Source organism: Photorhabdus cinerea (assembly GCF_011189575.1).
Classification (GTDB): Bacteria; Pseudomonadota; Gammaproteobacteria; order Enterobacterales; family Enterobacteriaceae; genus Photorhabdus; species Photorhabdus cinerea.
Genome location: NZ_PUJW01000014.1, coordinates 1 through 57,671, shown reverse-complemented (window position 1 = coordinate 57,671; position 57,671 = coordinate 1). Strand labels below are relative to the sequence as shown.

52 protein-coding genes and 3 pseudogenes (1 of these 55 running past the window's edge) are annotated in these 57,671 nt (G+C 41.4%); 40 read left to right on the top strand and 15 right to left on the bottom strand.

What is annotated here, in order from left to right:
- The 7 genes from hutH to C5469_RS14350 all read left to right on the top strand — a co-directional run.
- Positions 1–587: the end of a histidine ammonia-lyase gene (hutH, locus tag C5469_RS14380; protein WP_166307936.1), read on the top strand. Its footprint begins 958 nt before the window's first position; the window shows 587 of its 1,545 coding nt (coding positions 959–1,545); its start codon lies beyond the left edge, outside the window; its stop codon occupies positions 585–587.
- Positions 588–672: 85 nt separating this feature from the next.
- On the top strand, positions 673–2,061 hold the full coding sequence (locus C5469_RS14375; RefSeq protein ID WP_166307933.1) for an amino acid permease: 1,389 nt from the start codon (positions 673–675) through the stop codon (positions 2,059–2,061).
- Between the two features lie 183 nt (positions 2,062–2,244).
- Complete coding sequence (gene prmB, locus C5469_RS14370; protein WP_166307930.1) at positions 2,245–3,177, top strand: 50S ribosomal protein L3 N(5)-glutamine methyltransferase; 933 nt, start codon at positions 2,245–2,247, stop codon at positions 3,175–3,177.
- Between the two features lie 68 nt (positions 3,178–3,245).
- Positions 3,246–4,331 (top strand): chorismate synthase, encoded by a 1,086-nt coding sequence (gene aroC, locus C5469_RS14365; RefSeq protein ID WP_166307927.1) that lies wholly within the window; start codon positions 3,246–3,248, stop codon positions 4,329–4,331.
- A gap of 87 nt (positions 4,332–4,418) precedes the next feature.
- Positions 4,419–5,219, top strand: a complete 801-nt coding sequence (locus C5469_RS14360; RefSeq protein ID WP_166307924.1) for a sulfite exporter TauE/SafE family protein — start codon at positions 4,419–4,421, stop codon at positions 5,217–5,219.
- Between the two features lie 22 nt (positions 5,220–5,241).
- On the top strand, positions 5,242–5,793 hold the full coding sequence (locus C5469_RS14355) for an elongation factor P hydroxylase (RefSeq protein ID WP_166307921.1): 552 nt from the start codon (positions 5,242–5,244) through the stop codon (positions 5,791–5,793).
- Positions 5,794–5,814: 21 nt separating this feature from the next.
- Complete coding sequence (locus C5469_RS14350; protein ID WP_046973529.1) at positions 5,815–6,093, top strand: YfcL family protein; 279 nt, start codon at positions 5,815–5,817, stop codon at positions 6,091–6,093.
- Between the two features lie 110 nt (positions 6,094–6,203).
- On the opposite strand, the gene C5469_RS14345 is transcribed toward C5469_RS14350, so the two are convergent.
- The 4 genes from C5469_RS14345 to C5469_RS14330 all read right to left on the bottom strand — a co-directional run bounded on the left by C5469_RS14345 (position 6,204) and on the right by C5469_RS14330 (position 9,656).
- On the bottom strand, positions 6,204–6,428 hold the full coding sequence (locus C5469_RS14345; protein WP_339414425.1) for a type II toxin-antitoxin system RelE/ParE family toxin: 225 nt from the start codon (positions 6,426–6,428) through the stop codon (positions 6,204–6,206).
- Positions 6,415–6,714 (bottom strand): type II toxin-antitoxin system RelB/DinJ family antitoxin, encoded by a 300-nt coding sequence (locus C5469_RS14340; RefSeq protein ID WP_166307918.1) that lies wholly within the window; start codon positions 6,712–6,714, stop codon positions 6,415–6,417. The genes C5469_RS14345 and C5469_RS14340 overlap by 14 nt, the downstream gene beginning before the upstream one ends.
- 126 nt (positions 6,715–6,840) lie before the next feature.
- A complete protein-coding gene (gene mnmC, locus C5469_RS14335; protein ID WP_166307915.1) occupies positions 6,841–8,877 on the bottom strand; it encodes a bifunctional tRNA (5-methylaminomethyl-2-thiouridine)(34)-methyltransferase MnmC2/FAD-dependent 5-carboxymethylaminomethyl-2-thiouridine(34) oxidoreductase MnmC1 in 2,037 nt (678 codons plus the stop codon).
- Positions 8,878–9,044: 167 nt separating this feature from the next.
- A complete protein-coding gene (locus tag C5469_RS14330) occupies positions 9,045–9,656 on the bottom strand; it encodes a LysE family translocator (protein WP_166307912.1) in 612 nt (203 codons plus the stop codon).
- Positions 9,657–9,857: 201 nt separating this feature from the next.
- Between C5469_RS14330 and C5469_RS14325 the strand changes: the two genes are divergently transcribed.
- A complete protein-coding gene (locus C5469_RS14325) occupies positions 9,858–10,322 on the top strand; it encodes an Lrp/AsnC family transcriptional regulator (protein ID WP_166307909.1) in 465 nt (154 codons plus the stop codon).
- A gap of 379 nt (positions 10,323–10,701) precedes the next feature.
- Here the strand turns inward: C5469_RS14325 and C5469_RS14320 are convergent, their stop codons facing one another.
- The gene (locus C5469_RS14320) at positions 10,702–11,247 is read right to left on the bottom strand and encodes a hypothetical protein (RefSeq protein WP_166307906.1); all 546 of its coding nucleotides are present in this window, start codon (positions 11,245–11,247) and stop codon (positions 10,702–10,704) included.
- A gap of 611 nt (positions 11,248–11,858) precedes the next feature.
- Between C5469_RS14320 and fabB the strand changes: the two genes are divergently transcribed.
- Together fabB and C5469_RS14310 are read left to right on the top strand one after the other, a co-directional pair.
- The gene (gene fabB / locus C5469_RS14315) at positions 11,859–13,073 is read left to right on the top strand and encodes a beta-ketoacyl-ACP synthase I (RefSeq protein WP_166307903.1); all 1,215 of its coding nucleotides are present in this window, start codon (positions 11,859–11,861) and stop codon (positions 13,071–13,073) included.
- 246 nt (positions 13,074–13,319) lie between these two features.
- The gene (locus C5469_RS14310) at positions 13,320–13,763 is read left to right on the top strand and encodes a hypothetical protein (RefSeq protein ID WP_166307900.1); all 444 of its coding nucleotides are present in this window, start codon (positions 13,320–13,322) and stop codon (positions 13,761–13,763) included.
- Positions 13,764–13,991: 228 nt separating this feature from the next.
- Here C5469_RS14310 and C5469_RS14305 read toward each other — a convergent pair whose 3' ends face one another.
- From C5469_RS14305 to C5469_RS14295, 3 genes are read right to left on the bottom strand one after another with little or no spacing between them, the layout of a single operon-like run.
- Positions 13,992–15,488, bottom strand: coding sequence for a tripartite tricarboxylate transporter permease (locus tag C5469_RS14305; protein WP_166307897.1), 1,497 nt, complete (start codon positions 15,486–15,488; stop codon positions 13,992–13,994).
- Positions 15,489–15,498: 10 nt separating this feature from the next.
- A complete protein-coding gene (locus C5469_RS14300) occupies positions 15,499–15,930 on the bottom strand; it encodes a tripartite tricarboxylate transporter TctB family protein (protein WP_166307894.1) in 432 nt (143 codons plus the stop codon).
- Positions 15,931–15,948: 18 nt separating this feature from the next.
- The gene (locus C5469_RS14295; protein ID WP_166307891.1) at positions 15,949–16,929 is read right to left on the bottom strand and encodes a Bug family tripartite tricarboxylate transporter substrate binding protein; all 981 of its coding nucleotides are present in this window, start codon (positions 16,927–16,929) and stop codon (positions 15,949–15,951) included.
- 272 nt (positions 16,930–17,201) lie between these two features.
- Here C5469_RS14295 and C5469_RS14290 point away from each other — a divergent pair, with 272 nt between their 5' ends.
- The 5 genes and pseudogenes from C5469_RS14290 (at position 17,202) to C5469_RS14270 (ending at position 21,524) form a co-directional block, all read left to right on the top strand.
- Positions 17,202–17,939, top strand: a complete 738-nt coding sequence (locus C5469_RS14290) for a DUF7424 family protein (RefSeq protein WP_242689476.1) — start codon at positions 17,202–17,204, stop codon at positions 17,937–17,939.
- A 367-nt stretch (positions 17,940–18,306) separates the two neighbouring features.
- Positions 18,307–18,954: a DUF4431 domain-containing protein gene (locus tag C5469_RS14285; protein ID WP_242689475.1), complete on the top strand. Its 648-nt coding sequence runs from the start codon at positions 18,307–18,309 to the stop codon at positions 18,952–18,954.
- Positions 18,955–19,453: pseudogene (locus C5469_RS14280) on the top strand (RNA-guided endonuclease InsQ/TnpB family protein); the annotation flags it as partial. It lies immediately after the preceding gene.
- Positions 19,438–20,106 (top strand): transcriptional regulator TctD, encoded by a 669-nt coding sequence (gene tctD / locus C5469_RS14275; protein WP_166307888.1) that lies wholly within the window; start codon positions 19,438–19,440, stop codon positions 20,104–20,106. The pseudogene C5469_RS14280 and the gene tctD, both read left to right, overlap by 16 nt.
- Positions 20,103–21,524, top strand: a complete 1,422-nt coding sequence (locus C5469_RS14270) for a sensor histidine kinase (RefSeq protein ID WP_166307885.1) — start codon at positions 20,103–20,105, stop codon at positions 21,522–21,524. The genes tctD and C5469_RS14270 overlap by 4 nt, the downstream gene beginning before the upstream one ends.
- On the opposite strand, the gene C5469_RS14265 is transcribed toward C5469_RS14270, so the two are convergent.
- The gene (locus tag C5469_RS14265; protein ID WP_166307882.1) at positions 21,505–22,419 is read right to left on the bottom strand and encodes a DMT family transporter; all 915 of its coding nucleotides are present in this window, start codon (positions 22,417–22,419) and stop codon (positions 21,505–21,507) included. The two genes, C5469_RS14270 and C5469_RS14265, sit on opposite strands and share 20 nt — an antisense overlap.
- A gap of 321 nt (positions 22,420–22,740) precedes the next feature.
- On the opposite strand from C5469_RS14265, the gene C5469_RS24070 reads away from it, so the two are divergent.
- The 13 genes and pseudogenes from C5469_RS24070 to C5469_RS14205 all read left to right on the top strand — a co-directional run bounded on the left by C5469_RS24070 (position 22,741) and on the right by C5469_RS14205 (position 33,492).
- Positions 22,741–23,025, top strand: a complete 285-nt coding sequence (locus C5469_RS24070) for a colicin Z C-terminal domain-related protein (protein WP_054480189.1) — start codon at positions 22,741–22,743, stop codon at positions 23,023–23,025.
- A 102-nt stretch (positions 23,026–23,127) separates the two neighbouring features.
- A complete protein-coding gene (locus C5469_RS14260) occupies positions 23,128–23,523 on the top strand; it encodes a hypothetical protein (RefSeq protein WP_166307879.1) in 396 nt (131 codons plus the stop codon).
- Between the two features lie 87 nt (positions 23,524–23,610).
- Positions 23,611–23,751 (top strand): annotated as a pseudogene (locus tag C5469_RS14255) (helix-turn-helix domain-containing protein); the annotation flags it as partial.
- Between the two features lie 88 nt (positions 23,752–23,839).
- Positions 23,840–24,967, top strand: a complete 1,128-nt coding sequence (gene pdxB / locus C5469_RS14250; RefSeq protein ID WP_166307876.1) for a 4-phosphoerythronate dehydrogenase PdxB — start codon at positions 23,840–23,842, stop codon at positions 24,965–24,967.
- A 56-nt stretch (positions 24,968–25,023) separates the two neighbouring features.
- Positions 25,024–26,034 carry an aspartate-semialdehyde dehydrogenase gene (locus tag C5469_RS14245; protein WP_166307873.1) on the top strand — a complete coding sequence of 337 codons (1,011 nt, stop codon included), beginning with the start codon at positions 25,024–25,026 and terminating at the stop codon, positions 26,032–26,034.
- A gap of 41 nt (positions 26,035–26,075) precedes the next feature.
- Positions 26,076–26,870 (top strand): tRNA pseudouridine(38-40) synthase TruA, encoded by a 795-nt coding sequence (gene truA, locus C5469_RS14240; protein WP_242689478.1) that lies wholly within the window; start codon positions 26,076–26,078, stop codon positions 26,868–26,870.
- Positions 26,871–26,916: 46 nt separating this feature from the next.
- Positions 26,917–27,606, top strand: a complete 690-nt coding sequence (locus tag C5469_RS14235; protein WP_166307867.1) for a DedA family protein — start codon at positions 26,917–26,919, stop codon at positions 27,604–27,606.
- A gap of 101 nt (positions 27,607–27,707) precedes the next feature.
- Positions 27,708–28,652 (top strand): acetyl-CoA carboxylase, carboxyltransferase subunit beta, encoded by a 945-nt coding sequence (gene accD, locus C5469_RS14230; protein ID WP_166307864.1) that lies wholly within the window; start codon positions 27,708–27,710, stop codon positions 28,650–28,652.
- Positions 28,645–29,943: a bifunctional tetrahydrofolate synthase/dihydrofolate synthase gene (gene folC / locus C5469_RS14225; RefSeq protein WP_166307861.1), complete on the top strand. Its 1,299-nt coding sequence runs from the start codon at positions 28,645–28,647 to the stop codon at positions 29,941–29,943. The genes accD and folC overlap by 8 nt, the downstream gene beginning before the upstream one ends.
- The gene (gene dedD / locus C5469_RS14220) at positions 29,933–30,622 is read left to right on the top strand and encodes a cell division protein DedD (RefSeq protein WP_166307858.1); all 690 of its coding nucleotides are present in this window, start codon (positions 29,933–29,935) and stop codon (positions 30,620–30,622) included. Before folC ends, dedD begins: the two co-directional genes overlap by 11 nt.
- A 200-nt stretch (positions 30,623–30,822) precedes the next feature.
- Positions 30,823–31,329 carry a colicin V production protein gene (gene cvpA, locus C5469_RS14215; protein WP_166307855.1) on the top strand — a complete coding sequence of 169 codons (507 nt, stop codon included), beginning with the start codon at positions 30,823–30,825 and terminating at the stop codon, positions 31,327–31,329.
- Positions 31,330–31,343: 14 nt separating this feature from the next.
- Complete coding sequence (gene purF, locus C5469_RS14210) at positions 31,344–32,861, top strand: amidophosphoribosyltransferase (protein WP_166307852.1); 1,518 nt, start codon at positions 31,344–31,346, stop codon at positions 32,859–32,861.
- Between the two features lie 46 nt (positions 32,862–32,907).
- Positions 32,908–33,492, top strand: a complete 585-nt coding sequence (locus C5469_RS14205; RefSeq protein WP_166307849.1) for a UbiX family flavin prenyltransferase — start codon at positions 32,908–32,910, stop codon at positions 33,490–33,492.
- Here C5469_RS14205 and C5469_RS14200 read toward each other — a convergent pair.
- Both C5469_RS14200 and C5469_RS14195 read right to left on the bottom strand, forming a co-directional pair.
- On the bottom strand, positions 33,473–34,387 hold the full coding sequence (locus tag C5469_RS14200) for a TIGR01777 family oxidoreductase (RefSeq protein ID WP_166307846.1): 915 nt from the start codon (positions 34,385–34,387) through the stop codon (positions 33,473–33,475). The two genes, C5469_RS14205 and C5469_RS14200, sit on opposite strands and share 20 nt — an antisense overlap.
- A 127-nt stretch (positions 34,388–34,514) precedes the next feature.
- Positions 34,515–35,135 (bottom strand): glutathione binding-like protein, encoded by a 621-nt coding sequence (locus C5469_RS14195; RefSeq protein WP_166307843.1) that lies wholly within the window; start codon positions 35,133–35,135, stop codon positions 34,515–34,517.
- 808 nt (positions 35,136–35,943) lie between these two features.
- On the opposite strand from C5469_RS14195, the gene C5469_RS14190 reads away from it, so the two are divergent.
- From C5469_RS14190 to C5469_RS14180, 3 genes are all read left to right on the top strand, one after another.
- Positions 35,944–37,830, top strand: a complete 1,887-nt coding sequence (locus C5469_RS14190; protein ID WP_166307840.1) for a lipase family protein — start codon at positions 35,944–35,946, stop codon at positions 37,828–37,830.
- A gap of 388 nt (positions 37,831–38,218) precedes the next feature.
- Positions 38,219–38,764, top strand: a complete 546-nt coding sequence (gene yfcD / locus C5469_RS14185; protein WP_166307837.1) for an NUDIX hydrolase YfcD — start codon at positions 38,219–38,221, stop codon at positions 38,762–38,764.
- 230 nt (positions 38,765–38,994) lie between these two features.
- Positions 38,995–39,804 carry an integrase gene (locus tag C5469_RS14180; RefSeq protein WP_166307834.1) on the top strand — a complete coding sequence of 270 codons (810 nt, stop codon included), beginning with the start codon at positions 38,995–38,997 and terminating at the stop codon, positions 39,802–39,804.
- 253 nt (positions 39,805–40,057) lie between these two features.
- Here the strand turns inward: C5469_RS14180 and C5469_RS14175 are convergent, their stop codons facing one another.
- The 4 genes and pseudogenes from C5469_RS14175 to C5469_RS14160 all read right to left on the bottom strand — a co-directional run.
- Positions 40,058–40,546, bottom strand: a complete 489-nt coding sequence (locus tag C5469_RS14175) for a hypothetical protein (RefSeq protein ID WP_166307831.1) — start codon at positions 40,544–40,546, stop codon at positions 40,058–40,060.
- 416 nt (positions 40,547–40,962) lie between these two features.
- A complete protein-coding gene (gene lsrG, locus C5469_RS14170) occupies positions 40,963–41,262 on the bottom strand; it encodes a (4S)-4-hydroxy-5-phosphonooxypentane-2,3-dione isomerase (protein WP_166307828.1) in 300 nt (99 codons plus the stop codon).
- An 18-nt stretch (positions 41,263–41,280) separates the two neighbouring features.
- Entirely contained in the window at positions 41,281–42,156 is an 876-nt protein-coding gene (lsrF, locus tag C5469_RS14165) for a 3-hydroxy-5-phosphonooxypentane-2,4-dione thiolase (protein ID WP_166307825.1), read from the bottom strand.
- Positions 42,157–42,224: 68 nt separating this feature from the next.
- Positions 42,225–42,475 (bottom strand): annotated as a pseudogene (locus C5469_RS14160) (autoinducer 2 ABC transporter substrate-binding protein LsrB); the annotation flags it as partial.
- A 318-nt stretch (positions 42,476–42,793) separates the two neighbouring features.
- On the opposite strand from C5469_RS14160, the gene lsrR reads away from it, so the two are divergent.
- The 9 genes from lsrR to C5469_RS14115 all read left to right on the top strand — a co-directional run.
- Complete coding sequence (gene lsrR, locus C5469_RS14155) at positions 42,794–43,801, top strand: transcriptional regulator LsrR (protein WP_207629050.1); 1,008 nt, start codon at positions 42,794–42,796, stop codon at positions 43,799–43,801.
- Between the two features lie 85 nt (positions 43,802–43,886).
- Positions 43,887–45,479 carry an autoinducer-2 kinase gene (gene lsrK / locus C5469_RS14150; RefSeq protein ID WP_166307822.1) on the top strand — a complete coding sequence of 531 codons (1,593 nt, stop codon included), beginning with the start codon at positions 43,887–43,889 and terminating at the stop codon, positions 45,477–45,479.
- 654 nt (positions 45,480–46,133) lie between these two features.
- Positions 46,134–47,786 carry a thiamine pyrophosphate-binding protein gene (locus tag C5469_RS14145; protein ID WP_166307819.1) on the top strand — a complete coding sequence of 551 codons (1,653 nt, stop codon included), beginning with the start codon at positions 46,134–46,136 and terminating at the stop codon, positions 47,784–47,786.
- Between the two features lie 47 nt (positions 47,787–47,833).
- Positions 47,834–49,300: a nucleotidyltransferase domain-containing protein gene (locus C5469_RS14140; protein ID WP_166307816.1), complete on the top strand. Its 1,467-nt coding sequence runs from the start codon at positions 47,834–47,836 to the stop codon at positions 49,298–49,300.
- Positions 49,301–49,461: 161 nt separating this feature from the next.
- A complete protein-coding gene (locus C5469_RS14135; RefSeq protein WP_166307812.1) occupies positions 49,462–50,673 on the top strand; it encodes a citrate/2-methylcitrate synthase in 1,212 nt (403 codons plus the stop codon).
- Positions 50,670–52,034 (top strand): Gfo/Idh/MocA family oxidoreductase, encoded by a 1,365-nt coding sequence (locus C5469_RS14130; RefSeq protein WP_166307809.1) that lies wholly within the window; start codon positions 50,670–50,672, stop codon positions 52,032–52,034. The genes C5469_RS14135 and C5469_RS14130 overlap by 4 nt, the downstream gene beginning before the upstream one ends.
- A gap of 24 nt (positions 52,035–52,058) precedes the next feature.
- Positions 52,059–53,234: an MFS transporter gene (locus tag C5469_RS14125; protein WP_166307806.1), complete on the top strand. Its 1,176-nt coding sequence runs from the start codon at positions 52,059–52,061 to the stop codon at positions 53,232–53,234.
- A complete protein-coding gene (locus tag C5469_RS14120; protein ID WP_166307803.1) occupies positions 53,221–54,831 on the top strand; it encodes an AMP-binding protein in 1,611 nt (536 codons plus the stop codon). The genes C5469_RS14125 and C5469_RS14120 overlap by 14 nt, the downstream gene beginning before the upstream one ends.
- Before the next feature lie 1,155 nt (positions 54,832–55,986).
- On the top strand, positions 55,987–57,671 hold a 1,685-nt coding region (locus tag C5469_RS14115; protein ID WP_166307800.1), incomplete at its 3' end, for an AMP-binding protein.

Here is a 57,671-nt window from a genome sequence, read left to right as displayed (position 1 = left end):
AACAAGGTGAAGTAATTTCTGGTGGTAACTTCCATGCCGAACCTGTTGCAATGGCGTCTGATAATCTGGCGCTGGTATTGGCAGAAATAGGTGCATTATCAGAACGGCGGATTGCGTTGTTGATGGATTCGCATATGTCACAGCTTCCTCCTTTTCTGGTTGATAACGGTGGTGTGAATTCGGGCTTTATGATTGCTCAGGTGACGGCGGCGGCGCTTGCCAGTGAAAATAAAGCGTTGGCCCACCCTGCTAGTGTTGACAGTTTACCGACTTCGGCCAATCAGGAAGATCATGTCTCAATGGCCCCGGCTGCTGGGCGTCGTTTATGGGAGATGGCAGAAAATACCAGGGGTATTCTGGCAATTGAATGGCTATCTGCCTGTCAGGGAATCGATTTTCGGAATGGTCTGAAAAGTAGCCCAGTTCTGGAAAAAGCGCGCCGTATTCTGCGGGAAAAGGTAGATTATTACGATCAAGATCGTTTTTTTGCGCCGGATATTGCTGCTGCTGTACAACTATTGGCTGAGCAACACCTTTCCTCACTACTTCCTTCTGGACAGATATTACAGATTAAAAATAATCGTTAAATAAGCCGATGGCCGGCTTCTGTCCGGCCTGATTGTTGCATTTATATTTCATAAAACCCAATAATAAAAGATAAGAGGGTAAATCATGCAAGCCTCACTACAACTAGAACGAGGACTCAACGCCCGTCATATTCGGTTCATGGCGTTGGGTTCTGCAATTGGCACGGGTCTTTTCTATGGTTCTGCTGAAGCAATAAAAATTGCAGGTCCGGCGGTATTGTTAGCTTATTTAGTAGGAGGTGCCGCGGTTTTTATGGTCATGCGCGCTCTGGGAGAGATGGCGGTCCATAAACCGGATGCCGGTTCTTTTGCCAGCTACGCTCATCAATACCTGGGTCCGTTATCGGGATTTATTACTGGCTGGACTTATACTTTCGAAATGATCATAGTTTGTCTGGCCGATGTAACTGCTTTCGGTATTTATATGGGACTGTGGTATCCAGAAGTACCGCGTTGGATATGGGTACTCAGTATTATTTTCATTATTGGCGCGCTTAATCTTTGTAAAGTCAAAGTATTTGGCGAAATGGAATTCTGGTTGTCGATTCTGAAAGTAGCAGCGATCAGCGCAATGATTATTGCTGGGGCAGGTATTATTTTATTTGGTTTTAGCGGTCATTTTCAGGCAACTGGAGTACAGAATCTGTGGCAACACGGCGGATTTATGCCTAATGGATTTGGTGGCGTTATTGAGTCTTTAGCCGTCGTTATGTTTGCTTTCGGTGGTGTTGAAATCATCGGTATCACATCTAGTGAAGCCAAAAATCCGGCGAAAATGATCCCGCAAGCGATTAACTCTATCCCGCTGCGTATTCTACTGTTCTATGTACTGACTATTTTTGTATTGATGGCAATTTACCCCTGGAGCAGCATCGGTCAGGAAGGCAGTCCATTTGTTGCAATATTTCAGGGATTGGGAATTAGTTCGGCGGCGAATATTCTAAATATTATCGTTATTACCGCTGCGATTTCGGCTATCAACAGTGATATTTTTGGTGCAGGTCGTATGATGTACGGCATGGCTGAGAAAGGGTTAGCGCATAAAAAATTTATGAATCTAAGCCGTAATGGTGTGCCTTGGGTGACTATCATGATTATGACGCTGGCGCTGTTGTGTGCTGTCGTACTTAATTACTTGCTCCCTGAACAGGTGTTCGTAATCATTGCTTCGATTGCCACTTTTGCTACGGTGTGGGTCTGGTTAATGATTTTGCTCTCTCAATTTGCTATGCGTAGAAAGATGTCACCAGAAGAAGCACAAAAATTACAATTTCCAGTACCGATGTGGCCTGTTGCACCGATACTGACTATTGTGTTTATGGTATTTATTATTGCTATTCTCAGTTATTTCCCAGATACACGAATCGCATTCTATGTGGGTGGAATATGGATACTCTTGTTAACCGCGGTCTATTATTTATGGATACGGCACAATGTAACCGCCGTTACCCCTCGGTCTGCTAAGAAAATATGATATAAATTATGTAGAAATCGTCTTATTTACTCACTCATAAGACGATTTCCACAGAATGGCTCAAAATCTGCAATAAAATACCTGCACTAAAATTCTATGTCATTAGCCTGATATGAAAGCTGATTTGTCTCAGTGATCGTGGCAAACTAACGGGTCAATGAGTTTACAGGGTTGGAGGGGCTTTTGGACAAGATTTTTATCGATGAGGCAGTGGCTGAATTATATACTATTAAGGATATGTTGCGCTGGTCTGTCAGCCGGTTTAATGCGGCGAATATTTATTACGGACACGGTACAGATAATCCATGGGATGAAGCGCTGCAACTGGTTCTTCCATCGCTATTTCTGCCGCTGGATATTCCACAGGAAATGTTGACAGCGCAATTAACATCAACTGAGCGTCATCGTATTGTCGAGCGGGTTATTCGCCGTATTAATGAGCGTATTCCTGTTGCTTATTTGACTAATCGGGCATGGTTCTGTGGTCATGAATTTTATGTTGATGAGCGGGTTCTGGTGCCGCGTTCACCGATTGGTGAATTGATTAATAATGAGTTTGCAGGATTGATCCCTGACGAACCGGCAAATATTCTTGATCTCTGCACCGGTAGCGGTTGTATTGCCATTGCTTGTGCCTATGCTTTCCCGGAAGCGGAAGTCGATGCAGTGGATATTTCCGCAGATGTGCTGGCAGTAACTGAACAGAATATTCAGAATCACAATCTTGAACACCGGGTTATTCCTATCCGTTCTGATCTATTCCGTGATATGCCACCTGTTAAATATGACCTTATCGTCACTAATCCGCCTTATGTCGATGCTGAAGATATGAGCGATTTACCGCAAGAGTTCCGTTGTGAGCCTGAGTTAGGTCTGGCGGCGGGTTCCGATGGTTTGAAACTCGCACGCCGTATTTTGGCAACTGCCCCAGATTTTCTGACAGAGCAGGGTGTACTGATTTGTGAAGTTGGTAACAGTATGGTGCATTTGATAGAACAATATCCGGATGTGCCATTTACCTGGTTGGAGTTTGAATACGGTGGTGACGGTGTATTTATGATGACGCGCCAGCAACTCGTCGAACATCATGAGCATTTTCGTTTATTCAAAGACTGATAGTTGGATGAGTTGTTATTGCTGTTTGTCGGGTTAAATAAAAGAACAATTAACAGGAAGGAATTGGGATGGCTGGAAATAGTATCGGGCAATTTTTCCGGGTCACCACTTTTGGCGAATCCCACGGTTTGGCGTTGGGATGTATTGTCGATGGTGTACCGCCGGGTATTGCAATCACAGAAGCCGATTTACAAGTTGATTTAGACAGGCGTCGCCCGGGAACTTCCCGCTATACAACGCAGCGTCGTGAGCCGGACCAAGTTCGTATTCTTTCGGGGGTATTTGAAGGGGTAACAACCGGCACCAGTATCGGTTTACTCATTGAAAATACGGATCAGCGTTCTCAGGATTACAGTGCTATCAAAGATGTGTTTCGTCCGGGGCATGCCGATTACACTTATGAACAAAAATATGGTGTTCGCGACTATCGCGGTGGTGGCCGTTCTTCTGCTCGAGAAACGGCAATGCGTGTAGCAGCAGGTGCAATAGCGAAAAAATATCTACTGGATAAATATGGCATTCGTATCCGTGCTTACCTGAGCCAAATGGGAAATATCCATTGCGAATTGAAAGATTGGGGACAGGTGGAACAAAACCCATTCTTCAGCCCTGATGAGACCAAACTTGAACAACTTGATGCCTTGATGCGTGAATTGAAAAAAGCCGGTGATTCCATTGGTGCGAAAGTAACGGTTGTGGCAGAAAATGTTCCGGCTGGATTGGGAGAGCCTGTTTTCGACCGCCTTGATGCTGATATTGCTCATGCGCTGATGAGTATTAATGCAGTAAAAGGTGTTGAAATTGGTGATGGCTTCGGTGTGATCAATTTACGTGGCAGCGAAAACAGGGATGAAATTACAGCTCAAGGGTTCACCAGTAATCATGCGGGTGGAATTCTTGGTGGCATCAGCAGTAGCCAGCTAATTGTTGCTCGTATTGCGCTAAAGCCAACATCCAGCATCATGGTGCCGGGCAAAACGATTAACCGTCAGGGTGAAGAGGTGGAAATGGTGACTCGTGGCCGCCATGATCCTTGTGTTGGCATCCGTGCAGTACCGATTGCAGAAGCAATGATGGCTATTGTTCTGATGGATCATTTATTACGCCAGAGAGCACAGTGTACTGATGTCGAATCCAGACTTCTTGGTTGGTGAGTGAAGGATGAAGCTAGCCTTGAAAATCCCGGATGGTGAAATGGGTAGCTTAATGTTGATAAGCAATTTCTTTTGATGGGATAAAGTATGGATTGGTTATTATCAGGGGTGGAAGTTTATGGTCTGCTCTTTCTGGTTGCGGTGATTGCTGGATTTATTGACTCGATTTCTGGTGGTGGTGGTTTGCTAACCATTCCTGCATTGTTATCGGTGGGTGTCTCTCCGGTTCAGGCATTGGCGACAAATAAGTTACAGGCAGTGGGAGGTTCTTTCTCTGCTAGTCTCTATTTTGTCCGTTATGGTGCGGTTGATCTCAAGTCTCAGCGCTTTGCCATACTGATGACACTGTTTGGCTCAATGACTGGTGCAATAATTGTCCAGTTTATGAAACCAGATTTCCTCAGTCAGCTATTACCGGTTCTGGTCATTATTATTGGTCTGTATTTCCTTTTGACTCCGGCAATTGGCATGGAAGATCGCCATCGTCGCTTAACTCCGGTAGCATTTGCCTGTCTTATCGGGGGTGGATTGGGTTTATATGATGGTGTATTTGGCCCCGGTGTTGGCTCATTTTATGCGTTAGCTTACGTTGCCCTGTGCGGCTATAACCTGGCGAAATCTACAGCTCATGCCAAGGTATTGAACTTTGCTTCTAACATAGGTTCACTGGTGCTTTTTATCCTTGGTGGTCAGGTTTTATGGGTATTGGGTCTGGTGATGCTGGCAGGGCAGGTGATTGGCGCACGGTTGGGCGCAAGTTTGGTTTTGACACATGGTCAAAAACTTATTCGCCCTATGATTGTAACTATCTCTTTTTTGATGAGTATTAAATTACTGAATGATAATCACGGCGATACAATCCGTACTTGGCTGGCATTTTATTTTTGATTCAGGATTTTGTTTTTAATTCATGACAACGCATAACTATCAACAACTTATTGATATTTTTAATCGCTGTTTTGGCGAAGAATACAACACACGTTTAGTCAAAGGTGATGACGAACCTATTTATCTGCCAGCGGATGAAGAGACTCCTTATAACCGAATTGTATTTGCTCATGGCTTCTATGCCAGTGCGTTGCATGAGATTGCTCATTGGTGCATTGCGGGTAGAGAGCGCAGGAAATTAGTGGATTTTGGCTATTGGTATTGCCCAGATGGGCGTGATGCGCAGGCGCAAAGTGAATTTGAGAAAGTAGAAATTAAACCGCAAGCACTTGACTGGTTGTTTTGTACCGCCGCAGGTTTTCCGTTTAATGTCAGTTGTGACAATCTTGAAGAGGATTTTGAGCCTGATAGATTGACTTTTCAACGTAAAGTTCATGCTCAGATTATGGACTACTTAGCAGAAGGGATACCTGTAAGAGCGGAGTGCTTTATTCAGGGACTGCAATCGTTCTACAATACGTCCCCATTGAAAGCGGAACACTTTCCTTACCCGGAAGATCTATTCGCAGAATAAAACTGAATTTGAGGAAAAATGATGCTCGCTGAGTTTGAAACGCGTATTTTAGCGCAAATTGATGACATGGTAGATCACGCCAGTGATGATGAGTTATTTGCTGGTGGTTATCTCCGCGGGCATCTTACTTTAGCGGTGGCAGAGTTGGAGCAGGAAGGTGCTCATACGGCTGAACAGCTTCATGATCGTGTTGAAAAAAGTATCCAAAATGCGATTAAAGCTGGGGAATTGGCGCCACCGGATCAGATTCTGGTTCTCCATACCTGGCAGCGCCTGTTAGACAATGCTAAAACTCAATAATTTTATTAAGGGGCAGAAAACGAACTGTGCTACCAAAATTTATATGAATATCTAACGTTTGGCAGTGCAGTTCGTCAGAATCAGAGGCTCAATAGCGATTTTTATTCTTTCTATGTTTGCTTTTCGTTGCTTTTATCCCGTTTGATGGTGGCCATTGTTGTGAGGTGTGTAGTACCCGTAGGATAACCACCGTGTGGGCGTTCTGGTAGTGTTGCCACCTTATTCTCTATTGCGTTTTTTAACTGTTGAGCTGCATGGAGATTATCGTCAGATATGTAATCAATAATTGTCAACAAGTCAGCTCTGGCTGTTTCCCTCCATTCAAGAGTTAGCACGAAGTTTCCTTTCAATTAATTCTTGGGCTTCATCCATTACTTGCTGATGTGGGACAGGTTGGCGTGTATCGTCGAGTGCTTCTTGCACTTTAGCGAAAAACCAAGCATCGTAAGTTTCCGTATCAGCGGTGAAACCAGCGGGTAACGCACCATCTTTGGCGACATGGGTTAGCAGGATGCGTACAGCATCCGATATGGTTAGACCTAAATTAGCGAGTGTTTTTGTTGCATCGGCCTTGAGTTTATTGTCTACACGAACGTGTAGCATTGATGTTTGAGCAGCCATTTTTTTATCCTCCGCTTATCAGATTTCATTATGTATCTCATTTGAGAGCTATGTGCAAGAGCTAGGATATATTAAATTACATTACCAAAATTCATATGAATATCTAACGTTTGGCAGTGCAGCTCCTTAATGGCTTTTCAATTTACGGCCTTTCAGCAGCTTTCTGATCCAAAAACGGTTTGGATGAAGGGCCGTCAGTGTTTCATTATCCAGTGGTAATGGTTCATCAAAGATTTGTCCGGCAAGGATTTCTGCACCTAATGGTGCTGAGCATAATCCACGGGAACCTAATGCTCCGATAATAAATAGATTGGAATAATAGGGAGCGTTTGTGATTGATTTCCCTGTACGGATTTGTTCTGGTAGATCTTGATAATCTGCCATTATTTCATTGAAATTCGGCGCATTTCCTACCATTGGCATATGGTCACGAATAACGCAGCGAATACCCTGACGGGATTGTTTAGTAGAAACATCAACCTGATTTACCCATTCGGCATCAGGTAAACATTTCAGCAATCGATCTCGGTTTTCCTGTTGTTCCATTTCAGAATATTCGTCATCAAGCCGATGACGTTGATAACTGGCGCCGATGCAGTGGTGTTGATTGGTTGGATTAGCCGGTGTCATATAACCATCATAGCAAAGCACATTTTTTAATTTACTCAATTCTGTCGTTGTCGGAATATGGCTGACTTGACCGCGAACGGCAGTTACCGGCAGTTTCTCGGTTTGTTCAAATTGGGGGAGATGGTGGCCATTGGCAATAACGACCACTTTATGATGCCTGTTTAAGGGTTGCCCTTGATACATTAGATGTAGTTGCCAACTGTCTTTGTTGCGGCCAAGAGCGGTAATTTCATGATTAAAAAGACAAATCATCCCTTGTTGTTGTGCTAATTCTGTTGCTGCTCTGGTCAATTCAGCCGGACATAGCCATCCACCCTGTGGATAATGAATACCGTGGTAATTAACATCCAGCCCGCATTTTTCACTCAACTGGTGACAATTCATGCCAATAGCGAGTTCATTCGGCCATTCTGTTGTCAAAATTTTCTCAATTTTCCTGCTACTTTTTTCGTCATAAGCAAGCTGGCTGACACCACACCATTGATGGTCAAAATTGATCCCCTGTGCTGATAGCAACTCATACTGGCGGCGAGCAAAAGTAAATGCAGAGGTAAAGAATTTTTCGAGTCCGTCATTACTGCCGTTTAATAACGGGTAAAGTGCTCCTTGACGATTACCAGATGCACCTTGTGCTGGAAATTCATCCTGACAATAAAGCGTAACACGTGCTCCACGACGCAGTAGCGTAAGAGCGGTGAAAACACTGGCAATGCCTCCGCCGATAATGGCGATATCATCTGTACGGCTTGCGGCTGGACGGGCAAACCACGGTGCAGGCAATGATTGACATTTTTGGGTTGCCAGGGTTCCAGTCAGCATTTCCCTTTTGCGACCAAATCCTTTGACTTTACTGACATCAAAACCAGCTTGTAGTAAACCACGACGGACAACGCCAGCAGAGGTAAAAGTTGCAAAGGTTCCGGCTGGCCGGGCAAATCTCGCCATAGCAGCAAATAGCTGTTCGTTCCACATTTGTGGGTTTTTGGCTGGGGCAAAACCATCTAAAAACCAAGCGTCTACCTTCCCGTAAAGGCTGGAATCCATGGTTGGTAACAGATCATTGATATCACCAAACCATAAATCCAGTGTGACAGTTCCATTTGCCATAATTAATCGGTGGCAGCCTGCTAGTGGTTGAGGCCATTGTTGGCAGAGTTGCTGAGAAAAAATGCCAAGTTCAGGCCAGCGTTGATGAGCTTGCCATAAATCACTGGTTTTTAGTGGGTATTTCTCAAAACTGATAAAATGCAGGTGTTGTAGTGGGGCGTCAGGGTGCTGTTGCCGAAATGCATCAAATGATTGCCAGAGTGTCAGAAAATTCAACCCTGTCCCGAAGCCGGTTTCTGCTATTACACAGTTAGAACGAGGATGAGTACAGAATCGTTGGGGAAATTGGTTGCCATTAAGAAATACATAACGGGTTTCCTCCAGTCCATCCTGATTTGAAAAGTAAACGTCATCAAATTGTGTTGAAATCGGGGTACCCTGATCATTCCAGCTTAGGGTTGCGGTACAGATGGCAGAATTTTTCACGGTAATGCCTGCAATGTTAATGATAATAACGCGATTTTAGCGAGGTTAAGCTTGATGCACCACCGGACAGAAAAAAAGATTGGAAATATGGTGATTTGATTAGTAGCCAGCACCTGTGTTTGGGTAGGTGCTGAATATTATCGGGGATCATACCAATAACTTGCTGTTCAGTTCTTGGCTAGATGACCGGCAGCCAGACATAAAAGTCCCCCAGCAATCCCTTCAACCCAGCGACGATGACAGTCGCTGAACGAGCCTTTTTGCCCCATACCGGCTATAACGATACCGATTAATCCATAAACCAGAGCGCAGGTGCTGATGAAAATTGCGGAAAGAATTATGGATTGGAGCGTATGGTTGCCATCAGCAATGATGAAGTTTGGCAGGATAGCAAAATAGACCAATAACCCTTTGGGATTCAGGAAACTGGTTAGGAAGCCTTTGGTCAGCAAGGTTTTGGCTGGTGAGGATGAGAAGATGATTTTGTTGGGGTGTATTGCTGAACGAAACATCTGAACCGCTAAATAGGCCAGGTAGACAACGCCGGCCCAGCGCATCACCTCGAACAGAATTGGTGAGGTTGCCACAATAGCGGTCACACCTAAAGCACCAAGAATGCCATGTAGACAATAGCCGGAGATGACCCCTGCATTGGCACGTAGAGCGGCTCTTTTTCCTGCGGATAGACCTTGAGATGCCACGAACATAATATCTGGCCCAGGGGTACAAATTAACGGTAATACAGTAGCGGCGAAGACTAAAAAATTTTCTAACTGCATGATTTTGCCTCCATATAATAAGAACATCTGAAGTACTGGATGAGTACTAATAAGTTGGGCAGGCTAGACGCTATAATTAATCTATAGAAATATATGAGTTGGTATTTTAAGCTAATTTTTATGATATTTTGTGTCTAATTTTTCACTATTAATAGTCATAGTGAAATTTGTATAATATATTTTTCGCTATAGTGGAATTGAATGCCAATGAAATTAGATAATATTGATAGACGTATTCTTCGTGCTTTGCAACGTGACGGCCGGCTCCAGAATGTCGAATTAGCTAAGGAAGTTGGTTTATCGCCATCCCCTTGCTTGCGGCGCGTACGGTTATTGGAAGAGGCGGGAGTCATCAAGCGCTATGTTGCAGTGCTTGATGGCTCGAAGATCGGAGCGGGTCTTTCATTGTTTGCCCGGATTTGGCTCAGGGCTCAGGATGCAGAGACGATTCAGCATTTTACTGATGCTATCCAAGAAATGCCTGAAATTGTGGAATGCCACTTAATGGCAGGAGAATGTGATGCGCTTCTGAGAATCGTTACCGAGGATCTCCACTCTTACCGCCGTTTCCATGCTGAACACCTAACTCGGATTGACAGTATTCAAAGCGTTAAGACCGAGGTACCGATGGAAACTGCTAAACTTACACATATGTTGCCAATATGAGTTGCTAGTCCATGCCTCTATGCGTGCACAGGCAAAGTATTGACAAGGGATATAGTTGTACTGGGCGGCATCCATTGTGATAAGGGGGATTCTTTCAGGGAAAGATATAATCTTTTATTCTATAAATTATTTACTTTCATACTAATATACTAACGCTATTTCTATCTCATAAAAAATATGAAAAACTTTCTCTCAGTATTTTTTCCTGAGATATTTCATCTAAGTTCCATTTAGTAGTAAGCATCTAAATGCTATTGAAAAATAAATAAAGACTCACATCACATATTGCACTTTATCATTAACAAGTTTCCTTAGTAATAGTAACGGTAAAATTTAATGAAAAGTAGAAAAAGCCCTACCAACGAAGTGAGTTTTATATTTATGAAGAAATATAAAGTTCACACAATTTTTTAAATTCCTTTGATAGTTTTTTCGTCAAATGTAAAGAAATTGTATCAATAATTAACATTACCTTGAATCTGGCTGCTTTTTCGTCACCTCCATTGTGTTTGACCTCTTTAATATAAAATGAACATAATTCACAAAATTCAGCCACTCTTTTTTCAAGGATATTTGAGTTTCTATCGATAAAATCATAATAGCGGTAATTATTAGCTCGTTTTAAGTTATCTGAATTTTTCATGGGTACTTGCGTAGGCGTTTTCTCTGAACTCAATCTAGAAACATCCTTATTATATTTTTTGCATATGAACTCTAATAACCGCTGATTTCTACTGGATATAATCATAATGAGACCATAAAGAGTGATGAATGCTCCAATTAAGAGGTGATTCTGTTGTGATGCAATCAGCCTAATGCTGTTAATTTTGCTACCGTATTGTGATGAAACGCTTGTGTCCATATTAAGAGCCACTAATATCCATATGATACCAACGTTTAATAGAAAATAACCAAGTACTCTCATTATTAATCCTCATTAAAATTAGTCGGTGGAATTACCCTAATTTAGCTAAGTCTTACAATGAACCTACTATTTGTATATTACATAGCATAATTACCATCATTTCGTATGTAAATGAATTAGAAAATATAACAGATATAGTAGCAGCGAGCATCATCATTGTTGCCTGTAATCCGATTTTCTCCTTTTTAAGAAGATGAAATGAAAAACAAAACAATAAGTAACAACATGGTTTGCTAAATAGATATAAAGTACCTATCTTTAATTAAACCAACTTAATGATCATTATTCATACGTTTGATGAATTTATAGGTATATTATTGATATTATTATCTTTTACCCGGTATTTGATAAAAATTGCTAGTTTTCCCGGTCTTATTGTTTACCGGAATGATTTCTACCTGAAATTTATTTTTATCTATTGTGGTTTGAGTATGTTCGATGCAAGTTAGCTGTTGTTTTGATCAGAAAATATATTGGAATTTTTGGATAGATGAATTTTTCTTCGTAATTTTATCCTGATCGGACTTGTTCGGCGTACAAGTGTACGCTAAAGTGCCGTTATAAAAATTCCGCAGATAGCAGATAAACATTTTAACGAGGTGAGGTATTTAATGAAGCGTGCAGTGATCACTGGCTTAGGTATTGTTTCCAGCATTGGTAATAACCAGAAAGAAGTACTGGCATCTCTGAAAGAAGGCCGCTCCGGGATAACTTTTTCCGGAAAATTCAAAGATATAGGAATGAGAAGTCACGTCTGGGGTAATGTAAAACTGGATACGACGGGGTTAATTGACCGCAAAATTCAGCGTTTCATGAGTGACGCTTCTGTTTATGCTTATCTGGCGATGGATGAAGCAATTAAAGATTCTGGCCTAACTGATGGTCAGGTTTCCAATATTCGTAGTGGGCTGGTTGTGGGATCTGGTGGTGGTTCCCCGTATAACCAGGTTATGGGGGCTGATGGTATGCGTGCCCGTGGCTTGCGAGGTGTGGGGCCTTATATGGTGACCCGTTCAATGGCTTCTGGTGTGTCAGCTTGCCTTGCAACTCCTTTCAAAATCAAAGGAGTAAACTATTCTATCAGTTCTGCATGTTCTACTTCTGCTCATTGTATTGGTCACGCGGTTGAACTTATTCAGTTAGGGAAGCAGGATATTGTTTTTGCTGGTGGTGGTGAAGAACTGTGCTGGGAAATGAGCTGTGAATTTGATGCGATGGGTGCTCTTTCCACGAAATACAACGAAACTCCTGAAAAAGCCTCCCGTACTTATGATAAAAACCGTGATGGTTTTGTTATCGCTGGCGGTGGCGGTATCGTTGTTGTTGAAGAATTGGAGCATGCTCTGGCACGCGGCGCACACATATACGCTGAAATTGTTGGTTATGGTGCAACATCTGATGGTGCGGATATGGTTGCCCCATCCGGAGAAGGTGCCGTTCGTTGTATGAATATGGCACTGCAAGGTGTGAACGGTACTATTGATTATGTGAACACGCATGGTACTTCTACGCCTGTTGGTGATTTGAAAGAGCTAGAGGCGATTAGGGAAGTGTTTGGTGATACGACACCTGCAATTTCTGCAACAAAAGCGATGACCGGCCACTCATTGGGCGCGGCTGGTGTACATGAAGCGATTTATAGCCTGTTGATGCTGGAGCATGGTTTTATCGCACCTAGCATTAACATTGAGGATATCGATGATAAAGCAGTGGGTATGAATATCATTACTAAACCTACTGAACAGAAGTTGAATACTGTGATGTCTAATAGCTTTGGCTTCGGTGGTACTAATGCTTCCCTGGTTATGAGCAAGTATTTGGAGTAAGCCCTTTTTATCATTAGGTTATTCAGGACAGTGTTTAGACAAAAGTGGTCGTTTCTGGCGCACTGTCCGTATCACTATTATTCTGCCGTCTGATTCTACTCATTGTGTGTTCAGAAGAGATGAGTTCAGAATTCACAGAAGAAGGACATTGCTTCTGTCTGGTGGATGTCAGAAGGTTATCATAGTTGAGTTCAACACAAGTAAAAAAGTGTGGAGCTTTAATGATGAAGAATTGGAAGTTGTACAATGCTGCGCTTATTCTTTTATATTCTGTTGTTTTTTTCTTTTAATTTATACGCTGAAACCGAATTTTGCATTCAAACAGGTGGCTATATTGAGATGAATATGCGGGGTAAAATGATAAATGATTTGAATATTAAGTCTCAACATATTGATTTTAAAAAGACAAAAATTGAGTTGCTCTCTGATGTTGAAGTAAATGATATTCTTGCCTCGGAACTTGCCAGAAAAGAGGTGGAAAAAGATAAATTAAGAGATAGTCCAACTAGACCCAAGTATGAAGACTATTATAAAAATTATAAAGAATATAACCCGCATAATCTAATCGTAAAATTTACCTATTTCGATAAAAAAGGCAAGGCAAATGTTTTTATTGCATCGACAATTGTCAATGATATCGAATGCTCGGTGTCATTTAGTGGTTATTTAACAGTTAGTCGAGAGTTCTAAGTGCCAACCATCAATATGCTGTTTTAAAGGTTTTTTATCGGTCTTGACTGTTATTGTATTTTTTTGGGGATAATTATGGATTAAGGCTCAGTTTGCTGGGTTTTGATTTTTCGTAAAATATGACATTAATGTGAAAGTCTATTCCTGATCTTGTCAATAGAAAAAGCCCATAATATGTTTATGATAATTATGGGCTTTTATTTACTAAACTTTGGTTTTAATCGTCGTCTATTGAATACGGCGCTTACGGATGATTCGTAATATTGGTGGAATAATTAGAACCAGTACGGCCAATATCAGGAGACATTGAGCAATAGCACTGTTCCACAGAATGCCAAATTCTCCATTACTGATGGAAAGTGCACGGCGTAAATTTTGTTCCAGCATTCCTCCTAATACGAAACCAAGGATTAATGGCGACATTGGGAAATTCATTTTTCTCAGAATATAGCCAAAAACGCCCAACCCTATCATCAACAGAAGATCGAAAGTTGTGCTGTGTACGGCATATACACCAACGGCTGAAACGGTAGCAATAGCTGGAACAAGAAACCATAATGGAATGGTTAACATCCGTGTAAACATACCTATCATTGGGATATTCATAACTAGCAGAATAATGTTAGCAATCAGTAATGCAGCAATTAATCCCCAAACAATATCCGGTTGTTCAGTAAACATCCCCGGTCCTGGGGTAATGTTGTAGAGCGTTAATGCCCCCATCATAACGGCAGTGGTGCCTGAACCTGGGACTCCTAATGTTAGCATTGGAATAAAGGAGCCGCAGGCCGAAGCGTTATTAGCAGCTTCTGGTGCTGCAACGCCACGAATATCACCTTTACCAAATGAATCACTATTCCCACTGATCCTCTTTTCTGTCATATAGGTAATTGCGCTGGCAATTGTTGCACCTGCTCCGGGCAAAATACCGACAAAGAAACCGATAAAAGATGATCTGATAGTTGGCATGGCGCATTCAACCGCTTCCTTGCGGTTAAACAGCAAACGGCCTGTTTTGCGAATAATGGTTTTGCCGGTTGATGTGTTTTCCAGCATCAGCAGAATTTCGCTGACGGAAAACAGACCTATCACCACAACGATAAATTGAATGCCATCTGACAGATGAACATTGTCGAAAGTAAAACGGTAAACCCCGGTGTTGGCGTCTACTCCGACAGTTGCCAGACCTAATCCTATCAGTGCTGCCAGTAGTGATTTCAGAGGATTCTGACTCATCATGCTACCCAGACAGGCAATAGCAAAAACCATTAGTGCAAAATATTCAGCAGGACCGAATGCCAGTGACCATTGCGCCAGTAATGGCGCAAACAAAATAATGCCGCAAATTGCCAGCAAAGAACCACAGAAAGAACTGACCGCAGAAATAGACAATGCTACACCTGCACGACCTTGTTTAGCCATTGGATAACCATCCAGTGCGGTCATAATAGCAGCGGCATCACCGGGAACATTGAGTAGAATCGATGATATACGTCCACCATACTCACAACCGATATAAACAGTTGCTAATAATATCAGGGCAGATTCAGCAGGCAGTTTTAAAGCAAAAGCGAGTGGTAGCAGAATAGCTACACCATTAATTGGCCCAAGCCCCGGCAACAATCCAACAATCGTTCCAATAAAACAACCAATCAACGCAATAATCAGGTTTTGTGGCACCATGGCGACTTCAAAACCCTGACTGAGATACATCCAAGTTTCCATAAATTCTCCGTCAGTTGAGCCAGTTGCCAAGAGGCAGGGTTACATCAAGTAAGCGATCAAAGGCGAAATAGAGCGTGACGCCAAGGAACACCCCGGAAATGATTGCAGCAGGCAGTGGAGCGTTAAATAACAGCGCTACACTGCATGTCAGCAGAGCGGTAGCCAGGGGAAAGCCCAACCACTCAAACGCCCAGCCATAAATAACTAAAGAGACAATCATTAACATCAGGCGATAGATAACGGGGGTATTAGGCCAGTTGCTCTGCTCTGGTTTTCTGAAAAGTAGTAGTAAGGCACAGATAGCCATTAGAGACAGAATGGCGATAGGAAAAGGTCTGGGTCCCAGTGGTTCATAAGTGTATTCGCTCTGAATTCCCCAACCGATAACTAGCCCAATGGCACAGAGTATCAACCAGACAGTAGCAAAAATACGATCGCTCATGATGATAGCCGCCTCTATTTATTTAGCTAATCCAAAAGCTCTGGCTTGTTCACGATACTGTTCAACCTGTTTTTTCACATAGTTGTCCAGCTCTTTGCCGGTCATATTGAACTCAAATAATCCACGGAGATCGCGCTGTTTTTTGAAATCATCCGTTTGTTGTAGTTTGTTAAAAGTGTCAACCCACCATTGGTATTCTTCATCAGAAACTTTTGGTCCCATATAGAAACCGCGGATAATCGGCCATACCAGATCATAACCTTGCTCTTTGGCTGTAGGGATGTTGGCTAAATCACCGTCCAGGCGTTTATCAGCGTAAACAGCCAGAACACGGATCTTGTCTCCATTCAGGTAAGGCACCATCTCACTTAGATCACCGGAAACAGCTTGAATATGATTACCCAGTAGAGCAGTAACAGGCTCACCACCGCCCTCAAAAGCGACATAACGCATTTTGTGGGGATCAACACCAACCTCTTTGGCCAGTAGTGCTGTTTTCATCCAGTCCTGACTGCCGATAGAGGCGCCAGCACCAAATACAATGCTGTTTGGATTTTTCTTGAAAGCATGCATCAAGTCATTCAAGGTGTTATAAGGAGAATCAGCTCGGACCGCAATCATTCCGTAATCAGTCCCAACACTTGCTAGCCAGCGAACATTATCAACGTTATAACGACCAAATTTTCCCTGAGACAGATTGAGCAGAGAGCCACCGGAAAAGGCAACAATGGTTCCCGCTTCAGCAGGTCGCTGCGCAACAATGGCGTTATAAGCGACGGCGCCAACACCACCAGGCATGAAGGTGACGCGCATAGGCTTACTAATCTCTTTGGTCTCCAGTAATGAAACTTGTACCAGCTTGCAGGTCAGGTCAAAACCACCACCGGGTTTTGCTGGAGCAATACATTCAGTCCTGCCAGGTGCACCGGCAGCAAAAACATTGCTTGTGCTAAATAGTAAAATGGTTGCTGCTAATGTTTTGATTGTTATAGTTTTCATTTATTTGTTCTCATAGATACCCGTGTAAGAGACAACCACTATAAACAGACCTAGTTGACACAATTGATAATAACAAAACCTTTCATTTACCTTTCATTAACAAGAAAAGTTGCTGATATGTGATTTCAGTCTCTTAATTTGCGTAGCGTTTCGCATTAATGAGTTAACAAATGGCTACAGGCTTTCTTTTTTGTTTTGGTTTGTTGTAAGTTTTTAGTGGTTAAATATTGCAGGTAGAGAATCTTATATTTTGCCAGGGAAATATGATGCGGATGACAACTATTTATTTATGCGATATGTTCAATAGACAATTTATTGAATATAATCAAATAAATTTTACCCTGATGAAGTCTAAATTTGAGGAAATGATGAGAAAATTGATTCTTTGCAGTGTTATGGCTTTTGCTTTAACAGGATGTAAAACAGAACTAAACACTTCAGTATCTGTTAGCGATCTTTTATCTGAACAGGTAAAAATAGTGACATCTGATTTATTGGTTGAAGTCAGTGCTTGTGGTGATTATCAAGATTCCAGGCAGCCTTCAAAATCTCTGTTAGAGGCTCAGGCAAAAGTACCGGATATTTTTACCAGTGCGGAATATGTAGAATGTTTCAGAAAAGATATGGATTCATTTGCTCATTTTAAAATCCCTGTGAGTGTAGGGAACTCAAATGATAATGGTTCTACTAAGGGAATTCACCTTTACGGTAATGATGCAGATATTTTGGCGATTAGCATATCCAAAGAGATGAAGAAAAAAATTAACAAGGCAGATAGTTCTATTGCAGCAAAAACTAAAATCTCAATTAACGTTAAGAACGATACAGATAAAATTTTGAACATGACCGGTTTATCCGTGTTCCTTAATGATAAAAATCCGATGGTGATATCGAATTTCGGTTTGAAAGCTGGGAGTGAAATAAAATTAACTTTGTCCAATGTGTCTGTTGCATCTGCATTAGATGAACGTTTTAATTTCACTCCTGTATTAATGGCAATGCCTGAGTAAATAGAAAGGTGATATGGATTTATTGCCTTAAATATGAAGTCTAATGTGGAACTATGAACGTTGCCCTTAACAATAATTACCATTGCTTCGTATGTGATTTTTTTTGCTATTGCGTGATTTATTGTAAGGAAAGCATTAAAAGCAAAAAACAAATAGCAATGCTAAAAGAGATAGTTGATAAATAAGATAAAATCATTAGTGAATCGCAGATATTAAACGTAACTGATTAAGGGAGAAGGAAGATGAATTAAGAAAATTCTCTAATTAGCTTTGCTGTTTTTTCTGCTTTTGGTATCGCTGCGGACTACTGGAAAGTCTACTCCTATAATTAGGGATTAATTTGAATAAATCTTATAGAGGGTAAAAGATGTTAAAGAAAATTGCTGTTACTTTGTTGTTGGTGTCCGCCAGCGCCCATTCTGCGAGTTTTGATTGCACCAAAGCTACCAGTAAAGCTGAGATGCTAATCTGTGCGACTCCTGAGCTATCCCAGGCTGATGATAACCTATATGTTGATTACCTTAGAGCTAAGCAGGCTACGGACAACAGCGCTGACTTCAAAGCGCTGACGAAGCAGAACTGGAAACTTCGCGAGAAATGCACCACTGTTAAATGTCTTCAGGACTGGTATCAGAGATCATTTGAAATGTACAGGCAGATCGCCGCTAATACTACAGAAAACTGTTATAAAGAAAGACAAAAAATCATTCTAGCTGGAACTTTGCTGAGGATTACTTATCCCGGTCCACCGAATTACGAGAGCGTGGAAAATGGGGATACCCCTGAAACTTATTGGGTGTTACAGCCGGATAATCCGATTAAGTGCGCGAAGGGAGCGCCAGACTGGGCTGATCATAACTTTATGCAACTGGTAGTTCCGTCTGACTTTTATGATGAGTACAGAAGTCTGCTTGGTCACCGTGTGAGTGTAACCGGGAAAATTATGTATGCAGTTAGTGGTCATCACCATACACCACTGATGATTGATAGCCAACGCATTGATGCAGCTAACTAAATTCACAAAGTCACGACGGCAATCAGCAAAAACCGCGTCATGATCGTCATTGAAGACTTAAAGGTTGCCAACATGTCAAAGTCAGCGGTGAGTACGATTAATTAGCACGGACGCCATGTCAGGGCAAAATCTGGGTTAAATCGCGCGATACTGCCTCATGGTTGGTATGAAATGTGCCGCCAGCTTGAGTACAAGCAGCGCTGGCGAGGTGGTCAGGTGTTGGTAGTCCCCGCCAGCCTATACCAGCCAGAAATGTGCTGACTGTGGGAATACATTGAAGGAAAACCGTCTGTTACAAAGTCAGTTGGCGTGTCAGAAATATGGATATACAGCGAATGCCAATATCAACGGCGCTCGTAACATTTTAGCGGCAGGGCACACCATGCTTGCCTGTGGAGGAAGGGGGCAGTCAGGCCGTCTGTTCAGGATAATATGGAATTGTATTCTTGATTATGCTTATAAAATCATGGAGATATCTTTGAAATGCGTCTCTTATTAGTGGAAGATCACCCTGAATTATTGCACTGGCTGCAAAAAGCACTAAGCAGTGCGGGGTTTGCTGTAGATGTAGCGAGTGATGGCATAGTGGCTGATCAATTATTGCAGACAGAAAACTATGCATTGCTGATTTTAGATGTTGCTTTGCCAAGGCTGGATGGTCTTTCACTATTGGTTCGTTTGCGTAAGCGAGGGCAAAATTTGCCGGTATTATTACTAACGGCTAAAGCCGATGTTTCTGACCGGGTGAAAGGGCTCAATTCTGGCGCTGATGATTATCTGACTAAGCCTTTTGATTTACAGGAATTGGAAGCACGTATCCGGGCGTTACTTCGGCGTAGTACAGGTATTCCTCAGGAGATTCTGGCATTTGGTTCCCTTGTTTATCAGGATGAAGGTTACTTTATGCTGAATGATGAACCATTAGCATTAACTCCGCGAGAGTTTTCAGTTCTGACAACACTATTCCATCGTCGGGGAAGACCTGTTTCTAAACAACAGCTCTTTGAACAAGTATTTGCACTGTCAGATGAGGCGAATCCACAAAGTATCGAACTTTATGTACATCGGGTTCGGAAGAAATTATCAGGTAGTAATGTGGGGATTAGCACGCTACGGGGGTTAGGTTATCGTCTAGAGTGCCAGAACGAATGAGATTATTCAAAATACCAAAGTCATTGTTTCATCAGTTGCTTTTGTTTTTCGGTGTTCCACTGTTTTTATTAGGTGGTCTATCTGTCTATACCCATTATTTTAGTGCGAAAAATGCGGCGACATTGGCTTATGATCGCACGTTATTGGCATCTGCACGCACAGTGGCAGAGCGGCTGACAGTTGAGAATAACCGATTAATTGTTGATGTACCTTATGTGGTCTTGGATAGCTTTGAGCGAAATATGAATGATCGACTTTTCTATCAGGTGTTATCCCCTCAGGGGAAAACAATTTCTGGTTATGATGATTTACCATTGATACCCGAACATGCGCTTCGATCCAATTTATACACGGCTCTGGTTTATTTTTATGATGCTGAATATCATGGGCAACCTATCCGGGTTGCTGCATTTTATCAGCCGATCAATGAAGGCGGAATCATGGGTATGGCGTTAATATTGGTCGCCGAAACGGTGGTTTCACGTCACTATCTTGCGCAACAATTATTAATATCATCTTTGATGAGCCAGGGAACGGTTGTTGGGCTGACTCTGATTCTGGCTTATTTTTTGTTGAAACAATTACTTAAACCACTATATAAACTTTCCGGTGTTATGGTTCGTCGTTCCGCTAATGACCTTACTCCGTTACCAGACATGCTACCGTGGTCGGAACTTTCCCCGTTATTACATGCCATTAATCACTATATAGAACGGCTGAAATTGATGGTTAGTCGGCAAGAAAGATTCAGTGCGGATGCTTCTCATCAACTCAGAACACCATTAACGGTATTAAAAACTCAGGTCGCGGTAGCACTTGCCAGTAAAGATCCTGAACAGTGGAAAGAAAGTTTACAGGCCATCGATAGCACATTGGATAGTACGATTTCTCTGACAGACCGTTTATTGCAGCTTTCTCGTTTGAAAGCACATGAAAAAGAGGCCGTTCAGGATTATAAGCCAGTCAATTTAGTTGAATTGTTGCAACAGGCGTGTTTTTCGCGTTTGCGACAGGCTGAAAGTAAGAATATTGATTTAGGCTATGAAGGGGAAAATACTCAGTGGATAAAGGGGGAACCTGTACTATTGACAGAAATGTGCGCCAATCTGTTGGACAATGCGATTAAATATACTCCGGAAGGCGGAATGGTCACTGCCAGAGTTATTATTAGCCCTTGTAAGACGTATTGCTATTTGGAAGTAGATGACAGTGGACCAGGAATTGCTGAAGAAGAAGTCAGTTTGTCACTCATGGCTTTTAATCGCCTTGATAATGCCGCAGGACATGAAGGCGCAGGATTAGGATTGGCTCTGGTAAAAGATATTAGTGTTTATCATGGCACTTATCCCCAATTACTGCCCAGCAAAACACTGGGCGGTTTACTGGTAAGAATTCCTTTCAGGTTTTCTGATGATTAATTTCCTGCGATTTTGCTGTCTTACGTCTAATAAGCGGAGTACGAAGTTGTTGTGCCAGCATAACACCTAGCAAGGTTATGCCACCACCGATCAGGTGGTAGCTGTGCATTTTTTCATGTAGAACCAGAATAGCGATAATAGCTGTGAATACTGGGGCCAGATTCATAAATATGGAAGTAGTATTCGCGCCAAGTTTTATGACACCTTGTATCCATAAATAAGGTGCGAGGATTGAGGCTGGAATACCTGCAAATAAGACTAACGGAATATTGTTAGCATTTAATTGAACATCTTTTGTCAACAGGAAATTTGGCAGTAATAACAGGACCCCGAAAGTAATTTGCACATATAGGGATTGCCAGTTTGATAACGGAATAGACCAGTGTTTAGTTAATACGCTATATAGAGCATAGGAGACGGAAGCAAGGAACATCATCAGCTCACCACGGCCTAAACCGTGTTGCAGTAATGATAGGGGATCACCGGTACTGACCAGCCAGATCAAACCAAACAGAGATAAAGCAGAGCCAAGGGCAATACCGATAGTGGGGATAACACGCAAAACAAATATGCTGATGATGATAGTTAAAAGAGGGAGCATTGAGTTAAAAATTCCCATAAACATTGCGCTGATACTGTGCGCAGCGTAATAGGCTAGGCTTTGATAAAGCACCATGCCGAGTGCACCAAGGATTAATAATTTCCACCAATGCTGACAAATTATTTTCCATTGGCGGATAACAGGCAGTAAAACAAAAGGGGTGAGTGTGAGAAAAGCCAAGAGCCAGCGGTAAAAGGAAATTGCAGCAGGATCAATAGCAGTGGTAGCGGCTTTACTTACCACGGCATTGATCGACCAGATTAGGACGGCTAAAAACGGGAAAAACATATTCATATAGATGAGTCGCATTGAGAGAAAAATGGGTGCTTAGTTTAACAGTGTCTGATTTATTATATACCCAATAGATTTCAAGATGGATCGCGACGGCAAGGGAGCGAATCCCCGGGAGCATATACCCAATAGATTTCAAGTTGCAGTGCGGCGGCAAGTGAACGCAGCCAACAAAGCAGCAACTTGAAGGATATATCTATAAATATCATACAAAACATAAATATAAATTATAATAAATGAAATTCTTATCTATACTATAGAGGAGCTATTTGAAAAATTGTTGTTTACCAACATAACTAACTTTTTACATTTAAGGAGTTAAATATGCCAGCAGCTCAAGCTTACGCTCCACCTGGTTTTTGGGGGCCTTGGATCGATTTACAAGGATGGTTCGGCAACAGCCACAGTGTTAGATATTCTTTTGATACAGAATCACAGGCTCCATCTACTTTTTCCGTGGAAATACGATATGTAGATGAACCAGCACTAAAAACCATACAAACTATAGGTCCTGGTAATTATCTGGTCCGTAGTAACGGAGGGATAGGAGTAGATAGAATCAGGTGTAAAAGTCATTCTATAGGGCAAAACATTAGAATTACTTGGTAATTTATTTTATTTTATTTTAATGTAATGCTAATTACAGCCTTACTTGAGCTTTAAGTAGGGCTTATATTATGTGAAATTGTTCAATATTGTAGGATCGAAATTATGAGAAGTTTATCGGTTATTATGTTACTTCTATCTGTCATAACAGGGTGCTCCAGTAATCCAGATAAACAAGTACAAATAGAACAAGGGCTGAAATTTGCATTTTCATCCGGTGATAAATTTATTTTAACTCAAGCCTGTACAGCTCAAATCGATTATTTAGGGGCAGATGAAAGTGGCAATAACCAATTAGCAATAGTGGTGAAAAAAGATAAACCCTGTTTTCCCCACCTTGATACTTTAATCAATAAAAATGTCGGCTCCCAAGTGACAATATCGTTTAAAGGTATACCTATTATCTCGAATACTATCCAAACTGCCTTAGGTCCTTCATTCAGAATGTCGATAAAAGATACAGAGCAAGCTATGAATATTGTGAATGCGTTAAAAAATTAAATAGTCATCAATTTTTCATTAAGAAAATCAACAGCATCATAGGACATGGCTTAAAACCTTTATACGTAGATTCTGGTTACTTGTGGTTTATCCATTATCTCTTTGCTAGAGCTGGTAAAAACCGTCAATGAAGTCGCTTTTGATGTCGGTTACAGCTCACCTTCTGCTTTTATTGCGATGTGTCAGCAATTGGCAGGTATAACACCTGATCGTTTCAGAAAAAGTTAACAATAAAAGAAACCATTATTATGGGTTTTGTTATGATTAAGTGGCAAAATAGCGGGCTACGTCCGTTTTATGCCACAGGATGAATTAAGTGAAGATTCTGGTTGATGAAAATATGCCTTATGCTGAGCAACTGTTTCAGCAATTGGGGGATGTGCAGGCTATCCCAGGGCGCCCGGTACCGGAAGGTGTATTGGATCATGCTGATGCCTTTATGGTCCGCTCGGTGACTAAAGTTGATGAAAAATTGTTGAAAGGTAGCACGATAAAATTCATCGGTACGGCAACGGCGGGTACTGACCATGTGGACCAGCGATGGTTATCTCAGGCAGGAGTTGGATTTTCTGCTGCGCCGGGATGCAATGCTATTGCTGTGGTTGAATATGTTTTCTCAGCGTTGATGTTGCTGGCAGAACGTGACAATTTTGAACTTAAAGATAAAGTTGTAGGAATTATCGGTGTCGGTAATGTTGGTAGCAGGCTGGCAGAACGGTTATCTGTCCTTGGTGTCCGGACACTCTTATGTGATCCACCAAGAGCGGATAGAAGAGACGCGGGTGAATTTTGGCCACTAGAAAAACTAGTCAAAGAGGCTGATATCCTTACATTCCATACGCCACTTAATAAATCAGGTCCGTATAAAACACTCCATCTGGTGAATGCTGAATTATTGTCGGTTTTGCCGGATAACCGCATATTGATTAATGCCAGCCGTGGCGAAGTTGTTGATAATCAAGCACTGCTTGCTGAGCTGAAATCTGGTAAAAAACTCAGTGTTGTTTTAGATGTTTGGGAACCGGAACCTGATTTATCTTTGCCATTACTGGAATTAGTTGATATTGGTACACCGCATATCGCGGGATACACGCTTGAAGGTAAGGCTCGTGGTACCTCTCAGGTATATGAAGCTTACTGCGAATTTCTCGGTCAATCCGATAAAGTTGCCTTATCTGATTTGTTGCCTGAACCGGATTTCAGCCGTATTACCCTACATGGAAGTGTGACTCAAAGCACACTGAAACGGTTGATACATTTAGTGTATGATGTGCGCCGCGATGATGCTCCGTTACGGCAAGTTGCTGGTCAGAAAGGGCAATTTGATCGTCTGCGTAAAAACTATTTGGAACGTCGGGAATGGTCATCTTTGACTGTGTGTTGTGATAATAAAGAGAGTGCCGAGTTGTTAGCTACTCTTGGTTTTAGTACAGAACTGATTTAATCCGTGTAGAAATATGTCTACATGCCAGAAAGAAAAATAAGGTGGAGAAAACCAACATGTCAGAAGGTTGGAATATTGCCCTGTTGGGTGCAACAGGCGCAGTAGGTGAAGCGATACTGGCGTTATTACAGGAGCGTCAGTTTTCTGTTGGTGAATTGTATCCTCTTGCCAGTGAGCGCAGTGCTGGTGAAAACTTGCGTTTTAATGGTAAAAATCTAATTGTTCGTGATGCCGCTGATTTTGATTGGTCGCAGGTACAGCTCGCTTTTTTTGTGGCTGGGACAGAAGCCACCGCACAATATGCTGAAAAAGCGGCGGAAGAAGGTTGTTTGGTCATTGATAGCAGTGGATTGTTTGCTATGGAACCGGATGTGCCTTTGGTTGTTCCAGGTGTTAACCCTCATGCTTTGGCGGATTATCGCAATCGTAATATTATTGCTTTGGCAGATAGTATGACCAGTCAGGTACTGACAGCGATAAAACCGCTGGTTGATGCGGCTGGAATTGCACGTTTGCATTTGACTAATCTGTTCTCTGTTTCTATTCACGGTAAAGCGGCAGTTGATGAATTAGCTGGACAGAGTGCCCGTTTACTAAATGGTATTCCACCAGAGCCGAGCCGCTTCAGCAAACAATTGGCGTTTAATCTTTTGCCGTTGCTGACGGATGCTGAAGGCTCAGTGAGTGAAGAGCGCCGTCTTGTGGATCAGGTGCGCAAGGTTTTACAGGATGAGGGATTACCGATTTCAGTCAGTTGTGTACAATCTTCTGTTTTTTATGGCAATGTTCAGGTAGTCCATTTGGAAACATTACGTCCGGTTGGTGTGGAAGAAGCCCGCGAGGAACTGGAACGGATAGTTGATATTAATGTCTCAGATGAAGGTGATTATCCAACACCGGTGACAGAAGCGTCTGGTAATGATTCGTTGAGTATTGGTTGCTTGCGCAATGATTACGGAATGCCAGAAGTATTGCAGTTCTGGTCTGTAGCCGACAATATCCGTTTTGGTGGCGCGCTGATGGCTATCGAGACAGCCGAAAAACTGATGCAGGAGCAATTTTACTGATGTTTGGTACAGAACAAACAGAATCTGTGCCAGGTTCAAAAATGAAAATTGCGTTGGGAGTTGAGTACGATGGCAGCCAGTATTATGGCTGGCAGCGCCAGCAGGAAGTGAAAAGTGTTCAGGAGTGCCTTGAGCAAGCATTATCAAAAGTCGCCAATGAACCTATATCAGTATTTTGTGCCGGTCGAACTGATGCTGGAGTACATGCAACAGGACAGGTTGTTCATTTTGAAACGTCTGCCCAGCGCAAGGATGCAGCATGGACCATGGGCGTGAACGCACATTTACCACCGGATATTGCTGTTCGTTGGGTGAAAATAGTGGATGAGGGTTTCCATGCCCGTTTCAGTGCTACGGCCCGGCGGTATCGTTACATTATTTTTAATCATCGTTATCGTCCAGCCGTGCTGGCCTGTGGAGTAACACACTTTTACTATCCACTGGATGAAAAGCGGATGCATCAGGCAGCGCAGTGTTTGTTGGGTGAAAATGATTTTACCTCTTTCCGTGCCGTGCAGTGCCAATCCAAAACCCCTTGGCGTAATGTGATGCATATTAATGTCAGCCGTTACGGGCATTACGTGGTAATAGATATTAAAGCCAATGCTTTTGTACACCATATGGTACGTAATATTGCTGGGAGTTTGATGGAAATTGGTTGTGGTAATCAGGATATTAACTGGATGGCCCAGTTGCTGGCTTTAAAAGACCGGACGAAAGCTGCTGCAACGGCAAAATCGGCAGGATTATATTTAGTTGCCGTTGATTATCCGGCTCAGTTTGACTTGCCGGAATCTGTTATGGGGCCTCTGTTTCTGGCAGATGATTTGATTTAACGTTTTTAGTTGCCGACACGGATGTTTTGGTATAACGGAGAATATGATGGAATTTTTTACTCATTTATTTGATTTTGCAAAATTTATTGTTGATTTTATTCTCCATATTGATATTCATTTGGCTGAACTTGTCGCACAATATGGTAACTGGGTATATGGCATTCTGTTCTTAATTTTATTCTGTGAAACAGGATTAGTTGTTACTCCGTTCCTGCCGGGAGATTCACTTTTATTTGTTGCGGGTGCTTTAGCTGCTTTGGATTCAAACGATCTAAACGTGCACGTCATGGTAGCGTTGATGATTACTGCGGCCATTATTGGTGATGCGGTGAATTATGCTATTGGCCGCATTTTTGGTGAGAGGTTGTTTACAAATCCGGATTCAAAAATTTTCCGCCGTAGTTATCTAGAAAAAACGCATGAGTTTTATGAAAAACATGGTGGGAAAGCAATTATTTTAGCGCGATTTGTACCGATCATCAGAACATTTGTGCCATTCGTTGCTGGCATGGGTAAAATGTCTTATCGTCATTTTGCTGCTTACAACGTGATTGGTGCACTGGTTTGGGTGCTTTTATTCACCTATTCTGGTTATATATTCGGTGATATGCCAGTGGTACAACAGAATTTGAAACTGTTGATTGTCGCTATCATCTTTATCTCAATCCTGCCGGGTGTAATTGAAATTTGGCGTCATCGTCGTGCGGTGGCAAAACAGAAAGCGAATAACTCGTAACAGGTTTGAGCAGTTTTTTATCCACACTGTAATAGCATTGTGGTTTAATGGCACACAATAACAAAACTGGCATAAGCCAGATTCAGACGGAAAGATCATTAATGAGCTGGATTGAAAAAATTCTTAATAAAAGCAACATTACCCAAACCCGTAAGGCAAATATTCCTGAAGGGGTTTGGACTAAATGTGATAGTTGCAGTCAGGTGCTCTACCGTGCTGAGTTAGAGCGCAATCTTGAGGTTTGTCCTAAATGTGATCATCACATGCGTATTTCAGCACGTACCCGGTTGGAGACTTTTCTTGATGAAGGAACAACAACTGAATTAGGTGGCGAATTAGAACCGAAAGACATTTTGAAATTCCGTGATTCTAAAAAGTACAAAGACCGCATATCAGCAGCACAGAAACAAACGCAAGAGAAAGATGCTCTGGTCGTGATGAAAGGTACCTTGGATGGTATGCCAGTTGTTGCAGCTGCCTTTGAATTTGCATTTATGGGCGGTTCGATGGCTTCTGTTGTTGGTGCTCGTTTTGTCCGCGCAGTAGAGCAGGCGTTGGAAGACGATTGTCCTTTGGTTTGTTTCTCTTCCAGTGGCGGCGCTCGTATGCAAGAAGCGCTGATGTCACTGATGCAGATGGCAAAAACCAGTGCTGCTCTGGCAAAATTGCAGGAACGTGGTTTGCCTTACATTTCTGTGATGACCGATCCGACAATGGGGGGGGTTTCAGCGAGTTTGGCAATGTTGGGGGATATTAATATTGCTGAACCAAAAGCATTGATTGGTTTTGCTGGACCTCGTGTTATTGAGCAGACAGTACGTGAGAAATTGCCACCAGGTTTCCAGCGCAGTGAGTTTTTGTTGGAAAAAGGCGCGATTGACATGATTGTTCGCCGTCCTGAAATGCGTAGCACTCTTGCCAGTTTGCTTTCTAAACTGACTCATCAGCCGCAACCAGGCGCTCAGCCGATTGTTGCTGAATTTGTGGCAGAACCCGCTGATGTTGATGCGGATATTCAAATAAGTACTAATAAAGAAGATGTCTGACACTTTGCAAATTCCTCAAGCCACGTCGTCATTGACGACGTGGCTTTCCTATCTTGAAAGCCTGCATACTAAAGCCATTGATATGGGGCTTGAGCGTGTGGGGAAACTTGCCCGAATCCTGGAACTGGTGAATCCTGCACCTAAGATAATCACAGTATCTGGCACTAACGGTAAAGGTACCACTTGTTGCACTATCGAAGCTGTTCTGCTAGCGGCTGGATTGCGAGTGGGTGTTTATAGTTCTCCTCATCTTGTACGTTATACCGAAAGGGTACGTATTCAGGGTAAGGAGTTGCCTGAACAGGTGTTTTGCCGTGTATTTGCGGATATCGAATCCCGCCGTGGTGAGATTTCACTGACTTATTTTGAGTATGGCACATTAGCAGCCTTGCAATTGTTTAAAGAAGCTTGTCTGGATGTTGTCATTTTAGAGGTGGGTTTAGGTGGCCGGTTAGACGCGACAAATATTGTGGATGCTGATATTGCAGCTATTACCAGCATTGCACTTGATCATACTGATTGGTTAGGAGCAGACCGTGAGCATATTGGCTATGAGAAAGCGGGTATTTTCCGTAAAGATCATTTTGCCGTGGTTGGTGAACCGGATATGCCATCTTCTATTGCGGAAGTCACTGGTGAATTAGGCGCTAAGCTATTCCGTTGTGGTACTGACTGGCGATTTTCCAAACAGGAGAAAAGTTGGTGCTGGCAATCTGATGATATGCTACTGAGTAATCTGCCTTTGCCGAATGTGCCTTTGATGAATGCAGCAACCGCGCTGGGAGTGATTTGTTGTCTATTGCGACAGGATGATAAAGTCAGTCAGGCTATTAATGAGCGGGCAATTCATCAAGGGCTGCAAAATGCACAGTTGCCAGGGCGTTTCCAGATAGTGCGTGAACATCCATTGTTGATTTTGGATGTGGCACATAACCCACATGCTGCGGCTTATTTGGTGCAGAAACTGGCTCTTTTGCCCCGTCAACCAGATAGTAAAATTCTTGGTGTAGTGGGTATGCTGAGTGATAAAGATATCGTCGGCACACTGGCTTGCCTATCACAGCAAATTGATGAGTGGTATTGCGCTCCTTTGACTGAACTGCGTGGTGCGGATGCACAGACACTGGCTCTGCATCTTGAACAACCGCGGGTATTCACTGATGTGGAAAGTGCTTGGTATCAGGCAATGGCAGAGGCTGATGAACAGGATATCGTTGTAGTTTGTGGTTCATTCCACACGGTAGCGCATGTCATGGAGGCTCTGGACAGGGAGAAGGGAAGTGGCAAGTAAATTTCAGAATCGTTTGGTCGGTACAATTGTATTGGTAGCACTAGGGGTCATAGTGCTACCTGTGTTGTTGGACGGCAATAAGAAATACAACGAAGATAAGTTTGCATCAATTCCCTTGGTTCCCAAGCCTGGGGATGAGCAGGAGATTGAATCTATTTCTCCCCTTAATTCAACAATATTATCAGTCCCTCTGGAGGATGAGACAGAGGTATTGCTGCCAGAAACGTTAGAACAACCGGAAATACCGCTGGTAACGGTTCCGCCACAGCCAGCGTCGATAACGCCTCCTGCTGTTCAGCTAGAAGTGAAACCTAAACTACAGAGTAAGCCTGAGCAAAAAACAGATCCTAAACCGCTAGTGTCACCGAAGCCTAAAGCCAAATTAGAGGTTAAACCAGAGTCAAAAATTGAAGCGAAGCCAGTTGAAAAAGCACCGCAGGGACAAGCTTATATCGTACAACTTGGTGCTTTGAAAAATGCAGGGAAGGTAGATGAAATAGTCGCTAGACTGCGTCTGTCTGGTTATCAAGTCTATACTGTTCCTTCGTCTCCAGTTCACGGGCAGTTGACCAGAATATATGTTGGTCCAAATGTTTCCAGGCAACAACTCGAATCGGCGTTATCAGACTTGAAAAGTCTGACAGGGTTACAAGGGCAGGTAAGAGGTTATAAGCCGTAATAAGGCTGTCATTGCTTATGTGATGAGTGGGGTTATCATGAAATCAAGCAGTAAATATTAGGTGACTGCGGCAATGATGATTTCTCCATATCGCCGCTAATTATTTTCAGTGGAACAGGAAATCTGCTACGCAAACGTTTTCGTTTTCTGTTAGAATGCGCCCGAAACGGATGCCGGGGTGCCTATTTGGGATTTAAAACATGGTCTGGATTGATTACGTTATTATTGCCATTATTGGCTTCTCGGCATTGGTTAGCCTGATTCGTGGGTTTATTCGAGAGGCTTTGTCACTGGTCACTTGGGGATGTGCTTTCTTTGTAGCAAGTCACTTCTACACTTACTTAGCGGCTTATTTTACCCGTTTTGAAGATGAGTTGGTGCGTAACGGAATTGCCATTGCGGTTTTGTTTGTTGCTACTTTGATTGTCGGTTCTGTGGTGAACTATGTGATAGGTTCTCTTGTGCAACGGACTGGATTGTCAGGTACTGATCGGGTGCTGGGGATCTGCTTTGGGGCGTTGCGTGGTGTGCTGATTGTCGCGGCTATTCTATTTTTTCTGGATACATTCACACCATTTGCTCAAAGTGAGGATTGGAAACAGTCGCAATTGATCCCACAGTTCAGTCATATTATCAGGTGGTTCTTTGACTACCTGCAAAATGCGTCAAGTTTCCTGCCGGAGAAATATACCTCTCCGCTTGGCTGATGAGGAAAAACTACATGTGCGGTATTGTTGGTATCGTCGGTTTTACACCGGTTAACCAGTCGATTTATGATGCGTTGACGGTGCTTCAGCACCGTGGGCAAGATGCTGCTGGCATTGCAACTATTGATGGTAACAATGGGTTCCGTTTACGCAAAGCTAATGGTTTAGTGAGAGATGTGTTTGAAGCTCGGCATATGCTGCGTTTACAGGGAACAATTGGGATTGGTCATGTACGCTATCCGACAGCTGGCAGCTCTAGTGCATCGGAAGCTCAGCCATTTTATGTAAACTCTCCATTTGGTATCACATTGACACACAATGGTAATTTGACGAATGCTCATGAGTTAAAGAAAAAACTGCTTGAAAATGCCCGTCGTCATGTGAATACCACGTCAGACTCTGAAATTTTGCTCAATGTTTTTGCTAATGAATTGGGGCATTTTCAGCATTACTCATTGGAGCCTGATAATATTTTCGCTGCGGTAGCGGCATTGCATAAGCAAGTGAGTGGCGCTTATGCTTGTATTGCGATGATTATTGGACATGGATTGGTCGCTTTCCGCGATCCGCATGGTATTCGTCCATTGGTTTTAGGCAAGCGTACTTTGGATGATGGCCGCAATGAATATATGATTGCTTCTGAAAGTGTTGCATTGGATACGCTAGGTTTTGAATTCCTGCGGGATGTTGCATCAGGTGAAGCGGTTCATATTACAGAGAAAGGTCAGTTATTTACCCGCCAATGTGCTGAAAACCCCTCTCTAACTCCGTGTTTGTTTGAATATGTCTATTTGGCTCGGCCAGACTCCTTTATTGATAAGATTTCGGTTTATAACGCCCGTGTGCGCATGGGACAGAAGCTGGGGGCAAAAATTGCCCGTGAATGGGAAGATTTGCACATTGATGTGGTTATCCCAATTCCTGAAACTTCTTGTGATATCGCTCTGGAAATTGCCCGTATACTGGGTAAACCCTATCGCCAGGGATTTGTGAAAAACCGTTATGTTGGTCGTACATTTATCATGCCTGGGCAACAGGAGCGCCGGAAGTCAGTCCGTCGTAAACTGAATGCCAATCGTGCAGAATTCCGTGATAAAAATGTCTTATTGGTGGATGATTCTATCGTTCGTGGTACAACGTCGGAACAGATTGTTGAAATGGCTCGTGAAGCAGGAGCGAAGAAGGTTTATCTTGCTTCGGCAGCGCCGGAAGTGCGTTTTCCAAATGTTTATGGCATTGATATGCCGAGTGCAAATGAACTGATCGCTCATGGGCGTGAGGTTGATGAAATTCGTCAGTTTATTGGTGCTGATGCGTTGATATTCCAGGATTTAACTGATTTGGTCGCGGCTGTTCGTGAAGAAAATCCGGATATTGAAGAGTTTGAATGTTCGGTTTTCAATGGTATTTATGTCACCAAAGATATTGACCAGACTTACCTTTATTATCTGGAAAATCTGCGTAAAGACGATGAAAAGGAACTGAATAATCAGAATGAAATTGAAAACCTGGATATCTATAATGAAGGTTGATTACCTTTGGATTTAAATAGCAGCCCGGTGTCAGCATGAGGAAAAAATGAAAAGATTGATAGTGGGGCTTACGGGAGCAAGTGGAGCCATTTATGGCGTCAGGCTACTGCAAGTTTTACAACCAGTTGAAAGTGTAGAAACACATCTGGTTATTAGTCAGTCCGCTCGTCAAACGTTGGCGCTTGAAACAAATTATAGTTTACGGGATGTGCAGGCGCTGGCTGATGTTGTGTATGACAATAGAGACATAGCCGCTGCTATTTCTTCAGGTTCGTTCAAAACTTTGGGCATGGTAATTTTACCATGCTCAATGAAAACCCTTTCAGGCATTGTCCACAGTTATACTGATGGATTAGTGACCAGATCAGCAGATGTTGTATTGAAAGAAGGTCGTAAGTTGGTTCTCGGTGTGAGAGAAACGCCATTGCATTTAGGGCATCTCCGGCTGATGACTCAGGCAGCAGAAATTGGCGCTGTAATTATGCCGCCAGTTCCTGCGTTTTATCATCAGCCTAAACAAATCCAGGACATTATTGATCAGACGGTTAATCGAGTGCTCGATCAGTTTGATATTGAGTTACCTCATGATCTATTCACCCGTTGGCAAGGTGCTAAAGGTGTTGAGATTTAATATTAAGTAGATCTTCAAAAGCTTCTTTTAGCTGAAAATAGCGGAAGCCAAATCCCGCCTGCTCTAATTTATGTGGTATTGCCTGTTGTCCGCTCAGTGCTAATACCGCAGCCTCTCCCATCAGTAATTTCAGCACGAAAGCAGGTATCTGGATAATTGCAGGGCGTTTCAGCACTTCCGCCAGTGTTGCGGCAAACTGATCATTATGTACTGGGTAAGGGGCGGTCATATTAAAAGGGCCACTCAATTCGGGAGTCATCAGCAGGTAATAGATGCCATTCACCATATCATCAATATGAATCCAAGGGAGATACTGTTTTCCGCTCCCCATAGGGCCGCCAAGCCCAAGACGAAAGAGTGGTAACATTTTTTTCAGTACTCCACCGTTTTTTGCCAGTACAACGCCAGTACGTAAAAGACAAACACGGGTTTTATCACTAGCAGCCTGTAATGCGAGTTGTTCCCAGCGCTTACAGAGTTGATGAGTAAATTCATCATTGGGTGGATCATTTTCTGTAACAACAGCTTGATTTTGATCTCCGTAATAGCCTACGGCAGAGCCGGAAATAAATACTTCTGGCGGTGTTTGACTGGCATTAATGAGCTGGCTGATCTGCTCTGTTAATTCCCAGCGGCTTTGGCACAGTTTCTCTTTTTGAGTTGGAGTCCAGAGCTTGTTTACTATGGGTTCACCAGCAAGATTAATAACAGCATCAAAATCGTTGAGATCTGTTTTGTCTTTCAGACTGGTCCAACATTCAGCCTGTTTACAGAACAGAGAATAAACTTTCTGAGGTGAACGGCTCAGAATGGTAATGGAATGGGATAGGGAAAGAAGCTGGTAAACCAAGCGGCTACCAATTAGCCCTGTTCCTCCGGTGATTAAAATACGCATAGCCACTCCTGTAACCTAAAGTTGGTATAAAAAACTATAGCAGGGATGTAAGGGCTGATGGTTAAAGATACGGCTATCTGTTAACGTGATCAAGTTTTGCGGGGAAATAGTTACCCCGCAAACAGAGTTAGGCTTTGCTGTATGCTGTCTGAGTGGCGGGACGTTGACTGATAATATCAAACCATTTTTTGACTGCTGGATAATCATCCAGATCAATATTTTGATATTCATGGGAACGAGCCCACGGATAAGTTGCGATATCAGCAATGCTGTATTCCTGACCACCCAGATAGGGGGGTTTTTCTAATTGGGTATTCAGAACCTTATACAGGCGTTTTGTTTCTTCCTGATAACGGTTAATCGCGTAAGGCACTTTTTCAGGTGCGAAACGATTAAAATGGTGATTCTGCCCCAACATTGGGCCGAAGCCGCCAACTTGCCAGAACAGCCATTGTAGGCTTTGAATGCGTTCATGCATATCTTTGCTAAGCAATTTCCCCGTTTTTTCAGCAAGATAGATAAGGATGGCACCGGATTCAAAAATGGCAACAGGCTTGCTGTCATTGGCTGGCTGCTGATCAACAATGGCTGGAATCTTGTTATTAGGCGAAATTGCGAGAAATTCAGGTTTGAATTGGTCCCCAGCGCCAATATCAATCCGGTGAATATTATAGGGAAGACCGGCTTCTTCAAGAAAGAGTGTGATTTTGTGGCCATTTGGCGTTGGTGCATAGTACAGATCGATCATAGAGCCTCCGATGGAGCGTAAAATGGTATTACACATTATCATTAGGTTATGCAGCATGTAATATACTTTATTCAAGAAGAAAAGCGTTCAATCCGGCTCGTCAACTCTCACCTGACAGGGGGAAGCAGTCATAAGACTGTGAGGATGTTCGTACAGATTACTCTACTTTCAGGAAAGATTTGTACGGTAGAAGTCGGGTAATTGTTAACGTAGATGACAGTACAGCATTAAAACTAACTCGAAATAGCCACTCTTTTCGCCAGAATAAAAGTTAATAATTTCTGGTTTATCAATGGATCTTCCTGTAGGACAGTTCAAGAAGATTGTTATTCAGGTTCTGTTGCGTTAACTTAACGAACATATAAATAATATATTGGCATGTTATCATTAACCTTTTTATCGTTATTTTGGTTGGTTTAAAATAGAATCTTTTATTATTTAATCCATTAAAAATAAAATTTAACGACTCATCACGACAGTTATAAGAATGAATATTTTTATATATTATTCAATGTGTTGTTTTATTGGTTTTTATGGTGTTGATAATTTTTTGTCAGATTGGTTAATGCTGTGGTTTTTATTTTATAAATTTTAGATTTATGAAACAAAGTAATTCAATAACTTGGGTTGTTCCTGATTTTTTATTTTTTGTTCTTGAGTTTTTCATAATTATATTCGTTTTGCATTTGTTGAATTTTATTACAATTGCATGCTTGAGTGAATTAACTTTATCTTTCACTATTATTAGTGTCAGTTTGAAATAAGCGTTGTATTAATATTTAAAAATAAAAAAAGGAAAACAACAATTATGAGCAAATTATGCCTGCGAGACGCTATTGACAGTGAAGAAATAATGGAACATTGGGTGGAATTCCAATTAGTTGATGAACAAGGTAATCCGTTAATTAATATGCCTTATCGCCTGATAAGCCAGGGAATGCCAAGTAATGAACGTAAAGGTGTGACTAATGATCAAGGATTGCTCAGGGAAGAAAACCTGCCACTTTACTCAGTAATATTGTATATCAGTGCTCAGCCATTGGCTGATGAAATGGAACAGCGACCATTACGAGAGAAGCGTGATATTAGGGCATCGGTAGTTAAACCGAAAGCGGAAGCAGCAGGCCACCAATATCGTTATGTGACGATTGGTCAAATAAGTGATGGCTTGCCTGTGATCGATAAATGGAAAGAAAATAAACCGCCGCATTACCATTTCCCTAACCCAATACCGGAAGGTTTTTGCGTTTATGCGATTAGTTGCCGATATGTTCTGGAAGTGTGCCCGTTTCGGGCTTGGACGTTGTTGTTACATCACCAGACAGATTACGCTTTGGTGAATGCTTATAATCTAGCGTTAATGGGGGTGCTGGCATATTCTGATGATAATGCTAATGTAGCCGGTTCTATCACTCATTTTTTTAACCGGCAGATGTTGGATATATCCCAATTGCCCAATAAAGTAGAAAAAATAGCGCGTTCTCCTATTACTTATGATGTGCCATTTCGTGAACGTTATACTGATATTGTATTTATTGACTCAAAAGCGAGTGTGAACTTATTAGGAGATACTGAGTTATTCTATGCAGTTAATCAACAAGATATTATTGTTAGTTGGCGAGGGACAGCCAGTATCAATGATGCTATCACTGATATTATGTACCAGCCCGTGCAATTGGGGTGTGGTGAAGGCGGTGTATGCAGTGGTTTTATCGAGAATGGTAAAGTTCATAGGGGTTTTTGGGAGGCATTTAGTCTTATTAGCAAGTTAAAATCTGCTGATTCTGATAATAAAAGTGTATTTGATGAAATCAGTGACTTGGCTAAAAACCGAAACTTATTTATTTGTGGACATAGCTTGGGGGGGGCGTTGGGATTATTGCATAGCGCACAACTGAAAAAATATCATCCTTGTTTGTATAGTTATGGAATGCCGCGGACATTAACCCGTAGTGCGGTAGAGGAACTGGAAGGTATCACGCATTACCGTCATGTGAATGAAAATGACCTGGTTCCATCCGTGCCTCCGGAAAAAGACCTTGATAACTGGCTTTATAATTATTGGGGGCCGCTGGGCTATCTATTTAGTACTATTGAATTATTGGGCTTGACAAAAGGTAATGAAGTTTTCTTGCATCATGGAAAAATAGTTCACCTTTATAAAGCCAATCTGATTATTGAACGGATGGAAGAGAGAGATTCAAGTAACTATATACGGATCAAAGCTACATTACCGGTTGAAGCAAAATTGTATTTAATTCCGGCGCTGAACCATGAAACAGAAAGTGATATGAAGGCAGCATTAGAGATTCAGAAAGAATTTTTTAAACATATCAGTGACGCTGATAGGAATAAATGGTTTCCACGTAATGAAAACCCGACTTTAAAAGATGCCTTGAGTGTGCCTGATCACCGTATGCTTAAATATATTCATTACATTGGTGATCGAATTGCAGAGTTGGCTGAACCGAGGAAATATCATTTTTACCGGGATAAAGTGCGGTTATTTGAAAGAACAATGAAAGAACGGGGTGATATTGTTCCTGATATTCGGCAACGTAATATGTTGTTCTTACATATGGATGATAAATTAAATCAGGCTCTTATTGATACTAAACAAAATAAATGGGGTAGTTTGGCTTTAAAACGCTATACGGATAATTTTGTACTAATTGGTGAAGATTGGATGTCGTAAATAATAAGAAAACAATGTAGTGTAAATATGAGATCTTATAAAGTGTAAGATAAAATAGCTCCGTAAGAATATTTTAGTTACTGGATGAAACCAAGATGTTGAAGGTGACTATACCCAATAGATTTCAAGAAGGATCGCGACGGCAAGGGAGCGAATCCCCGGGAGCATAGAGAACTATGTGACCGGGGTGAGTAAGTGCAGCCAACGAGGCAACTTGAAAGATAACGGGTATAGTTCCTCAGATGTTCTATTTCAGGTTAAGTTAAAAGGTTGCATGAATCGTCCGAAACGAATACCGTCTTATAGTCCTATCAATTTGGTTATTTTGGGTAGATTAACCATTCTATAGATTTGCGATTTCTTGCTAATAAAAAAAGGTTTTTTGCAGATGGAACAAGAGAATACAGTGGGTATTGAGTGGATCGATATCGTTAATGGAAATAATGAAGTCATTGCCCAGGCTACACGTCAACAGATGCGAGCCCAACGTTTACGGCACCGTGCCACTTATATCGTAGTTCATAATGGCATGGGGAAAATTTTGGTTCAGCATCGTACAGAAACTAAGGATTTTTACCCGGGAAAACTGGATGCGACCGCAGGTGGTGTTGTGCTGACGGGGGAAAATATGTTGGATTCAGCCCGGCGAGAGGCAGAAGAAGAGCTGGGGATTGCAGGTGTTCCTTTTGCCGAGCATGGTAGTTTTTATTATGAAGAAGAGAATTGCCGTGTTTATGGCGCGTTATTCAGTTGTATCAGCCATGGCCCGTTTGCTTTACAGGCAGCAGAAATTGACGATGTGTGTTGGTTGACACCGGAGGAGATTACGATTCGTTGTGACGAATTTACATCTGATTCGTTAAAAGCACTTTCTCTGTGGCTAACTCGTAATAATGACTTCGATGAAGTTATTATGAATAAAAAAATTGATTGAGTTATCTGTTTTAGTTGAATAACCAAGCTCCCAAGCGGTGGAGCTTACTGCTTCTGTTCTTAAATTCCTTTCTTACTCACGGCGGTGAACACTCCTCCTTTTGAATAAAAATTTGTCAGCACATAAGTGTTATAAAGTAACAACAATATTTATTATTGGTGCTATGGTGACTAGCCATTATATATCCTATATATTGAATATATCCATATGCTGTTATGAGAAGATATACTATGGCAACTAGAATATATTCATCCGCTAAGGTGAAAAAATCGGTGGAAATCGAGACATTGAGTGGATCTGAACTCATCGATCGCAAGATTGATAAAGATGCTGAATATTTAGTTATCAAATTGGATAGCAACATAGCGGGTAACACTGAATATGGTAAAGCCTTATATGTTGCAGTAAACGCCGCAGTTGCAACAGTGAATTCTATTGCTATTTGTGATGATCATTATCCAACATTATGTTTTGTGAGTTCAAAAACAGATGATATTTCCCCTGTACTTAAGACTAGTAAGAGAGTGAAGCAGAAAAAAGTAGAACCAGAGATTGACCCCAAAAAGGAATTATCCAATAAGATAAAAGAAGATAATTCTGTCAGGAAGCTATCATCTGAACATAAGCAGGATCGTGATGCTCGCTTCTTAGCACGTCGTAAAGCGTTAAAGGAATTGATTCTGTCAGATTCAATCTGGTTAACCTCAATGGCTATTTCAGATGGGTATGGGTTTAAATCTAGTAATAAGAGTGCGGGGCCAAACAGATGGAAAAACTGTAATAAGATTTTTGCAATTACGGTTGATGGTAAAGATTATTTTCCTCAATATGCCTTGAATGAAGATTTTAAACCCCTTGATATTGTTAAGAAAATAATCACATTATTTGGTGATAAAAAGACCTCTTGGGGATTGGCTGTTTGGTTTGGTTCAAATAATAGTTGGTTAGGTAATAAAAAACCCAAAGAAGTCCTGAAAACAATGCCAGAGCAAGTACTTATTGCAGCTAAAGGTGAACTGGAGAAGGGTGTTCATGGTTAAAAAGAAAGATCAGGAATTACAAAAAGCTCCAGAACTTCCAGAAAGATTGAATATAAGTAATTAAAGGCTGTCCTAGATAGCTAAACTGGCAGAGTGCTGAGATTTTTATTCTAGATTCCCTTATAACGGTGATGAAATCTATATGTTTTTATGACAAATAGAATGGATATGATTATAGGCATAAAGCTCATCGGTTTGGATGAGCTTGTAGTAGCAACTGAGCCGGAATGGTAAAAATTTCTAGTATTTCGGTCTACAGCCACACGTGCTCTGTTACTTGGATACGTGATATTGAGAAATCATTACCAAGAGCGTCTGGAGTACTATTATATATTTTAAAATAATATGCAGGATCTTGTGCTCTTATCAGGCCAGACAAAATTGTTCCATTACCTTGTTCAGGTATAGTTGCTCCATAAATGATAGTATCATTAGGTGAGTCATTTTCAGATACCCCTACGCGAAGAGAAATTGTTGGAGCGGGATTAACATTGTTATAACGACGGACATAAACGGTGAGACTATACCAATGGCCAAAAGTCAAATTGGAATATTGTTTTGTTAAAACGCTACCACTATTATCAATGCCACCATTGGTATTGAATAATAATGCTTTTTTACCATTGATAGTAATAAATTGCCAGTTAGCATGTCCTTGAGATGTAAATTCAGGAAGTCTTGGTTTCCATGAATTTAACTTATTGTTCTCGAAGTCAGTTATATCATCGAGCTTAATTGTCATGTTATATCCTCTGAATTGTGAGTTTAGTTACTAAATCCTATTGTAAATTATATATTCGAAGCAATAATATATTTTATTAATAATGGCATTGTTACTATGATTTCATGCGTACTGTCATTAGATAGTTCAGAATTGTAAAAATATATAATGAAATAATATGGTGGTTGTAAATAAAGAGCTGATGTATAGATTTAGTTTCCTATATTGATATTGTTAACACGGTATTTAGTAACACTGATTTTGATGTGTTGGATATCCGTTGATTTTACTGATATATCAGTAGGAGATAATGTTGCTCTTGATTATGGAATATTTAGAATCGCGTGAAAATAGAATTCCCGGGCAGAATATTCTGTCCCGGGCAATTTAATTATTTAAACAATGTTGTATTTTATCGTTATATTGAAGTGATTTATTTATTTCACTTCTGGCATTACACCAATAAATGTCGTTTTCTTCCTTGGTTCAGACATCAGAGAATCAAGCTCTTCAACACATTTCAGATAATGAGATGTTTTCTTGTGTTCACCAGCGGCTTTTTCATCAACATAGGCTTCATAAATATAGAAACGGGTCGGAATATTTTCGTCCCGTAATACATCAAAACGAAGATTACCTTCTTCCTCAATTGAACCCAGATGATTTAAGCGGAAAATTTCAAGAAATTTATCTAATTTATCTTGTTTAATATTAATTTCAACCAAAGTTACGTGCATCTTACCCCCCCTTATTCTTTATTCTTTTTCACTTAAAAACAACTCATAAGCTTTGCTGGCACTTTCATTTTGATGTACTACGGCTTGAACGGCTTTTAACATGGCAACCGGTGCTTCGGATTGGAAAATGTTACGACCCATATCCACACCGGCGGCGCCTTGATCAATTGCCTGATAACACATCTCCAGAGCTTCTTTTTCTGGTAGCTTTTTACCACCAGCAATCACAATAGGAACTGGGCATCCGCTGGCAATGCGTTCAAAGCCGGTATCGACATAGTAAGTTTTGATAATTTGCGCGCCCATTTCGGCAGCAATACGAGTCGCCAGAGAAAAATAACGCTGATCCCGAACCATATCTTTACCAACACCGGTTACTGCCATAGTTGGCATGCCGTAACGCATTCCCTGATCGACTAACTTGATAATATTCTTGATTGACTGATGTTCATGTTCAGAGCCGATATATACCTGAGCCGCTACTGCACAAACATTCAGGCGCAAGGCATCTTCCATTGTAACCGCGACAGCTTCATTGGACAGTTCTGTCAGGATAGAATTGGCACCGGAAGCACGCAAGACTACAGGTTTATTAGTCGCCGGTGGAACCTGACTGCGGAGAATACCGCGCGTACACATCAATACATCAGTATGCGGAAATAGGGGGGCAATATTAATATCAATGCGCTCAAGGCCGGTTGTTGGTCCCTGAAAATAACCGTGGTCGAAAGCCAGCATAACAGTACGGTTAGTTTTAGGATTAAAAATGCGTGATAGTCGTGATTGCATTCCCCAATCAAGTGCGCCGCAGCCTTTCAGTTCAAACAGACTGTTCTGCTGTGGAACGTCAATACCAAAATCTTTACCATCTTTAATATCGTCTAAATCTGCCATTTTTCTTCTCCTAACTAGCTTACACTGGGCCAGCAACCACGAATGGCGGAGATTGCCGGACAATAGAATTAGAAATCGTATTGATTGATGTTGCTTTGGTGAAAATTACCCGTTCAGGCAAAACAACAATATCGTTCCCTTTGGTGTCGTTATAGCTGTAACCCTGAAAACGGTTTGATGCAACTTTGATGGCGCCAATATGGGGAATATCTCGTTTCTCACCGATACTTAAATCACCTTTCTTGAGTAATTCATTGGCTGCATGAGTTGAAATCTTGTCCCGATTAACAACATCCCAAAGTCTGAATTGTTTCACCGTTAGACCTTTTATTCGGTTGTTCTATACCAGCAATAATCTTCATATAGCGTCGATTTGCCTGCATCATTATTTTCTAACATCTCGGCACTCTGTTATGCAAGTGATGCAGGTGCTGCGGTAATTTGAATGAACATATTTTTTTATAAGAAACAATTATTCAATATGGTAGCTGTTGTATTCCGAATTTAGCACTATTTAGATCACAATTTATGAAAAAATTTGATCTGCATTATATTATGTTCAAATTGTACGGTAAGACTCTGGCGTGTAATGCGTTTTAATGCTTATCTGTGGAGTGCGGATAAAAAGAAAGTGGTTATGTCGATAAAATTAACAAAAGAAAAATCAGCCAAAGAGAAACAGGTGCTGTCTGAGGACACCTACCCGGGTAAAAGCATGAGTGAAGAAGAACTGCTTGCGCGTATTGCATGGTTTTACTATCACGATGGCCTGACACAGGGGGATATCGGTGATCTGCTTGGTTTGAGCCGGTTAAAGGTTTCCAGATTACTGGAAAAGGGGCGACAGTCAGGTGTTATTCGAGTACAGATTAACTCTCGCTATGAGGGTTGTCTGGCGCTGGAAAATACTTTGCAAAAACATTTTTCTCTGAAACAAGTGCGTGTTTTACCCGCACTGGCTGATATGAATCTTAGTGCCAGATTGGGTATCGGTGCAGCACATTTACTGATGGCACTGATTGAACCACAGCAATTACTGGCGGTGGGATTTGGTGAAACTACCATGTGCACGTTACAACATTTGAGTGGTTTTATCTCATCACAGCAAATTAGGCTGGTAACGCTGTCCGGTGGTGTCGGTCCTTATATGACTGGAATTGGCCAACTGGATGCAGCCTGTCCAATAAGTATTATTCCCGCACCGTTACGCGCTTCGACTGCCCAAGTCGCCGAAACATTCCGTCAGGAGAGCAGTGTCCGTGATGTTTTGTTGGCAGCGGGTGCGGCTGATATCGCTATCGTTGGTATCGGTGCCATTAGTCAGAAACAGCAGGCGACAATTATGCGTTCTGGCTATATCAGCGGTGGTGAACAACTGATGTTTGCCCGAAAAGGTGCTGTCGGCGATATCCTTGGCTATTTTATGCAAGCAGATGGTGAGTTGGTGGAAGATATGCAGATTCATCAGGAGCTTATTGGTATCTCCATGCCGGAACTGAAAACGATTCCAACAGTTATTGGTGTTGCGGGAGGTGAAGATAAAGCGGAAGCCATTATTGCTGCGCTTAACGGTCAATATATCAATGCATTGGTGACAGAAGAGCAGACCGCCAGGGCGATGCTGAATTTATTACAATTACACTGACCATGTACTCAATCTATCCGTGAATAAGTAAAAAATTTGAGTTAAGGCTAGAAGTTCAGAAAATAATTAAACTGAGGATAGCATCATGAATCAACGCCGTAGTGCTAATCCATCAGGAAAATATCTGATGGCGCTTGATGCAGGGACAGGGAGTGTTCGTGCAGTAATATTTGATCTTGAAGGGAATCAAATAGCCGCAGGGCAGGCTGAGTGGGTACATCAGCCTGTACCTGATGTGCCCGGTTCAATGGAATTTGATTTAGTGATGAACTGGCAGTTGGCTTGTCAATGTATCCGTCAGGCGCTGAAAAAAGCAGAATTACCTGCCAGCGCTATTCAAGGCGTTGCGTCCTGTTCTATGCGGGAAGGTATTGTTCTTTATAACCGTAATGGTGAGCCGATCTGGGCCTGTGCCAATGTGGATGCACGCTCCAGCCATGAAGTGGGTGAATTGAAAGCGTTATATAACAATACCTTTGAATATGATGTTTATCAGTGTTCAGGCCAAACGTTGGCGTTGGGAGCTATGCCTCGTCTTTTATGGCTTGCTCATCATCGTCCAGATATTTATCGTCAAGCCGCAGCCTTAACGATGATCAGCGATTGGCTGGCAAATATGCTCAGTGGTGAATTGGCGGTAGATCCTTCCAATGCGGGTACAACAGGAATGCTGGATCTGGTCAGCCGTGACTGGCGTTCTGACCTTCTTGAGATGGCAGGACTGCGTTCAGATATTCTTTCACCGGTAAAAGAAACAGGAACTTTGTTAGGTTTTGTCACTGAAAAGGCCGCATCTCAATGCGGACTTAGTGTTGGAACACCGGTGATCATGGGCGGCGGTGACGTTCAGCTTGGTTGTCTTGGCTTAGGTGTTGTAAAACCCGCCCAGACGGCTGTTCTCGGTGGTACTTTCTGGCAGCAAGTTGTAAACCTACCGGCACCAATAACTGACCCGAATATGAATACACGGATTAACCCTCATATTATTCCTGGTATGGTTCAGGCGGAGTCCATCAGTTTTTTTACAGGTTTAACTATGCGCTGGTTCAGGGATGCATTTTGCGCGGAAGAGAAATTACTGGCGGAACGTCTTGGTGTTGATGCCTATAGCTTACTGGAAGATATGGCAGCCAGAGTGCCGGCTGGTGCTTACGGTATTATGCCAATTTTCTCTGATGTAATGCGGTTTAAAGCTTGGTATCATGCTGCACCTTCCTTTATTAACCTGTCAATTGATCCTGAAAAATGTAATAAAGCGACATTATTCCGTGCATTGGAAGAAAACGCTGCGATTGTTTCGGCTTGCAATTTGGATCTAATCTCTGCATTTTCGGCAGTGAAACCGGATTCTCTGGTATTTGCTGGTGGTGGCTCAAAAGGAAAATTATGGAGCCAGATTTTATCTGATGTGACAGGGCTTCCGGTGCGGGTTCCGATTGTCAAAGAGTCTACTGCTTTGGGATGTGCAATTGCAGCAGGAGTAGGGGTTGGGCTGTATGATGCAATGGGCGCTACAGGGGAAAAGTTGGTGCGTTGGCAACACGAATATCAACCCAATCCTGAACATTATGAGGTGTATCAAAAGGCTAAACAGAACTGGCAGGCGATATATGCCGATCAGTTAACATTGGTTGATCATGGTTTAACAACTTCACTTTGGAAAGCGCCGGGATTATAGTTTGTAATTAATTGATCCGCTGGTGTCTGTATCGCCTTTTGCTGGGTGCGCTTGTGCTGATATGCGGCTTGTGCACCAAGTATTTCCTTAATGCCTGAAAATGTGTGATGTCGTGGTAATGGTACTATCACAGACTTCTATCACAATTCTTGAAGATGGTCGTTATTATGGATTAATTTCTTTAATTAATTTTCATGGATTGATGGTAATGGTTACTTGTTACTATTTTATGCAGAGATCGTACTGTTGTTCGGTTTTATTCAACCAAGAATGAATAGGCATGCTGGAACAAAGACTTAAGTCTAGATTTTTGCTTATTAATCAGGTTGTAAAAGTTAGATTAGGTTCTTTTTAAACTATCTACTATTTTGAAAATTTACCTTATTGCTATTTCTTATTGTGACAGTAATCAAATTAATTTTCTTGACTGATATAAGTAATTAAACTACTTTTTAATAGCTACCTTGTATAAGCTAATTCAAAAAAATCTATTCAGCAGTTATCACGATATTTATGTAGTTAAGTTCATTATATGAGCTAGGTCACACAAAAAGCCTTTTTAGAGCTGAAGATTAATATTGGCATGATCTGTACATATTAAAAATTCATGAATATTTCTTTATAAATTAGATTCTAAACATAAAGGATGACCACATGAAACTTGATGAACTGTTTCTGCGGGCGCTTGCGCGCCAAGGTGTAACCAAATGTTTCGGTATTGTAGGAGGTGAAGCAGAAGCTATTAGATTTGCAAATCAGATTGGTATCGAATTTTTCCTTACAAGACATGAATTTACAGCTGGCATTATGGCTGATGTTTTAGGAAGATTTACAGGAAAACCTCAAATGTGCTGGTCTACTTTCGGCCCCGGTCTTACCAATATAGCGACCGGAGTATGTTCAGGAATATTAGATCGTTCTCCTATGATAGTAGCATCAGCTCAAATACCAAATGAACAGGCTAAGTACAACTTAACTCATCAATGTATTGATAATGTAAGCTTTATGAAGCCAATTACAAAGGTAAGTTTCCAGATCGAAGATATTCAAGACATTCGACAAAAAATCCCTTCCGCAATAAAGGCATCTATTGATGAATTACCCGGTCCAGTTTATATGAGTATACCTATAGATGTCCTTAAGCAGGAAATCTCAGCTCAAGAAGCTGTTGATATTCTTGAAGGGCTACAAATACCAAAAAGGACGGAACCTGTGGAACCGATAGTGGCTAATTTGGAGAAAGTGGCTAGTTTGGTAAATAATTCACGTTATCCAATGATCGTTATTGGGAACCAAGTACTACGGGAACAAGTTCAAAATGAAGTAAGGCTTTTGGCAGAGCAGCTCAACACTCCAATAATATGTTCTTTGGCCGCAAAAGGTGCAATATCTGAAAAACATCATTTATTCTTAACAGCAGCTAATAAATATCTTGATGGAGTGTATCGTCGGCCAGTTATATCAGACCTTTTCGACGATGTTGATCTTCTTATTTTAATCGGTTACGACTTTGGAGAAGATCTAAAACCATCTTTGTGGGGCTGTAATAAGGATACTATTGTAATAAATAGCTTCGATGTTCCCATGGAAGAAGTTTTTCAGCCAAAAGTGAATTGTCTAGGTAATATTGAGCAGTCATTGCGTTATCTCAGGAATGTTTGTACTGTGAGGAACCAAATTTTCTCTCAAAAACATAAAGAGCTTAAAGCGATCTTCGGTGAGCGCAAAGCAATTAGTGTTAAGCCTGGAACGACTGATATTCCCAGGATTATGAAGGTAATCAGCAACTATTTGGGGGATAGTGGTATTCTATGCAGTGATGTCGGTTTGCACAAACAGTACGCTGGTTTATTAGCTCGTACTCATATGCCTAATAGATTCATTTGTTCCAACGTATGTGGAAGTTTTGGTTTCGGTCTTCCCGCAGCGTTAGCTGCGAAGCTTTGTAATCCCTCAGAAAAAGTTGTAGCCATCTGTGGCGATGGTGGTTTTCATTCTACAAGTCAAGACTTGGAAACGGCTGTTAGATATAAACTGCCAGTTATCATCATAGTACTGTCAGATTCTTGTTTCGGTTTAATAAAGTATTATCAAGGCTTACACAGTGAAGAGCCGGTAAAAGGCATGACGGAGCTAGGACCGGTTCAATTTCATCTATTGGCGAATGCTAACGGTATGAAATCTGCTTTACTCAAGAATCCAGAAGAACTTCCGAAAGTCTTGGAACAAGCATATCTTCTTAATGAACCGTTTTTAATTGAGATCCCTGTTGCTTACGACTATAACCTATTAAAACATGTAGCTTGATTCGATGCATGATTTATGAACTTGATATACTTATAGAGTAAATTTATATGGACGCAAGAACTGACTATTTTATTCAGTCCGCATTAGAAGTTTTGGGAGAGAATCTCCTTGGTATTGTGGAAACTGATTCATATCTCCGCCAGCCTGATTATTCTTCTCGGTGTGTGAGGCATTTCTACGTGATTGTAGCTGACAATTTAGTCACAGATTGCATTACATCACTAAGATACCTTCAGGCGGAGTTTTTTGAGTTTACCCTAAATTATCTCACTATTAGTGAGTTATCGTATTATCCGCCTCATTGTATGTGGCAATTTGCTAAGAATCCTTGGCTTTTACGGTCGGAAAAAATTAGTGATGTGGTACTCCCTAATATCAAAGGGAATCTTGATATATATAGACAAGCAGTCTTTAGCGTTGCCCATATTGCGCGTCTTTACTACCTCAGAAACTTGACGCCAAAGACTCACGTTTGGGGAGTACGCCAGCTTGGTTGGGCAATGCGTTACGCTGAATTGGGGCTATATCGTCAGCTCGAATCAACGGAGCTATCCTGTATTCACAAAGATAGCGCGTATGTTTTGAAAGCACCAACAAAAGACCTTAATTGGTTGATCACTTGTAATACATCTTGGCAAAAGTTCGAAGAAGAGCTTTTGTCCAATATCAATGTTTTTCGTGATGCAGCGGCACGGTTAAGTGAAATCGCGGAGTACTATTCGACATTATTGCAGCACTTGTACCCAGAGACACGTACTGTTCCAGCACATGGTAAAGTAGACGATCTTCTTTCATTACAACCTCTCATCGATCAAGTGATTATTCTTTTAAGGCAGTTTATTGGCAATAGATTATTAGCCTTTTATCTCCACGGTAGTGCTGCCCGGGGTGATATGCGAAGTGGTTCAGATATAGACTCTATTGTTATCGTGGATAAAGTTGATACAGTTATCCTTGAAGCAATTCGCTCAACACAATCCAGGTTCAAGGATTTATCCATCTCCGTATATAGTGAATCGAATGTTCACCAATATCCTAGTTTCAGAGCATATGCGCTCATCAATGGAACTAAGCGTGTCTATGGTAATCTTGCTTTAGAAATGAAACCGTCATTGAAAGGTGATGTATATGGCATTATCAACAATCTATTTACTATAAGGCAAATAGCTCGTTCTTATCTGATTTCTGGTACATATGGACATCGGGCATATTATATGCTTGGACTGATGATGAAACTCACTGATCACGGTTGCTTACGACCTTTGCAAATCCTGAAAGGTGGTTTCTACCCAACGAAGAAAACTCAGGTTTTGGAATACTACAGAGACAACGAAATTCTCACCGACATTATTAAATATACGCAAAACCTAAAAGAATGTGAGAACACTCTAAAGCAAAAATTACTTATTGGAAGTCGAGCTGAAATAGAAAACTTATTTTATTCATTACTTGACGCATGTGAAATAGTGGCAGAGAGATTAAATATGGTACAGATCGAGAAGTCAATTTCATAGACGGAATGACTCTAGTTCTTTCAGTTAAGGATATTACGATGGGTAAAATATTAATTCGTATCTAAACATAGTCATTAGCTAATGCAATAATTTAATTATTGTAATCCTATTTACACCAATATGTCAGTTTAATGCACATATATTATTAAGAGGAATAAAGCATGACGTCAAAAATCTTGGCAAGATCAATTAACGAATTTTTTGAAGTACAACAATTATCAGACCAAACTATTCTCAAGCCAAATCGAAAAATAAAGATGAAGATACTCGATGAAGGTTTAATGCAAACAGCCATCTGTAGAAGTAATGTAGGTAGAATCGATGAAAAAGAGTTGAAGCTTGAGTACCGAGGCCATAATGTTCGAGATCTAGCAAATAACTATTCTTTTAGTGATGTTGTGCATCTTCTGATTACAGGAAAACTAAATGCAGAAGAAAGTGAAGAGTTTTTGGATATGCTCCATAACAATTACCTATCAGCAATCAAGCATATTGAAAAGTTAACACCAGTAATATTCGGTACTACTCCCACTGATTTCCTCGCAATTGCAGTTCTATCTTCGCAGGGTAAATGGCTTTCTGACCGCTCTGTAAAAACAAAGGATGAACGCCTGATAATTACTGCATCTATTTTGGCCGCAATAGCTGCTGCAATTGCTATATATGTTCAGAAATATGTTATGTCCGAACCTGTATTTAAAACTTTTTTCGATACTAAGCATCGATTCCTTGCAAGTTTTTTAGCAACATGTTTTGGACAACAGTGTGACGATGTAGCAGAAGAAATGTTAAATAAGTTTTTAATTCTTCATGCTGAACATGGGTTGAATTGCTCAACTGCAACCGTTAGGGCTGTAGCGAGTTCCGGTGCAGCTCCATTTAATGCTGTAGCTGCGGGTATTTGCGCATTCAGTGGCCCTCTTCATGGAGGAGCGAGTGAGGAAGTTGGTTTAATGATCGATGATATACACGACAATTCTAAAAATATTAGTACTTTTATTGATGAACTAGTAGAAAGAAAGCAACGTCTTATGGGATTTGGTCATCGAATTTACAAACAACCAGACCCCCGAGCTTCTTACATGAGCGATATTCTTGTCAAACAGAAGGAAAAATTCGATGTTATTTCTCCTTATGTAAATATTTCACAGGAACTTGCATCAGAAGTATCGAAAAGGCCGTATTTTTCGCAACGGGGATTATATCCAAATCCGGATCTATTTAATGGGGTGTTACTTCGTAGGGTTGGTTTCAAGTCGCACATGAATACTGCTCTCCTTTGCTTTAGCCGTGCTGCTGGTTGGTTGGCTCATTACTATGACAGTATTGATAGTAAAGCGCCAATTCTGCGACCACAGGAGCTATATTTATGAAAATAAAGCATAAACCAGTACGGAAACTAATCGTATTTGGATGTGGTCCTCACTTTTTAAATAGATATTTAGATGTTCTATTGGAGTACCGCGATACCATTGAGGTTATGCTTATAGTTGATTTGAAATGCCGAGAAATGAAAATTCGCTGTGCATTAAATGAGAAAGGATTAAAGCCCAGAGCATACTTGTTTCTTGATGAACAATACAGAAATTATCCAGATTCAGACGAAATTTACAAGTTACTTTCTGCAATTCCAGAAGCACAACAAGCTGATGCTGTTATAGTGAGTACTGAACCAAAAGCTCATAAAGTATATGCTCTATGGGCAGCCGAAAATGGATTGAACGTGTTCATGGATAAACCAATAACCGCCCCTTATTCATCAAACGCGGAAAATTTAATGGTGGATTTCGCAGAACTGTTGACTGCTTCGAGAAAAACCAACAGTAGATTTGTAATCAGTTGTGAACGTCGAATGCAATTTGGATATAGATATGTGGAAAAGTTTCTAACTGAATTCATGAGCTCATTCCAAATACCGATCACATCAATGCATGTTCATTTTGGTGGCGGGTGGTGGGTAATTCCATCGGAAATGCTCAATTTGGAAAACCATCCACTTAAATACGGTTATGGAGTATTATTTCATTCTGGGTATCATTATTTAGATTTGGTTGCTCGCTTTGCACTCTACAATAAAAAAATACATGATATAGACCTCCTGAAACCACATGTTAAGACAATGGTAGTACGCCCAAATGCGCTAGCGGAAGCTCTACCATTTACGACTTATTCGCATACCCTTAAGAAAGAGGATAAAAGTCAAGATCAAATTGCGTATCAATTGTCGGACTATGGTGAATTAGACTTCTCAGTAATAGGAAATTATTCCAAAGGTATTCAACATCGAATGTTTTTCAGCATGGATCTAATAGAAACAACCTTAACTGGAAGGATAATGCCGAATAGTATTCCAAGTGATGGACGGATACGACAGGAAATCGTAAATATTCATCTAGGGCACTTCTGCTCAATTAGTATCGTATCGAATTCTTTCCGGAAACTGACAGAAGGTGACACGATACCGGAAGATTTCAGCATAACGATTGCTACCCATCCAATGTTTACCCAAAGGGGGAAACAAACTGTGTTACGAATCAACCGCAAAGATCTATCACAGTTAAATCCAAGCCTCCCTCTATGTGCGGGCTTGAATGTCCACGCAAGAAAAGAGCAGCTTCGCGATTTTTTAAGTGGTGGAGATGCGAACTCTGAGTTATCAACTCACGAAAATTCAGTTGCATTGCTTGCTGCGGTTTATGAACAGGTCTCTAAGACAAACATAGTTCCTCAATAGCTCAAGTAGAGTAGAGGCCGAGTTATGAACGGAAAATTAGATCTGCTACCTTTTACTACATTTGTTCGAGGTTTCCTGTTTTGGGCCGCAGCTACTGCGGCCGTGGGTTATATACCTTTGTTTGTAGAAATGACGGATTTTTCCACAACACAAGCAGCCGTCTTCCTATCGGGAACTGCGATTGGAAGAATGGTATTCCAGCCTATTATGGGGCAATTTATCTCACCTAAAAACTGTTTACAGGTATACACCGGTGCATTAATTGGACTTATGTCTTGTAGCATCTGTTTATTCCTTTTTAGCAACCCTGTTAGTTTACTATTGTGTTCCAGGCTGCTGGAGGGGGCTTTTTTTTCAGGATTCATTATTTCTTGGCGAACACAGCTTAATAGATTTTCCCAATCTCCGAATTTTGAGTCGGTGAATGATAGTTATGTTATTTCCCAAAATGCTGGGCGTTTAGCAGGGCCAATGGTAGGTGGGATTATCGTTGCGAAATTTGACCTTTATAGTGTTTTCTTATTCTCAGCAATTCTATATTCCTTGTGTCTGATAATATTGCCCCAAAAAACTGCTATTACAACATCTACTGACAATCATAGTCGTGAACATATTCGGATAACGTACGCTCAGCTCCTTAGTCGTAATTGGAGGCTACTCTTGGTTCACCATCTAGAATTTATGTGTCTTGGTTTATGGTTAGCCTCATGGCCCATCTTTGCTGTATACGTTAGTGAATTCAATCCAATAGAGGTTGGCTATTCGTTTGCTGTTGCGGCTGCGGGAGGTTTTTTTGTTTTACCGCTGCGTAAGCTGTTACGAAAAACAACTTTAAAGGCACGATTTGTCATCTCTCTTGTACTTTTGTTTTTGCAACCGAGCGGTGCTCTTTTGATATCAACTCACTTAGGCTTTTGGATAATGTTACTATTGGGTGGTCTTGGTAGTACCATTTATTTCACTGCCTTTCATCAGTTTATATCGAAGACTTATCCTGTTGAACAAATTCCTGCAATTTATGGATTTTTGGGCACAAGTACATTTTTAGCTCAAGCGATCGGCCAAGCTGTAACTCCATATGCTCAGCAATTTGGCGGAATCGATGCACCAATTATTATCGACGCTATATTGCTTCTTATCATGATATTAATCTCTTTTAGAGTATATAAAAAAGGGAGTGAGAAATATGATTTGTTCTAATTCCTTCTTAAGTGAATATGATGGTGTCGCACTTTCACCTATTTCATTTCTAAGACGAGCAATACTAAGTAACGGAGATGATATTGCTGTAATAGATGGAGAATGTCGTTGGACTTGGAACCAATATGCATCTCGGTGTGAAAGGCTTGCAATAGCTCTGAAAAAAATTGGCGTTTGTAAAGAAACAGTTGTGTCCGCGCTTCTACCCAATATACATGAACTCCTTGAATTACATTTTGCGGTTCCAATGGCAGGTGGTATCTTGAATGCGCTCAGTACCCGAACGGACTCAAACACTTTAAATTTTATATTTAAAAAACTTAATCCTAAGGTATTGTTCATTGATAGAACTTTTATTTCACTGTTGGATGATGTTTCCCTAGACAAACAAGTAAAGATCATTGTTGTTGATGTGGATGATATATTCATTTCAAAATCAATTTCTGACCGAGAATTTATTCAATATGAATCGCTGATAACTACTCACCAATTTGGAGAGTTGTCTTTTTCTCTGCGAGATGAACAACAAGCGATCAGCATAAATGTAACTTCAGGAACAAGTGGACAACCTAAACTTATTGTTTATTCTCACCGTGGCGTGTTTCTGAATTCCATTTCTAATGTTTTGGATTGGGATATACCAAAGCGACCGATATTCTTATGGACATTACCAATGTTTCACTGTAATGGGTGGTGTTTTCCGTGGGCTATTGCTGCTCGGGGGGGTACACACATCTGTATGCGCAAGTTTGACGCAGAAGAAGCGATATTATTAATGCAGAAGCATAAGGTAACACACTATTGTGGAGCACCTATTGTCCATTACGCATTAGGTAATATTGCTCGGAAGCAAGGGCTGCATTTTGAGGAAAAAATTAATGGATTAGTTGCAGGTGCGCCGCCTACAGAGATGATGTTTTCTCTATTAGATTCCATTGGAATAACAGTAACACAAGTATATGGTATGACTGAGACATATGGGCCTGTCGTTGTGTGTGAAGAAAAGCTCGAGTGGGAGAAGCTCCCCAAATCTGCAAGAATATCCAAGAGAATGCGTCAAGGAATTGTCTCAAATTTACAAGGTCAAGTTTGTGTTCTTGAGGAAAATACGGGATTACAGGTGCCTTTTGATGGAAAGACTGTTGGTGAACTCGTAATTCGTGGAAATATGGTTGCATCTTATGATCCAGATCGGCATGTGACTTTTGATGCAGCAAGTAGATGGCTTTTTACGGGGGATTTGGCTGTCGTTGAAAATGACGGCTATGTCAGAATTATAGATAGAAAGAAAGATATTATTATTTCTGGTGGTGAAAATATTTCTAGTCTGGAATTGGAAAATGTACTGTCAAACTATCCCGGTGTTTTAGCTGCCGCCGTTGTAGCAAAGCCAGATCCACATTGGGGTGAAGTACCGTATGCATTTATAGAGCTTGAAGAAAATTCATCAGTTACAGAGTATGAACTGAATAATTATATTTGTACGGTAATGGTGCGGTATAAGCGTCCTAAGGGATATACTTTTTTAACTTTACCCAGAAACGCAAGTGGAAAAATCATAAAAGAGCAATTAAGACAATTGATTAGGAATTCCTGAGATCCCAAGATTGGGATCTTGTATTATGATTAAAGACTAAATTGTCTGTAAGTTGTCAAACCTACCGGCACCAATAACTGACCCGAATATGAATACATGGATTTAAATGTTTTGGTGCTGTTGTGATAGTTCGGTATACATTATGCGCATCGGATTTTTTCTATATTAAAGCAGAATAAGAAAAGTGATAATTCCTATGTTAATTGTTTTTCAAAGTCTTTTTTCTATTATTTTTTTGGCGTTATTTCTAACAAATAATTAGGAGGAGATATGAATATAATAATGTGTTTTTAAATGGGAATATAAGCTGATTTAATTATTCTTAATTTCATGACTTAGCTTTGGAATATATTGGATTTATTCTAAATAATTCGTAATATCCATTAGGCGTAATTACTGTAACTATTCTTTTTAATAAATGGTCAGCATGGCGCGTGTGCAGGAATATAGCCCTGTGGAATAGAAGTGGTAACAGTGAAAAAGCGGTGGGGAATAGTCTAAATATATATGTTAGGAGGTATATAAAACTGAATAATATTGAACTTTGTCCCAGTTTTCACCATGTGTTGGTCAGTATCGCGGGATATCCGAGAAATCGTATTAGAGAACGATCTGGATTGAATGTATCTATTTGAAATTAATGGATTATTTTGGTTGCATTGTTTTATTATTATGAAACAATATGTCTGAAGTTAATTGTTATTTATAATGTTTCTTCATGTTATTGAATATAATAATATTTCTATTAGTTGTATGGTTTAATTATTGTAAAATAATATCGAATGTGATTATTGTTATTCTGGGATTATATTTTTACCTCATGGGCTAATAAATTCATCTAATGGTTCCATTCTTATCTATGGAATTTCAGCTCCAGACAATAAAAACTGCAAGAATTTATCTAAAAAATAGGAACAAAAATGGAATTTATTATTCTGCATGATAAAGTGAATTATTTATCCCGTTGTCAGGGAAATTTAGCGTTGAAGAATTGTTAATTGGCAGCGGTCAGCTGGGCTGTGGCATCTAATATCTTGAATTGATGTCAGACGTATCCGTTTTTATTTTTTGGAATCAAGAAGTAAAAAAAAGCATTTGTGATGACTGTTAAGAATGACAGTTTTTAAATTTCTAACAGATTCGTTGAGGTCGTAAATGAAAGATAATATGGCTAAAACGGGAAGTGCTCCTAAAGTTGAACACCTCTCGCAGACAGTGGAAAACATAACCAGCACCAATGATGTTTCACAACAGACTGGGAGCGAAAGGAATATCCCCCAGGTGCTTACACCTGGTGAATCATTTTGGTGTGAGCGTCTTGCCTCTTTGCAACCCCTCCAGTTACCTTTTGAAATGATGGAGAAACAGGCAGAATCCCGATGGGTAATGAGTCCCTGGCAGTGCTTACTGTCAAAAGACGATGAAGAAGACCCATTACAGGCACTGTTGCAAGTATTTGTTATCTATCTTGCGCGCTTGACTCAGCAGACTGAATTCCAAATCGGCTGGTGTGTAGATGAGGTAAAAGATTCGTCGGTAGATTTGGCACCGGTGGTACCCATGGTCGTTGAGGTGGCGTTTGATAAGCCGTGGAGCGTGGTCGCTGACTGGGTTGATAGCGAACTGGTCCGGCTGTCACAGCACCGTACATTTAGTCGTGATCTCCTCTCCCGCTCTCCTTCATTGCGAGCTATTCCGGCATTAAGGACTCGCCAACCGTGGCTGATCGCCGTCTCGGTGATACAGGATGACAAACCGTGTGCTCAGGAGGTCCCCGGTGAATTGCTGACGTTCCAGATAAATACGCGGGGGGATTTTCGCTGGATCTACGATGAAAACCGCCTGAGCCGGGAAATAATTCATCGGATGAGCGAGCACTTACAGGTGTTGGCATGGTCGAAAAGGCGTGGTGATGAAATCCCCGTCGGGCAGCTTAATTTGTTGTCTGAGGCTGAGCGTACGTTGCTGCTGGAAACCTGGAGCGCGACTGATCCATCCTATCCAGACCCGTTATGTATTCATCAGCTGTTTGAGCAACAGGCAGAGCAGTCCCCACAAGCTACGGCGTTAGAGTATCAACAACAGATTTTCAGTTATACGGAACTGAATGCCCGTGCTAACCGTCTGGCTCATCAACTGATTGCCCTGGGCGTTATACCAGACCAGCGGGTAGCGATTTGTGTGGCCCGTTCCCCGGCCATGGTGGTGGCGCTGTTGGCGGTACTGAAAGCCGGTGGCGCCTATGTGCCGCTGGATACTACTTATCCGGCGGAACGTCTGGCGTATATCCTGAATGATACGGCCCCGTCAGTGGTGCTGGTTGATGAAACCGGGCGGGCGGCATTGGGTGAATCTGCGCTGGTCGGGCTGACCGTACTTGATCCGAATATCCAGCCTGATCAGCCGGCCCGCAATCCGCTGGTCCCGGGGTTAACGCCGCAGCATCTGGCTTACGTCATCTACACTTCCGGCTCCACCGGGCAACCAAAAGGCGTGATGGTGGAACATCAGGCGGTGTATCAACGTTATCTGGGCTTTAATGAGCTTTATGATGTCACTGCTCAAGACCGGGTGTTGCAATTTGCGGCTTTTGCGTTTGATGTTTCAGTGGAAGAATTTTTCTCGTCATTATGCAACGGGGCCACGCTGGTGATCCGTGATGATAGCTGGCTGGCGTCGGTGCCGGAATTCATTGCTTTAACCCGGAAACATTGTATTACGGTTATCTCTCTGCCGACCTTATTCTGGTCTGAACTGGCGGCCCGGGACACCGGATTACCGCTGCCGGATTGCCTGCGACTCATCATCATTGGGGGTGAGGTAGTGAAGAGAAACGCCGT

Excerpts from the sequence above, each read along its gene's own strand:
- C5469_RS14235 (WP_166307867.1), top strand. The coding sequence starts at position 26,917 with ATGGAATTTTTTACTCATTTATTTGATTTTGCAAAATTTATTGTTGAT.
- C5469_RS14325 (WP_166307909.1), top strand. The coding sequence starts at position 9,858 with ATGCCAATGAAATTAGATAATATTGATAGACGTATTCTTCGTGCTTTG.
- C5469_RS14145 (WP_166307819.1), top strand. The coding sequence starts at position 46,134 with ATGAAACTTGATGAACTGTTTCTGCGGGCGCTTGCGCGCCAAGGTGTA.
- fabB (WP_166307903.1), top strand. The coding sequence starts at position 11,859 with ATGAAGCGTGCAGTGATCACTGGCTTAGGTATTGTTTCCAGCATTGGT.
- C5469_RS14130 (WP_166307809.1), top strand. The coding sequence starts at position 50,670 with ATGAAAATAAAGCATAAACCAGTACGGAAACTAATCGTATTTGGATGT.
- C5469_RS14285 (WP_242689475.1), top strand. The coding sequence starts at position 18,307 with ATGTTAAAGAAAATTGCTGTTACTTTGTTGTTGGTGTCCGCCAGCGCC.
- lsrK (WP_166307822.1), top strand. The coding sequence starts at position 43,887 with ATGAATCAACGCCGTAGTGCTAATCCATCAGGAAAATATCTGATGGCG.
- C5469_RS14310 (WP_166307900.1), top strand. The coding sequence starts at position 13,320 with ATGCTGCGCTTATTCTTTTATATTCTGTTGTTTTTTTCTTTTAATTTA.
- C5469_RS14125 (WP_166307806.1), top strand. The coding sequence starts at position 52,059 with ATGAACGGAAAATTAGATCTGCTACCTTTTACTACATTTGTTCGAGGT.
- aroC (WP_166307927.1), top strand. The coding sequence starts at position 3,246 with ATGGCTGGAAATAGTATCGGGCAATTTTTCCGGGTCACCACTTTTGGC.
- lsrR (WP_207629050.1), top strand. The coding sequence starts at position 42,794 with ATGTCGATAAAATTAACAAAAGAAAAATCAGCCAAAGAGAAACAGGTG.
- C5469_RS14195 (WP_166307843.1), bottom strand. The coding sequence starts at position 35,135 with ATGATCGATCTGTACTATGCACCAACGCCAAATGGCCACAAAATCACA.
- truA (WP_242689478.1), top strand. The coding sequence starts at position 26,076 with ATGAAAATTGCGTTGGGAGTTGAGTACGATGGCAGCCAGTATTATGGC.
- C5469_RS14320 (WP_166307906.1), bottom strand. The coding sequence starts at position 11,247 with ATGAGAGTACTTGGTTATTTTCTATTAAACGTTGGTATCATATGGATA.
- C5469_RS14300 (WP_166307894.1), bottom strand. The coding sequence starts at position 15,930 with ATGAGCGATCGTATTTTTGCTACTGTCTGGTTGATACTCTGTGCCATT.
- accD (WP_166307864.1), top strand. The coding sequence starts at position 27,708 with ATGAGCTGGATTGAAAAAATTCTTAATAAAAGCAACATTACCCAAACC.
- C5469_RS14305 (WP_166307897.1), bottom strand. The coding sequence starts at position 15,488 with ATGGAAACTTGGATGTATCTCAGTCAGGGTTTTGAAGTCGCCATGGTG.
- C5469_RS14265 (WP_166307882.1), bottom strand. The coding sequence starts at position 22,419 with ATGAATATGTTTTTCCCGTTTTTAGCCGTCCTAATCTGGTCGATCAAT.
- C5469_RS14135 (WP_166307812.1), top strand. The coding sequence starts at position 49,462 with ATGACGTCAAAAATCTTGGCAAGATCAATTAACGAATTTTTTGAAGTA.
- C5469_RS24070 (WP_054480189.1), top strand. The coding sequence starts at position 22,741 with ATGCCAGCAGCTCAAGCTTACGCTCCACCTGGTTTTTGGGGGCCTTGG.
- C5469_RS14340 (WP_166307918.1), bottom strand. The coding sequence starts at position 6,714 with ATGGCTGCTCAAACATCAATGCTACACGTTCGTGTAGACAATAAACTC.
- C5469_RS14245 (WP_166307873.1), top strand. The coding sequence starts at position 25,024 with ATGTCAGAAGGTTGGAATATTGCCCTGTTGGGTGCAACAGGCGCAGTA.
- C5469_RS14120 (WP_166307803.1), top strand. The coding sequence starts at position 53,221 with ATGATTTGTTCTAATTCCTTCTTAAGTGAATATGATGGTGTCGCACTT.
- C5469_RS14270 (WP_166307885.1), top strand. The coding sequence starts at position 20,103 with ATGAGATTATTCAAAATACCAAAGTCATTGTTTCATCAGTTGCTTTTG.
- C5469_RS14295 (WP_166307891.1), bottom strand. The coding sequence starts at position 16,929 with ATGAAAACTATAACAATCAAAACATTAGCAGCAACCATTTTACTATTT.
- purF (WP_166307852.1), top strand. The coding sequence starts at position 31,344 with ATGTGCGGTATTGTTGGTATCGTCGGTTTTACACCGGTTAACCAGTCG.
- C5469_RS14290 (WP_242689476.1), top strand. The coding sequence starts at position 17,202 with ATGACAACTATTTATTTATGCGATATGTTCAATAGACAATTTATTGAA.
- C5469_RS14200 (WP_166307846.1), bottom strand. The coding sequence starts at position 34,387 with ATGCGTATTTTAATCACCGGAGGAACAGGGCTAATTGGTAGCCGCTTG.
- lsrG (WP_166307828.1), bottom strand. The coding sequence starts at position 41,262 with ATGCACGTAACTTTGGTTGAAATTAATATTAAACAAGATAAATTAGAT.
- yfcD (WP_166307837.1), top strand. The coding sequence starts at position 38,219 with ATGGAACAAGAGAATACAGTGGGTATTGAGTGGATCGATATCGTTAAT.
- C5469_RS14350 (WP_046973529.1), top strand. The coding sequence starts at position 5,815 with ATGCTCGCTGAGTTTGAAACGCGTATTTTAGCGCAAATTGATGACATG.
- C5469_RS14260 (WP_166307879.1), top strand. The coding sequence starts at position 23,128 with ATGAGAAGTTTATCGGTTATTATGTTACTTCTATCTGTCATAACAGGG.
- C5469_RS14140 (WP_166307816.1), top strand. The coding sequence starts at position 47,834 with ATGGACGCAAGAACTGACTATTTTATTCAGTCCGCATTAGAAGTTTTG.
- C5469_RS14355 (WP_166307921.1), top strand. The coding sequence starts at position 5,242 with ATGACAACGCATAACTATCAACAACTTATTGATATTTTTAATCGCTGT.
- C5469_RS14205 (WP_166307849.1), top strand. The coding sequence starts at position 32,908 with ATGAAAAGATTGATAGTGGGGCTTACGGGAGCAAGTGGAGCCATTTAT.
- tctD (WP_166307888.1), top strand. The coding sequence starts at position 19,438 with ATGCGTCTCTTATTAGTGGAAGATCACCCTGAATTATTGCACTGGCTG.
- C5469_RS14375 (WP_166307933.1), top strand. The coding sequence starts at position 673 with ATGCAAGCCTCACTACAACTAGAACGAGGACTCAACGCCCGTCATATT.
- folC (WP_166307861.1), top strand. The coding sequence starts at position 28,645 with ATGTCTGACACTTTGCAAATTCCTCAAGCCACGTCGTCATTGACGACG.
- C5469_RS14330 (WP_166307912.1), bottom strand. The coding sequence starts at position 9,656 with ATGCAGTTAGAAAATTTTTTAGTCTTCGCCGCTACTGTATTACCGTTA.
- cvpA (WP_166307855.1), top strand. The coding sequence starts at position 30,823 with ATGGTCTGGATTGATTACGTTATTATTGCCATTATTGGCTTCTCGGCA.
- lsrF (WP_166307825.1), bottom strand. The coding sequence starts at position 42,156 with ATGGCAGATTTAGACGATATTAAAGATGGTAAAGATTTTGGTATTGAC.
- C5469_RS14190 (WP_166307840.1), top strand. The coding sequence starts at position 35,944 with ATGAGCAAATTATGCCTGCGAGACGCTATTGACAGTGAAGAAATAATG.
- C5469_RS14180 (WP_166307834.1), top strand. The coding sequence starts at position 38,995 with ATGGCAACTAGAATATATTCATCCGCTAAGGTGAAAAAATCGGTGGAA.
- C5469_RS14360 (WP_166307924.1), top strand. The coding sequence starts at position 4,419 with ATGGATTGGTTATTATCAGGGGTGGAAGTTTATGGTCTGCTCTTTCTG.
- C5469_RS14175 (WP_166307831.1), bottom strand. The coding sequence starts at position 40,546 with ATGACAATTAAGCTCGATGATATAACTGACTTCGAGAACAATAAGTTA.